The 57545-nt window shown below is 70.7% G+C and carries 50 protein-coding genes and 2 pseudogenes (1 of these 52 running past the window's edge); 23 read left to right on the top strand and 29 right to left on the bottom strand.

Going from position 1 to position 57545, the window contains the following annotated elements:
* From ACFWVP_RS06415 to ACFWVP_RS06405, 3 genes are all read left to right on the top strand, one after another.
* Positions 1-99: the 3' end of a LuxR C-terminal-related transcriptional regulator gene (locus ACFWVP_RS06415; RefSeq protein ID WP_384494364.1), read on the top strand. Its footprint begins 561 nt before the window's first position; 99 of the gene's 660 nt are visible here — the last part of the coding sequence; its start codon lies beyond the left edge, outside the window; the stop codon is at positions 97-99.
* A 247-nt stretch (positions 100-346) separates the two neighbouring features.
* Positions 347-2302 (top strand): 2-oxoacid:acceptor oxidoreductase subunit alpha, encoded by a 1956-nt coding sequence (locus ACFWVP_RS06410; RefSeq protein WP_384494088.1) that lies wholly within the window; start codon positions 347-349, stop codon positions 2300-2302.
* Entirely contained in the window at positions 2295-3353 is a 1059-nt protein-coding gene (locus ACFWVP_RS06405; RefSeq protein ID WP_384494086.1) for a 2-oxoacid:ferredoxin oxidoreductase subunit beta, read from the top strand. The genes ACFWVP_RS06410 and ACFWVP_RS06405 overlap by 8 nt, the downstream gene beginning before the upstream one ends.
* A gap of 67 nt (positions 3354-3420) precedes the next feature.
* Here the strand turns inward: ACFWVP_RS06405 and ACFWVP_RS06400 are convergent, their stop codons facing one another.
* The gene (locus ACFWVP_RS06400; RefSeq protein WP_384494085.1) at positions 3421-3798 is read right to left on the bottom strand and encodes a winged helix-turn-helix transcriptional regulator; all 378 of its coding nucleotides are present in this window, start codon (positions 3796-3798) and stop codon (positions 3421-3423) included.
* A 105-nt stretch (positions 3799-3903) separates the two neighbouring features.
* Between ACFWVP_RS06400 and ACFWVP_RS06395 the strand changes: the two genes are divergently transcribed.
* Complete coding sequence (locus ACFWVP_RS06395; protein WP_384494083.1) at positions 3904-4764, top strand: SDR family oxidoreductase; 861 nt, start codon at positions 3904-3906, stop codon at positions 4762-4764.
* Between the two features lie 127 nt (positions 4765-4891).
* Positions 4892-5890 (top strand): EamA family transporter RarD, encoded by a 999-nt coding sequence (gene rarD, locus ACFWVP_RS06390; protein WP_384494081.1) that lies wholly within the window; start codon positions 4892-4894, stop codon positions 5888-5890.
* A 24-nt stretch (positions 5891-5914) separates the two neighbouring features.
* Here rarD and ACFWVP_RS06385 read toward each other — a convergent pair whose 3' ends face one another.
* Positions 5915-7393 (bottom strand): MFS transporter, encoded by a 1479-nt coding sequence (locus ACFWVP_RS06385; protein WP_384494079.1) that lies wholly within the window; start codon positions 7391-7393, stop codon positions 5915-5917.
* A 142-nt stretch (positions 7394-7535) separates the two neighbouring features.
* On the opposite strand from ACFWVP_RS06385, the gene ACFWVP_RS06380 reads away from it, so the two are divergent.
* From ACFWVP_RS06380 to ACFWVP_RS06360, 5 genes are all read left to right on the top strand, one after another.
* Entirely contained in the window at positions 7536-8000 is a 465-nt protein-coding gene (locus ACFWVP_RS06380) for a winged helix-turn-helix transcriptional regulator (protein WP_384494078.1), read from the top strand.
* A gap of 125 nt (positions 8001-8125) precedes the next feature.
* On the top strand, positions 8126-8575 hold the full coding sequence (locus ACFWVP_RS06375) for a hypothetical protein (protein WP_384494077.1): 450 nt from the start codon (positions 8126-8128) through the stop codon (positions 8573-8575).
* 82 nt (positions 8576-8657) lie between these two features.
* Complete coding sequence (locus ACFWVP_RS06370) at positions 8658-9107, top strand: VOC family protein (RefSeq protein ID WP_384494075.1); 450 nt, start codon at positions 8658-8660, stop codon at positions 9105-9107.
* 65 nt (positions 9108-9172) lie between these two features.
* Positions 9173-9982, top strand: a complete 810-nt coding sequence (locus ACFWVP_RS06365) for an HAD family hydrolase (protein WP_384494074.1) — start codon at positions 9173-9175, stop codon at positions 9980-9982.
* 82 nt (positions 9983-10064) lie between these two features.
* A complete protein-coding gene (locus ACFWVP_RS06360) occupies positions 10065-10613 on the top strand; it encodes a flavodoxin family protein (protein WP_384494072.1) in 549 nt (182 codons plus the stop codon).
* On the opposite strand, the gene ACFWVP_RS06355 is transcribed toward ACFWVP_RS06360, so the two are convergent.
* From ACFWVP_RS06355 to ACFWVP_RS06335, 5 genes are all read right to left on the bottom strand, one after another.
* Entirely contained in the window at positions 10606-11226 is a 621-nt protein-coding gene (locus ACFWVP_RS06355) for a TetR/AcrR family transcriptional regulator (RefSeq protein ID WP_384494070.1), read from the bottom strand. The genes ACFWVP_RS06360 and ACFWVP_RS06355 overlap by 8 nt on opposite strands.
* Before the next feature lie 206 nt (positions 11227-11432).
* Positions 11433-12320, bottom strand: a complete 888-nt coding sequence (locus tag ACFWVP_RS06350) for an ABC transporter permease (RefSeq protein WP_384494068.1) — start codon at positions 12318-12320, stop codon at positions 11433-11435.
* Entirely contained in the window at positions 12307-13296 is a 990-nt protein-coding gene (locus ACFWVP_RS06345; protein ID WP_384494066.1) for an ABC transporter ATP-binding protein, read from the bottom strand. The genes ACFWVP_RS06350 and ACFWVP_RS06345 overlap by 14 nt, the downstream gene beginning before the upstream one ends.
* Before the next feature lie 79 nt (positions 13297-13375).
* Positions 13376-14608: an outer membrane lipoprotein carrier protein LolA gene (locus ACFWVP_RS06340; RefSeq protein WP_384494065.1), complete on the bottom strand. Its 1233-nt coding sequence runs from the start codon at positions 14606-14608 to the stop codon at positions 13376-13378.
* 252 nt (positions 14609-14860) lie between these two features.
* On the bottom strand, positions 14861-15871 hold the full coding sequence (locus ACFWVP_RS06335) for a polyprenyl synthetase family protein (RefSeq protein ID WP_384494063.1): 1011 nt from the start codon (positions 15869-15871) through the stop codon (positions 14861-14863).
* Between the two features lie 156 nt (positions 15872-16027).
* Here ACFWVP_RS06335 and ACFWVP_RS06330 point away from each other — a divergent pair, with 156 nt between their 5' ends.
* The 6 genes and pseudogenes from ACFWVP_RS06330 to ACFWVP_RS06305 all read left to right on the top strand — a co-directional run bounded on the left by ACFWVP_RS06330 (position 16028) and on the right by ACFWVP_RS06305 (position 22483).
* Positions 16028-17527 (top strand): peptide MFS transporter, encoded by a 1500-nt coding sequence (locus ACFWVP_RS06330; protein ID WP_384494061.1) that lies wholly within the window; start codon positions 16028-16030, stop codon positions 17525-17527.
* A 9-nt stretch (positions 17528-17536) separates the two neighbouring features.
* A complete protein-coding gene (locus tag ACFWVP_RS06325) occupies positions 17537-19531 on the top strand; it encodes a CocE/NonD family hydrolase (protein WP_384494059.1) in 1995 nt (664 codons plus the stop codon).
* Positions 19532-19656: 125 nt separating this feature from the next.
* Positions 19657-20886, top strand: coding sequence for a fumarylacetoacetase (gene fahA, locus ACFWVP_RS06320; RefSeq protein WP_384494057.1), 1230 nt, complete (start codon positions 19657-19659; stop codon positions 20884-20886).
* 67 nt (positions 20887-20953) lie between these two features.
* Positions 20954-21319 carry a GPP34 family phosphoprotein gene (locus ACFWVP_RS06315; protein ID WP_384494055.1) on the top strand — a complete coding sequence of 122 codons (366 nt, stop codon included), beginning with the start codon at positions 20954-20956 and terminating at the stop codon, positions 21317-21319.
* Positions 21320-21340: 21 nt separating this feature from the next.
* Positions 21341-21703: pseudogene (locus ACFWVP_RS06310) on the top strand (HEAT repeat domain-containing protein); the annotation flags it as partial.
* A 174-nt stretch (positions 21704-21877) separates the two neighbouring features.
* Complete coding sequence (locus ACFWVP_RS06305; protein WP_384494362.1) at positions 21878-22483, top strand: Uma2 family endonuclease; 606 nt, start codon at positions 21878-21880, stop codon at positions 22481-22483.
* Positions 22484-22506: 23 nt separating this feature from the next.
* Here the strand turns inward: ACFWVP_RS06305 and recQ are convergent, their stop codons facing one another.
* The 15 genes from recQ to ACFWVP_RS06230 all read right to left on the bottom strand — a co-directional run bounded on the left by recQ (position 22507) and on the right by ACFWVP_RS06230 (position 40717).
* Positions 22507-24552 (bottom strand): DNA helicase RecQ, encoded by a 2046-nt coding sequence (gene recQ / locus ACFWVP_RS06300; protein WP_384494053.1) that lies wholly within the window; start codon positions 24550-24552, stop codon positions 22507-22509.
* Positions 24553-24686: 134 nt separating this feature from the next.
* Positions 24687-26351 (bottom strand): NADH-quinone oxidoreductase subunit NuoN, encoded by a 1665-nt coding sequence (nuoN, locus tag ACFWVP_RS06295; protein ID WP_384494052.1) that lies wholly within the window; start codon positions 26349-26351, stop codon positions 24687-24689.
* On the bottom strand, positions 26348-27919 hold the full coding sequence (locus tag ACFWVP_RS06290) for an NADH-quinone oxidoreductase subunit M (RefSeq protein WP_384494050.1): 1572 nt from the start codon (positions 27917-27919) through the stop codon (positions 26348-26350). Before ACFWVP_RS06290 ends, nuoN begins: the two co-directional genes overlap by 4 nt.
* A gap of 4 nt (positions 27920-27923) precedes the next feature.
* Positions 27924-29819, bottom strand: coding sequence for an NADH-quinone oxidoreductase subunit L (nuoL, locus tag ACFWVP_RS06285; RefSeq protein WP_384494048.1), 1896 nt, complete (start codon positions 29817-29819; stop codon positions 27924-27926).
* Positions 29820-29831: 12 nt separating this feature from the next.
* On the bottom strand, positions 29832-30131 hold the full coding sequence (gene nuoK, locus ACFWVP_RS06280) for an NADH-quinone oxidoreductase subunit NuoK (RefSeq protein ID WP_056796805.1): 300 nt from the start codon (positions 30129-30131) through the stop codon (positions 29832-29834).
* On the bottom strand, positions 30128-31045 hold the full coding sequence (locus tag ACFWVP_RS06275; RefSeq protein ID WP_384494047.1) for an NADH-quinone oxidoreductase subunit J: 918 nt from the start codon (positions 31043-31045) through the stop codon (positions 30128-30130). The genes nuoK and ACFWVP_RS06275 overlap by 4 nt, the downstream gene beginning before the upstream one ends.
* On the bottom strand, positions 31042-31647 hold the full coding sequence (gene nuoI / locus ACFWVP_RS06270) for an NADH-quinone oxidoreductase subunit NuoI (protein WP_384494045.1): 606 nt from the start codon (positions 31645-31647) through the stop codon (positions 31042-31044). The genes ACFWVP_RS06275 and nuoI overlap by 4 nt, the downstream gene beginning before the upstream one ends.
* Complete coding sequence (gene nuoH / locus ACFWVP_RS06265) at positions 31640-33040, bottom strand: NADH-quinone oxidoreductase subunit NuoH (protein ID WP_384494044.1); 1401 nt, start codon at positions 33038-33040, stop codon at positions 31640-31642. The genes nuoI and nuoH overlap by 8 nt, the downstream gene beginning before the upstream one ends.
* Positions 33037-35544 carry an NADH-quinone oxidoreductase subunit G gene (locus ACFWVP_RS06260; protein ID WP_384494042.1) on the bottom strand — a complete coding sequence of 836 codons (2508 nt, stop codon included), beginning with the start codon at positions 35542-35544 and terminating at the stop codon, positions 33037-33039. Before ACFWVP_RS06260 ends, nuoH begins: the two co-directional genes overlap by 4 nt.
* Positions 35541-36905, bottom strand: a complete 1365-nt coding sequence (gene nuoF, locus ACFWVP_RS06255) for an NADH-quinone oxidoreductase subunit NuoF (protein WP_384494040.1) — start codon at positions 36903-36905, stop codon at positions 35541-35543. Before nuoF ends, ACFWVP_RS06260 begins: the two co-directional genes overlap by 4 nt.
* Positions 36905-37720 carry an NADH-quinone oxidoreductase subunit NuoE gene (gene nuoE / locus ACFWVP_RS06250; RefSeq protein ID WP_384494038.1) on the bottom strand — a complete coding sequence of 272 codons (816 nt, stop codon included), beginning with the start codon at positions 37718-37720 and terminating at the stop codon, positions 36905-36907. The genes nuoF and nuoE overlap by 1 nt, the downstream gene beginning before the upstream one ends.
* A 29-nt stretch (positions 37721-37749) precedes the next feature.
* On the bottom strand, positions 37750-39072 hold the full coding sequence (locus ACFWVP_RS06245) for an NADH-quinone oxidoreductase subunit D (protein ID WP_384494037.1): 1323 nt from the start codon (positions 39070-39072) through the stop codon (positions 37750-37752).
* Entirely contained in the window at positions 39072-39788 is a 717-nt protein-coding gene (locus ACFWVP_RS06240; RefSeq protein WP_384494035.1) for an NADH-quinone oxidoreductase subunit C, read from the bottom strand. The genes ACFWVP_RS06245 and ACFWVP_RS06240 overlap by 1 nt, the downstream gene beginning before the upstream one ends.
* Positions 39785-40339, bottom strand: coding sequence for an NADH-quinone oxidoreductase subunit B family protein (locus tag ACFWVP_RS06235; RefSeq protein WP_014154689.1), 555 nt, complete (start codon positions 40337-40339; stop codon positions 39785-39787). Before ACFWVP_RS06235 ends, ACFWVP_RS06240 begins: the two co-directional genes overlap by 4 nt.
* A gap of 18 nt (positions 40340-40357) precedes the next feature.
* Positions 40358-40717 (bottom strand): NADH-quinone oxidoreductase subunit A, encoded by a 360-nt coding sequence (locus ACFWVP_RS06230; protein ID WP_003992243.1) that lies wholly within the window; start codon positions 40715-40717, stop codon positions 40358-40360.
* A 996-nt stretch (positions 40718-41713) separates the two neighbouring features.
* Between ACFWVP_RS06230 and ACFWVP_RS06225 the strand changes: the two genes are divergently transcribed.
* On the top strand, positions 41714-42556 hold the full coding sequence (locus ACFWVP_RS06225) for a C40 family peptidase (RefSeq protein WP_384494033.1): 843 nt from the start codon (positions 41714-41716) through the stop codon (positions 42554-42556).
* A gap of 87 nt (positions 42557-42643) precedes the next feature.
* On the opposite strand, the gene mptB is transcribed toward ACFWVP_RS06225, so the two are convergent.
* Together mptB and ACFWVP_RS06215 are read right to left on the bottom strand one after the other, a co-directional pair.
* Entirely contained in the window at positions 42644-44167 is a 1524-nt protein-coding gene (gene mptB / locus ACFWVP_RS06220) for a polyprenol phosphomannose-dependent alpha 1,6 mannosyltransferase MptB (protein ID WP_384494031.1), read from the bottom strand.
* Between the two features lie 57 nt (positions 44168-44224).
* Positions 44225-45508, bottom strand: coding sequence for a geranylgeranyl reductase family protein (locus tag ACFWVP_RS06215; RefSeq protein WP_384494029.1), 1284 nt, complete (start codon positions 45506-45508; stop codon positions 44225-44227).
* A gap of 98 nt (positions 45509-45606) precedes the next feature.
* On the opposite strand from ACFWVP_RS06215, the gene ACFWVP_RS06210 reads away from it, so the two are divergent.
* Complete coding sequence (locus tag ACFWVP_RS06210) at positions 45607-46125, top strand: GNAT family N-acetyltransferase (RefSeq protein WP_384494028.1); 519 nt, start codon at positions 45607-45609, stop codon at positions 46123-46125.
* A gap of 197 nt (positions 46126-46322) precedes the next feature.
* On the opposite strand, the gene ACFWVP_RS06205 is transcribed toward ACFWVP_RS06210, so the two are convergent.
* Positions 46323-47015, bottom strand: coding sequence for a demethylmenaquinone methyltransferase (locus tag ACFWVP_RS06205; protein ID WP_384494027.1), 693 nt, complete (start codon positions 47013-47015; stop codon positions 46323-46325).
* 248 nt (positions 47016-47263) lie between these two features.
* Between ACFWVP_RS06205 and ACFWVP_RS06200 the strand changes: the two genes are divergently transcribed.
* Positions 47264-48196: a DUF3152 domain-containing protein gene (locus ACFWVP_RS06200; protein ID WP_384494026.1), complete on the top strand. Its 933-nt coding sequence runs from the start codon at positions 47264-47266 to the stop codon at positions 48194-48196.
* A 21-nt stretch (positions 48197-48217) separates the two neighbouring features.
* On the opposite strand, the gene ACFWVP_RS06195 is transcribed toward ACFWVP_RS06200, so the two are convergent.
* The 4 genes from ACFWVP_RS06195 to ACFWVP_RS06180 all read right to left on the bottom strand — a co-directional run bounded on the left by ACFWVP_RS06195 (position 48218) and on the right by ACFWVP_RS06180 (position 53184).
* Positions 48218-48859 carry a hypothetical protein gene (locus ACFWVP_RS06195; protein ID WP_384494024.1) on the bottom strand — a complete coding sequence of 214 codons (642 nt, stop codon included), beginning with the start codon at positions 48857-48859 and terminating at the stop codon, positions 48218-48220.
* Between the two features lie 7 nt (positions 48860-48866).
* Entirely contained in the window at positions 48867-50066 is a 1200-nt protein-coding gene (mqnC, locus tag ACFWVP_RS06190) for a cyclic dehypoxanthinyl futalosine synthase (protein WP_384494022.1), read from the bottom strand.
* 72 nt (positions 50067-50138) lie between these two features.
* On the bottom strand, positions 50139-51836 hold the full coding sequence (locus tag ACFWVP_RS06185; protein ID WP_384494020.1) for a serine/threonine-protein kinase: 1698 nt from the start codon (positions 51834-51836) through the stop codon (positions 50139-50141).
* A 469-nt stretch (positions 51837-52305) separates the two neighbouring features.
* The gene (locus tag ACFWVP_RS06180; RefSeq protein WP_384494018.1) at positions 52306-53184 is read right to left on the bottom strand and encodes a menaquinone biosynthetic enzyme MqnA/MqnD family protein; all 879 of its coding nucleotides are present in this window, start codon (positions 53182-53184) and stop codon (positions 52306-52308) included.
* A 285-nt stretch (positions 53185-53469) separates the two neighbouring features.
* On the opposite strand from ACFWVP_RS06180, the gene ACFWVP_RS06175 reads away from it, so the two are divergent.
* From ACFWVP_RS06175 to ACFWVP_RS06160, 4 genes and pseudogenes are all read left to right on the top strand, one after another.
* Positions 53470-53673, top strand: coding sequence for a cold-shock protein (locus ACFWVP_RS06175; RefSeq protein ID WP_003967102.1), 204 nt, complete (start codon positions 53470-53472; stop codon positions 53671-53673).
* Between the two features lie 106 nt (positions 53674-53779).
* A pseudogene (locus ACFWVP_RS06170) lies at positions 53780-53985 on the top strand (MerR family transcriptional regulator); the annotation flags it as partial.
* Between the two features lie 177 nt (positions 53986-54162).
* Positions 54163-57117, top strand: coding sequence for a BTAD domain-containing putative transcriptional regulator (locus tag ACFWVP_RS06165; protein WP_384494016.1), 2955 nt, complete (start codon positions 54163-54165; stop codon positions 57115-57117).
* Positions 57118-57319: 202 nt separating this feature from the next.
* Positions 57320-57499: a hypothetical protein gene (locus tag ACFWVP_RS06160; protein ID WP_384494015.1), complete on the top strand. Its 180-nt coding sequence runs from the start codon at positions 57320-57322 to the stop codon at positions 57497-57499.
* Positions 57500-57545 lie beyond the last annotated feature (46 nt).

The following is a 57545-nucleotide window of genomic DNA, read 5'->3' as shown; positions in this document are numbered from 1 at the left end:
GAAAAACACGTCAGCAACATCTTCCAGAAACTGGGACTTTCCCCCAGTGACGGGGATCACCGGCGTGTTCTGGCTGTTCTCACCTATCTCAACTCGTGAAAGTCGGATGATCTAGCGGCAGTACAGCGAAAACCCAGGCCTACAACGAAAGTATGAGCACCGAGGGGTGTTCGTCCGACGGCTTGGGGGTCCGTGACCATGGCAAAGCGTGACGAACCGATGTCTCGAAAACGCGTCCACCATATGATCGGTCCAAGGAAGGCGACCCTTACAGAAGTAGGGTGGGGCCTGGACCGCCGGCGGGCCGGCCGGTCCCGAGCCGCCGCCCCGAGGGAGGTCCAGTTCAGTGACCAGCCAGGTCAGTAGCCCAGCCGGAAAGACCGACGAGCCCAGCGAGGCTGTCGTCGGGGAGCAACGCGCTGCCCAGTCCGATCGAACGGGTACCACTGAGAAGGAAATCCGCCGTCTGGACCGGGTGATCATCCGTTTCGCGGGTGACTCCGGCGACGGCATGCAGCTGACGGGTGACCGGTTCACGTCGGAGACGGCGTCGTTCGGGAACGACCTGTCGACCCTGCCGAACTTCCCGGCCGAGATCCGGGCACCTGCCGGAACCCTGCCGGGCGTTTCGTCGTTCCAGCTGCATTTCGCGGACCACGACATCCTGACGCCGGGCGACGCGCCGAATGTGCTGGTCGCGATGAATCCCGCCGCGCTGAAGGCCAATATCGAGGATGTTCCGCGCGGGGCCGACATCATCGTGAACACCGACGAGTTCACGAAGCGTCCGATGGCGAAAGTCGGATATGAGACGTCACCCCTGGAGGACGGGTCTCTCGAGGCCTACAATCTGCATCCCGTTCCGTTGACGACGTTGACGATCGAGGCTTTGAAGGAGTTCGGTCTCTCCCGTAAGGAGGCCGAGCGGTCGAAGAATATGTTCGCGCTCGGCCTGTTGTCCTGGATGTACAACCGGCCGACCGAGGGTACGGAGAAGTTTCTTCGGTCCAAGTTCGCCAAGAAGCCGGTCATCGCCGAGGCGAATGTGGCGGCTTTCCGGGCGGGCTGGAATTTCGGGGAGACGACGGAGGACTTCGCGGTCTCCTACGAGGTCGCTCCCGCGACGCAGGCGTTCCCGACGGGTACGTACCGCAACATCTCCGGGAATCTCGCATTGTCGTACGGGCTGATCGCGGCCGGCCAGCAGGCGGATCTCCCCCTTTACCTGGGTTCGTATCCGATCACTCCGGCGTCCGACATCCTGCACGAACTGTCCCGGCACAAGAACTTCGGTGTGCGGACGTTCCAGGCGGAGGACGAGATCGCGGGGATCGGGGCCGCGCTGGGCGCCGCGTTCGGGGGTTCCCTCGCGGTGACGACGACGTCGGGGCCGGGGGTGGCGCTGAAGTCGGAGACGATCGGCCTCGCCGTCTCCCTGGAGCTGCCGCTGCTGATCATCGACATCCAGCGGGGCGGCCCCTCCACGGGTCTGCCCACCAAGACCGAGCAGGCCGATCTGCTTCAGGCCATGTTCGGCCGCAACGGTGAGGCGCCGGTTCCGATCGTCGCGCCGAGGACTCCGGCGGACTGCTTCGACGCGGCCCTGGACGCGGCCCGTATCGCGCTGACGTACCGGACCCCGGTGTTCCTGCTGTCGGACGGGTACCTGGCGAACGGTTCGGAGCCGTGGCGGATCCCGGAGGCGGACAGCCTGCCCGACCTGCGGACGCGGTTCGCGACCGGGCCGAATCATGAACTCGCCGACGGCACCGAGGTGTTCTGGCCGTACAAGCGCGACCCGGAGACCCTGGCCCGCCCCTGGGCCGTACCGGGCACGCCCGGCCTGGAGCACCGGATCGGTGGGATCGAGAAGCAGGACGGCACGGGGAACATCTCCTACGACCCGGCGAACCACGACTTCATGGTCCGCACCCGGCAGGCCAAGATCGACGGCATCACGGTGCCCGACATCGAGGTCGACGACCCGGCCGGCGCGAGGACGCTCGTGCTGGGCTGGGGTTCGACGTACGGGCCGATCACCGCGGCCGTCCGCCGGCTGCGGGCGTCCGGCGAGACGATCGCGCAGGCGCACCTGCGCCATCTCAACCCGTTCCCGAAGAACCTCGGCGAGGTGCTGGGGGGTTACGACAAGGTCGTCGTCCCGGAGATGAACCTCGGGCAGCTCGCCACCCTGCTGAGGGCGAGGTACCTCGTCGACGTGCAGAGCTACAACCAGGTCAACGGAATGCCCTTCAAGGCCGAGCAGCTCGCCACAGTCCTCAAGGAGGCCATTGATGCCTGACACCAACGAACTCCTCCACCTGGTCCCCAGGGCCGAGGGCAAGCAGTCCATGAAGGACTTCAAGTCCGACCAGGAGGTGCGCTGGTGCCCGGGTTGCGGTGACTACGCGGTCCTCGCGGCGGTGCAGGGCTTCATGCCCGAGCTGGGGCTGGCCAAGGAGAACATCGCGTTCGTCTCCGGCATCGGCTGCTCGTCCCGTTTCCCGTACTACATGAACACCTACGGGATGCACTCGATCCACGGGCGCGCCCCCTCCATCGCGACCGGTCTCGCCACCTCGCGGCGCGACCTGAGCGTGTGGGTCGTCACCGGGGACGGTGACGCGCTCTCCATCGGCGGGAACCACCTGATCCACGCCCTGCGCCGCAACGTGAACCTCAAGATCCTCCTCTTCAACAACAGGATCTACGGTCTGACGAAGGGCCAGTACAGCCCCACGTCGGAGCTCGGGAAGATCACCAAGTCGACCCCGATGGGTTCACTCGACGCCCCCTTCAACCCGGTCTCCCTGGCGCTCGGCGCGGAGGCGTCCTTCGTGGCCCGCACGGTGGACTCCGACCGCAAGCACCTCACCGGGGTGCTGCGGGCCGCCGCGGACCATCCGGGTACGGCGCTGGTCGAGATCTACCAGAACTGCAACATCTTCAACGACGGTGCCTTCGAGGCCCTCAAGGACAAGGACAGGGCGGAGGAGGCGGTCATCCGCCTGGAACACGGCCAGCCCATCCGCTTCGGGGCCGAGGGGTCCAAGGGTGTCGTCCGCGACCCGGTCACGGGCGATCTGAACGTCGTCGCGGTGACCGAGGAGAACCAGTCCCGGATCCTCGTCCACGACGCGCACAACCCGAGCCCGACCACGGCCTTCGCCCTGTCCCGCCTGGCCGACCCCGACACACTGCACCACACCCCCATCGGGGTTCTGCGCAGTGTGGAGCGTCCGGTCTACGACACCCTGATGTCCGACCAGCTCGACTCCGCCATCGAGCAGCACGGCAAGGGTGATCTGAGCACCCTCCTCGCCGGCAACGACACCTGGACCGTCGTCGGCTGACCCGCACACACCCGGGCACGCGAGAGTCCGGGGCACGTCGACAGAGGCCCGGAGCCGACCCGAACGGTCAGCTCCGGGCCTCGTCGTACGCCTCGCGGGCCGCCTGCACGGCGTCCACGCGCCGCTCGGTCCAGCGGGCCAGCCCCCAGACCTGGTCGGCGGCCTCCTTGCCGAGCGGGGTGAGCGAGTAGTCCACCCGGGGCGGGATGACGGGCTTCGCGTCGCGGTGCACGAAGCCGTCGCGCTCCAGGGTCTGCAGGGTCTGGGCCAGCATCTTCTCGCTGACCCCGCCGACCTCGCGGCGCAGCTCGCTGAAGCGGTACGAGCGCTCCAGCAGCGCGGCCAGCACGAGGACGCCCCATCGGCTGGTGACGTGTTCCAGCACCAGCCGGGAGGGGCACATCGGCTGGTTCACACTCGCGGTCCGCTCCACACTTACGCTCATACCAGTACCTTACTTCAAAGTGGGTACTTTCGTTTGGTTAGTGCCCTCTTTACAGTGAGTGGAGAGAGTCCGTACGAGGATCAGCGCACCCAGAAGGAGAACCCCATGAGCATCGTTGTCACCGGAGCCACCGGCGAGCTCGGCAGTCTCGTCGTCGAGCGGCTGCTCGCCACGGTCCCGGCGGACCGGATCGCCGCGGTCGTCCGGAACGAGGAGAAGGCCGCCGGCCTCGCCGCCCGGGGTGTCGGGATCCGCGTCGCCGACTACGACAGCCCCCGGACCCTCTCCGAGGCCTTCCGGGCAGGCGACCGCGTCCTGCTGGTGTCGGGCAGCGAGGTCGGCAGGCGGGTGCCGCAGCACACCGCCGTGATCGAGGCGGCCAGGACCGCCGGAGTCGCGCAGCTCGCCTACACGGGCGTACTGGGCGGCCCGGACGCGGACTTCCAGCTGGCCGCCGAGCACAAGGTGACCGAGCAGCTGATCCTGGACTCCGGGCTCCCCCACACCTTCCTGCGCAACGGCTGGTACACCGAGAACTACACGGCGAACCTGGCCCCCGTCCTGGAGCACGGGACCGTCGTCGCGAACGCGGGCGAGGGGCGTGTCGCCTCCGCCACCCGGGCCGACTACGCGGCGGCCGCCGCCGCCGTACTGACCGGCGAGGGCCACCTCGGCGCGGCGTACGAGCTGAGCGGTGACGTCGCCTGGTCCCTGACCGAGTACGCCGCCACGGTCTCCGCCGCGACCGGCAAGGAGATCACGTACAGCGACGTCCCGGCCGCCGCGCACCGGGAGATCCTCGTAGGAGCGGGCCTGCCCGAGGGCTTCGCCTCGATCCTGGTCGACGTCGACGAGGCGATCAGGCGCGGGCTGCTCGCGGGCACGAGCGGCGACCTGGCCCGGCTGATCGGCCGGCCGACGACGCCGCTGGCCGAGACGGTGGCCGCCGCGGTGGCCACGGCGTGACGCGGGACCACCCCTGCCACGATCGCTTGTCACGACCGTTTCCGTGAGACGGCTATGACACGGGCCCTTTCCGGCGCTACCGTCGTGCGGTCGGCCGATCGCCGACGCGGGAGTGCCGGGAGGGCCCGTGAAGGGAAAGAACGAGCAGCGGGCTGGCCTGCTGTACGGGATGGGCGCGTACGGGATGTGGGGTCTGGTGCCCCTCTTCTGGCCGCTGCTGAAGCCGTCCGGAGCGGTGGAGATCCTCGCGCACCGGATGGTCTGGTCACTGGGCGTCGTCGGGATCGCCCTGCTGCTCCTGCGCCGCTGGGCCTGGGTGCGCGAGCTGGCGGGGCAGCCGCGGAAGCTCGGCCTGATCGCGATCGCCGCGACCGTCATATCGGTCAACTGGTGTCTCTACATCTGGGCCGTCAACAACGGCCACGTGGTCGAGGCCTCACTCGGCTACTTCATCAATCCGCTGGTCACCATCGCCATGGGCGTCCTGCTGCTCGGCGAGCGCCTGCGGCCCGTGCAGTGGGCCGCGGTGGCGACCGGTTTCGCCGCGGTGCTCGTGCTGGCGATCGGCTACGGGCAGCCGCCGTGGGTCTCGCTGGTGCTGGCGTTCTCGTTCGCGACGTACGGCCTGGTGAAGAAGAAGGTCAACATGGGCGGCCTGGAGTCCCTGGCCGCCGAGACCGCCGTCCTGTTCCTGCCCGCGCTCGGCTTCCTGCTGTGGCTAGGGGCGAGCGGCCACGCGACGTTCCTGGCCGGGGGTGCGGGGCACGGGGTCCTGCTCGCCTCGACGGGCCTCGTCACCGCCGTCCCGCTCGTCTGCTTCGGCGCGGCGGCGATCCGGGTCCCGTTGTCCGTCCTGGGCCTGCTGCAGTACCTCGCGCCGGTCTTCCAGTTCGGGCTCGGCATCCTGTACTTCCACGAGGCCATGCCGCCCGAGCGCTGGGCCGGCTTCGCCCTGGTCTGGGTGGCGCTGATGATGCTGACCTGGGACGCGCTGCGGACGGCCCGGCGTACACGGGCCGAGGCACTGCGCCTCGCGGCGCCGGCGGCGGAGGCCGGGGCACCGGTGTGCACGGGTTCCGCTTCGGAGACCGGCCCGGCGACCACGGAGCGGACCCCGGCTCCCTGACCGGGATCCGCTACGCCTGGCACGTCAGCTCCGGGCCCCCGCGGCGGCCCGGAGCTCCCCGGCGGTATCCGGAGCAGCGGCACCACCGGAGCCCCCGGCCTTCTGCCGGTCCGTCCGCAGCCCCGACGCGGTGATCAGCGCACCGAGCACCACCATCACCACGGGCACCACCAGCGCCGTCCGGAAGGCCGCCTGCGTGGCCTCGGCCGAACCGTCCGTCCCTGCCGCGACGGCCCCGTACACCGCTGTCACGGCCGAGATCCCGACCGCCGAGCCGAACTGCGTCGAGGTGTGCAGCAGCCCGCCCGCGAGCCCCTGTTCGGCGTCGGGCACCCCGTCGGTCGCGGCGATCGACAGCGGGCCGTACGCCAGCGCGAAGGCCGCGCCGGTGAGGAACAGGGCCGGGAACATGACGAGGTAGGGCTGGTCGAGGCCGATCGGCAGGAACAGTCCGTACGAGGCGATGGCGAGGACGAAACCGCCGAGGATCACGCGTGCGTTGCCGTAGCGGTTGACCAGCCGCGGGGTGAGCGTGGGGGCCAGGACCGCGTCGACACCCATCACCACCAGGGCGAGCGCGGTCTGCAGCGAGGACCAGCCGCGCAGTTCCTGGAGGTACAGGGTCAGCACGAACTGGAAGCCGAAGAACGATCCCACGAAGAGCAGTGCCCCGAGGTCGGCGCGGATCATGGACGCCCTGCGCAGCAGCGCGAGCCGTACGAGGGGGGAGGACGTCCGCCGTTCGATCACGACGAATAGCGTGACCAGGAGCAGTCCGGCGGCGAACGCCCCCGCCGACCACCCCCAGCCGTCCGCCCCGTGCTCCAGGCGCACGATCGCGTAGGCGAGGAGCAGCATCGCGCCGGCCGCCGCGCCGGCACCCGGCAGGTCGAAGCCGCCGGTGCGCTCCGGCCTGCGCTCGACGGGGACGGTACGGACGGCCGCGAGCAGGAGGCCCGCGGCGAGCAGTACCGGCGCGAAGAACACCCAGCGCCAGCCGAGCTGGGTGAGCAGCCCGCCGATGACGAGTCCGAGCGAGAAGCCTCCCGCCGCGGTGCCCGCGAAGATCAGGAGTGCCTTGTTGCGCTGAGGGCCCTCCTCGTACGAGGTGGTGATCAGCGACATCGCGGCGGGGGTCATGAACGCGGCGGCCACACCGGTGACGAAGCGGGCCACGATCAGCATCCAGCCCTCGGTGGCGAATCCGCCGAGGCCGGAGAAGAGCAGGAACACGGTGAGCCAGGTGAGGAACATCCGGCGTCGGCCGAGGAGGTCGGCGGCCCGGCCGCCGAGCAGTGTGAAACCGGCGTAGCCGAGTACGTAGGCGCTCATCACCCAGGACGCGGCGCCCGTGGAGAGGCCCAGGTCGACCCTGATGGACGGGACGGCCACGGCGAGCATGGCGACGTCGATGCCCTCCAGGAAGATCGTGCCGCACAGGACGAGCAGCAGGGCCCAGGCCCGGGCGGGGAGTGCGGGAGCGGTGGGTACGGCGGCAGACACAGGTGTCCCCTTGTCGTGGTCGGAACCGTCGGAACGGGCGAGTGGCGGAGCGGGCCGGATCGGCCCGGAGCCGTAACGGTTACGAACAGGAGGGTCGGTTCCCTCTTGTAACCACTGGCATCGTGCGCCACCATCACGTGTCATGGAAGAAGGCACTTCGAAGTCACCGAGTCACCTCGAAGGCACCGTGATCGCCGGGACCCCGCCCTGCGAGGCGCCGGCCGGGGATCCGGACCCCTTCCAGTGGGACACCCGCGAGGGCTGCGAGGTCCGGCAGATCCTCGACCGGGTCGCCGACAAGTGGTCTTTGCTGGTGATCGCGCTGCTCGACCGCCGCAAGCTCCGCTTCACCCAGCTGAAGCGGGAGATCGACGGCGTCAGCCAGCGGATGCTGACCGTCACCCTGCGCCAGCTGGAGCGCGACGGGCTGGTCGAGCGGACGGTCCACGCGGTCGTGCCGCCACGGGTGGAGTACGAGCTCACACCGCTCGGCGGGACGCTGCACACCACCATCCGCTCCCTGGTCACCTGGACCGAGGAGCACCAGGGCGAGATCGCGGCAGCCCGCGCCGGCTACGACGCGCGCGCCTCCCAGGAGAACCACTGAGGGCTCCACGGTCCACGTCGTCCCAGGCGGGCCAGGGACGACGTGGACCGAGCCTGGACCGGCCTGACCGGGTGGGTGTGGCATGCATGGTGGACGGCACACGCAAAGGCTGATTGAGTGCCCGGATGGGGACGGTTCTGGGGGACATGAGGCACGTTCAGTGGCATGAGCTGCGCCATGCCCATGGTTCCGCGTCCCAGGTCCCCGGCATGCTGTCGCGGATCGCCTGGGGCGACAGCGAGTCCGCCGAGGACGCGCTGAGCGACCTGGAGCGGTGGATAGGCGCCATGGCGGTGTTCGACTCGACGGTCGCCACGGTGCCGTTCCTGTGGGAGCTCGCAGCCGTGGAGACGGTGAAGGACCGCATCGGCGTGCTCGGCCTGCTGCGCACGATCCTCGCCCACGGGCACGCGCACGAGCCCGAGTGGACACGGGGCGCCCATCAGGCTGTCGTGGCGGGCCGGGGGACGGCCCTGCGGCTGGCCGGGGACGGCGACCCGGCGGTGCGCCGGACGGCCAAGGAGCTGCTGGCGGCCCTCGACACCCACACCTGCGGGACCTGTCCGCCCGGATAGGGCACGCCCGGCCACGGGAGTCGGCCCCGTTTCCGGCGCGCCCGTTGCCACCGGAGCCGTAGGACCGCTATGAACGGTCCCCATGACCCTGCACTGGAAGCTCGTCATCGACGCCGCCGACCCGCACGCCCAGGCCGACTTCTGGGCCGAGGCCCTCGGCTACCTGGTCGAGGACAACAGCCCCCTGATCGAGGAACTGCTCGGCGTCGGCGCCGCACCCGAGTCCGCCACGGTCGAGCCCCACGGCCGCCGCGCCTGGCGCGACCTCGCGGCCGTGCGGCATCCGGACGATCCCTACGACGAGAAGAGCGGGGCGGGCCTCGGACGGCGGCTGCTCTTCCAGCGCGTGCCGGAGCCGAAGACGGTGAAGAACCGCCTCCACGTGGACGTGCACGCGGCCCCCGGACAGCGCGACACGGAGGTGGCCCGGCTGGTGGGGCTGGGCGCGGGCGTGGTGCGCTCCGTCGACGGACCCGGCGGGTCGTGGCACGTCCTGCTGGACCCGGAGGGCAACGAATTCTGCGTCCAGTGACGGGGCTGACCGTCCGCGCAGGTCAGCGGCGTACGGCCGGAAGCCGTTCTCCCTAGGCTTGCCCCATGCCGACGCCACCCGCATATTCCCTCGTCGCCACGGACCTCGACGGGACCCTGCTGCGTCCCGACGACACCGTGAGCCCCCGCTCCCGTGCCGCCCTCGCCCGCGCCGAGTCCGCCGGCGCGCGGCATCTCATCGTCACGGGGCGGGCGGTGCCCGGCATACGGGCGCTGCTCACGGACCTCGGCTACACGGGCCCCGTGGTCTGCGGCCAGGGCGCCCAGGTGTACGACGCCGGGTCGGCCCGCATGCTGAGCTCGGTGACGCTCGACCGCGAGCTGGCCGACACCGCGCTCGGCAAGATCGAGGCGGAGGTCGGCCAGGTGTTCGCGGCGGTCGACCAGGACGGGGCCGAGGGCCGGACGCTGATCGAGCCGGGCTACCGGATGCCGCACCCCTCGCTCCCCGCACAGCGGACCGGCCGCCGTGACGAGCTGTGGGCGGCGCCGATCATCAAGGTCCTGGTGCGCCACCCGCGGCTGACGGACGACGAGCTGGCCGCCGCCGCGCGCGGGGCCGTGGGCGAGCTGGCGTCCGTCACCATGGCGGGCCCCGGCACGGTCGAGCTGGCGCCGCACGGCGTGGACAAGGGCACCGGACTCGCCCTGGCCGCCGAGCTGCTCGGCTTCGCCCCGGCGGACACGCTGGCGTTCGGCGACATGCCCAACGATCTGCCGATGTTCCGGCGTTCGGGCCACCGGGTGGCGATGGCCAACGCCCATGCCGAGCTGCGGGCGGCGGCGGACGAGATCACACTGTCGAACCAGGACGACGGCGTCGCGGTGGTACTGGAGCGACTGTTCGACCAGTAATCCCCTACCGCCGATTACCTGCGTGTGCACATAATGCAGACGCAGGTAATTGACGTACGCAGCAAACTGAGGAGATCACATCATGGCCACGCGCAGTTTCCTCTTCGTGCTCGGCAGCAGCCGCGCCGACGGCAACACCGAGACGCTCGCCCGGCTCGCCGCCGAACAGCTGCCGGCCGGGTACGAACAGCGATGGCTGGATCTGCGGGACATACCACTGCCCGACTTCGAGGACCTGCGGCACGGGGACGGTGGCCACTCGACCCCCACCGGGCATGCCGCGACCCTGCTGGAGGCGACGCTCGGCGCGACCGACGTCGTCATCGCCTCGCCGCTGTACTGGTACGCGGTGTCCACCTCCACCAAGCGCTACCTGGACCACTGGTCGGGCTGGCTGGAGGTGCCCGGCATCGGCTTCGAGGGGCGGATGGCCGGGAAGACGCTGTGGGGCGTCACGGCTCTCGCGGACCGCGATCCGGAGGTGGCCGAACCCCTCGCCGGGACCCTGCGCAACTCCGCGCGGTATCTGGGGATGCGGTGGGGCGGGGTACTGCTGGGCAACGGCACCAAGCCCGGAGACGTCCTGTCCGACACCGGAGCGGTGTCCCGGGCCAAGACCTTCTTCAGCTGATCCCGTCGCGGGGGGCCGGCGGCCCCGCGGCCCCGGCTCCCAGCGACCGCAGGACGTGGTCCACGAGGGAGGCGACCGTCTCCTCGTCCTGGGCCGGCTTGCGCAGCACATGGCGGTAGTAGACGGGCCCGTAGAGCATCTCCACCGCCAGCGGGAGATCGGCGGCGGCCGGAATCTGCCCCTGCTCCTGGGCGGCGCGCAGCCGCGCCACCGCGCGCTCGACGCGCGGGCGGACGAGCTGGTCCCTGACGGCCGCCGCGAGGTCGTCGTCGTGGTGCATCTCGGAGAGGATCCCGGCATAGGCGGGGCCGTAGGGTGCCGTGGACATCAGCCGCACCGCCCCGTTGATGTGGGTGCGCAGGTCGGCCGCGATGTCGCCGGTGTCCCCGAACGGAGTGGCTCCGACGAGCGCCTCCGTGAAGGCCTCCAGGAGCACCGCCCCTTTCGACGGCCACCAGCGGTAGATCGTCTTCTTGCTCACACCGGCGCGCGCCGCGATGGCCTCGACGGTGACCCGGCCGTACCCCTTCTCCGTACACAGCTCCAGGGCGGCGTCCAGCGTGGCCCGTCGTGATCGCTCGCTGCGGCGCAGAGTACTCGGCGATGTGATCATTCGGTGAGCATAGGGGGATTCCGGCCACGGCTTGTTGACAGCCCGTCGCCATAAGTCGAACAATGACCAGGCAGAAACGGAACGTACCGTGTCGTGACGTTCCGTGCTGTACACCGTTCGTGCCGTTCGTGCCGCGACGAGCCGATCGGGGGACGGCTCGACCGGCCGACGGCACGGACGGTCCCTGACGAGCCGGCCCGCACGGATCAGACCGTGATGTCCTTCGCCGTGAACCGCGCCCAGGCCGCCGAGCCGAACACCGCCGCGTACACCGCCTGCAGACCGAGGTTCTTGACCATCTCGTCCCGGTAGACGGGCTCGCGCAGCAGGTCCGTGAAGGACAGCCAGTAGTGCGGGAAGAGATACGGGTGGATCGCTTCCAGCTGCGGCATCGTGTCCAGGATCTGCACGGTGATCAGCACGCCCACGGTGGCTGCCATCGCCGCGATCCCGCTGTCGGTGAGTGTGGAGACGAACAGCCCCAGCGCCGCGAACCCGGTCAGGGAAGCCGCCACCACCACCGCGATCAGTCCGGCCCGCAGGAGTCCCTCCCCGAAGCCGATCCGGGTCCCCGAGATGGTGGTGACCTCGCCGACCGGGAAGAGCAGCGCCCCCACCGCGAGCGCCGAGACCGCCACGACGAGAGTCGCGACCAGGCAGAACACCAGCACGGACGCGTACTTCACGAGCAGCAGCCTGGTGCGGCCCGCCGGAGCGACCAGGAGGTAGCGCAGGGTGCCGCCACTCGCCTCACCGGCCACGGAGTCGCCCGCGACGACACCGACCGCCATCGGGAGGAAGACGGGAAGTGTCGCGGAGAGCGCGGCGAAGACCAGGAAGAGGCCGTTGTCGGTGATCTGGGCGAGGAAGGCGGGGCCGCCTCCGCCGCCGGGTCCGGCCGTCGAGCCGTCGCCCGTCTCGATCCGCACGGCGATCCCGACGAGCACGGGCACGGCGGCCAGCACCCCGAGCAGGGCCAGGGTGCGCCCCCGGCGGAGCGTGGTGGTCAGTTCGGAGCGGAGGATCCCGAGCGTCCACCGCGCACGGCGCGGTACGCGGGGTGCCGCCGCGACGACGGATTCAGCCTGCGACATCGAATCCCTCTCCGGTGAGTGCGACGAAGGCGTCCTCCAGCGAGGCCCGTTCGACGCCGAAGGCGCGTACGCGGACACCGCCGCGCACCAGGGCCGCGTTGAGGTCGGCCGGCTCCACCCCGCCCGGCGGCGCGTCGGCGCTCACCCGGTCCCCGTCTGTCAGGAGGCCGGTCGCGCCGTGCTCACCGAGGATGCGGGCGGCGGTGCCCGGGTCGGGTGTGGTGACGGCGAGCCGGCCGCGGGTGCCCGCCGCGAGGTCCGCGACCGGGCCCTGGGTGAGGAGCCGGCCGCGCGCCATCACCGCGGCGTGGGTGCAGACCTGTTCGATCTCGTCGAGCAGGTGGGAGGAGAGGAAGACGGTCGTCCCCTCGGCCGCGAGCTCCCGGATCAGGGAACGGATCTCGCGCATGCCCTGCGGGTCGAGGCCGTTGGTCGGCTCGTCCAGGACGAGCAGTCTGCGCGGCTGGAGGAGCGCGGCGGCGAGCCCGAGGCGCTGTTTCATCCCCAGCGAGTACGCCTTGGCCTTCTTGCCCGCCGCGGCGGCGAGGCCCACCCGCTCCAGGGCGCTGTCGACGCGTGCGCGGCGGGTGCGCGGGTCGGCCGCCGCGTCGGCCGAGTCGTAGCGCACGAGGTTGTCCCGGCCGGTCAGGAACCCGTAGGGGGCGGGGCCTTCGATCAGCGCGCCGACGTGCGGGAGGACCGTGCGGACGGCGGAGGGCATGGGGCCGCCGAGGACGCGTGCGGTGCCGGCCGTCGGGTCGATCAGGCCCAGGAGCATCCGGATGGTGGTGGTCTTGCCCGAACCGTTGGGGCCGAGGAAGCCGAAGACACTGCCTCCGGGGACGCTCAGGTCGAGCCCGTCGACGGCCAACTGGCCGCCGCGGTAGCGCTTGGTGAGGCCGCGGGTCTCGATCACGGCCGCGCCCGGTGCCCCGTCGGGCCCCGCCTTCCGGCTCCCGGCCACTGTGTCGGTCATGGGCACTCGTCCTCTCCCGGCCGTGTACGCGACGCCCCGCCGTACGGAGGGTACGGCGGGGCGTCGTGCACGGCGTGTACTACTTGGCGGTGTCGGCCGCCTTCACCAGCGCGTCCTTGGTGACCGCGCCGATGTAGACCTTGCCGTCGTCCGTCATCAGCGCGTTGACCAGGCGGGTCTTGAAGACCGTGCCCGAGCCGAAGTCGCCGGTGACCTTGTCGCCGAGGGCGTCCAGGAACTGCTGTGCCTCGGCGGGCACATCGCCGGAGCCCTCCGCGGGGAGCCCGGCGCCGCCCGGCACGTCGATCTCGGCGATCGTCGTCCAGCCCTCACCGATGACGTCGAGGCCCTGGAAGTCCTCAAGCGCGGAGAGGTCCTTCTGCGCCTTGTCCGCCGCGCCGTCCTTCTTCGCCTCGGCCTCCAGCTCGTCGGCCTCGGTCACCTTCGCGCCCTTGGGCGGGGTGAAGGAGAAGAACGACGTGTCGGGCCTGGAGAAGTCGACCTTGGTGAAGCCCGCGTCGACGACGGCCTTGCCGCCGCCGCTCGGCGCCAGGGTGAACCTCAGCGGCACACCGTTCTCGGCGTCCACCGCGACCCGGATCGAACCGACCGTGGAACCGGACTGCCTGGGCTTGATCAGCAGCTGGTACGCGTCACGTCCCGCCACCTGCGCCGTGCCGTCGACCGTGACGGACGTGGTGTCGCCCGCCAGGGCAAGCGCCTGCTCGGCCAGTTCCCTCGGCGTGGTCGGTACGCCCTCGGGCGCTGTGCGCTCCTTGGCCTTGCCGCCCTTCGGCGCTGCCTCGTCGGACTGCGCGTGGTACACCTCGTTGCTCGCGCTGTCGTACGCCCAGACCTCGTCGCCGTTGTGGATCAGGCTGTACTCGGAGCCCTCGCCGAGGATCGACAGGCGCTGCTTGTCGGGGCCGTCGGCCGCCACGCGGAGCGTGTGCGTCCCGGAGGTGAGCTCCATCAGCTTGGCGTCGGGTGCGGCGCTCGACGTGCTGTCGCTCGCCCCGGCGCCGGGCACGAGGGAGTCCGTGAGTCCGCCGAAGGACGGGATGCCGAGGTCGGTGCTGATCTTCACCGTGCCGGAGAGCTGCTGCTCGTCCGATGCGGCGATCTTCTCGATGAGTTCCTGTGCCGTGATCTTCGGCAGCTGGGGGTCGCCGGAGTCGGCGAGCGCCGGGACGAGTCCGATCGTCGCCGCCGCCACCCCCGCCACCGCGAGGGGGACGATGTAGCGCGCCGCCCTGCGACGGACCACGGCCGTGGCCTCGCCGGTGGTCTCTGCGCTGTCGTTCGGTGCCATGTGTGCCCTACCTCCGTGGTCGGCGGCTGCCATCCCGTTGCACTCGTCCACTCCCTGCCGCCATTCTCACCCGATGTGGTCAGGAGTGGTTGTTATCCATCTGACCAAATCGAACGGCTTCAGGCGTCAGCCCGCGGGAGCAACTGTGCCTACCCCTCCGGTATGACACGGAGGGTCGGGGAGACGGCCATCCAGTAGGGGGCGGCCGTTTCGCGGGTGCCGGCCGCCCACCACGGGCCGGCCGGACGGACGTCAGCCCGCGCGGTGCACCACGGCGTCGCACAGCTCTTCGAGCGCGGCCTTCGCGTAGCACTCGGGCAGCGGAGCCAGGGTCGCCCGCGCCGCCTGCGCGTAGCGGACGGTGTCCTGCCGAGCCTGCTCCAGCGCCGGGTGGACGCGCAGCCTGCGCAGCGCCTCCGCGAGCCGGTCGTCGTCGCCGAGGTCGCCGTCCAGGAGCTCGACGAGCTCCAGGTCGTCCGGCGCGCCCCCGGCTTCCGCGAGCGCGCGGAGGCGGAGGACCGGCAGGGTGGGGATGCCCTCGCGCAGGTCGGTGCCGGGGGTCTTGCCGGACTCGTGGGAGTCGGAGGCGATGTCGAGCACGTCGTCGGCGAGCTGGAAGGCGATGCCGAGCCGCTCCCCGTACTGGGTGAGGATGTCGACGACGGACTCGTCGGCGCCGGCCATCAGGGCGCCGAAGCGGCCGGACACGGCGACCAGCGAGCCGGTCTTGCCGCCGAGCACGTCCATGTAGTGGTCGACCGGGTCGCGGCCGTCGCGCGGGCCCGCCGTCTCCAGGATCTGGCCGGTGACCAGGCGTTCGAAGGCCTCGGCCTGGATGCGTACGGCCTCGGGGCCGAGGTCGGCCAGGATGTGCGAGGCGCGGGCGAAGAGGAAGTCACCCGTCAGGACGGCGACGGAGTTGCCCCAGCGGGTGTTCGCGCTGTCCACGCCGCGGCGTACGTCCGCCTCGTCCATCACGTCGTCGTGGTACAGCGTGGCCAGGTGCGTCAGCTCGACGACCACGGCCGAGGGGACGACTCCCGGAGCGTCGGGGTCACCGAACTGGGCCGCCAGCATCACCAGCAGCGGACGGAACCGCTTGCCCCCCGCGCTGACGAGGTGCTGGGCGGCCTCCGTGATGAACGGGACCTCGCTTTTCGTGGCATCCAGCAGCCCCGCCTCGACAGCGGCCAAGCCGGCCTGGACATCGGCCTCAAGCGCCTGGTCCCGCACGCGCAGTCCGAACGGCCCGACGACGGTCACGAGGGGATCTCCTGTCTGCTGACGATCACACGGAATGTCGATGTGTCGTTGTCCTCACCCGAGTCAGCGTATCCGGTCCGGTTTGGATCACCGTGGGCGCCTTCCCGCCACCGCCGGTATGTTCGGGATCAGCTCATACGATCAGGAGTTGCCGCTTTGTCCCACACCACGTCCGGTACCGAGCAGGCCGGCCCGCCTCCCGGCGACGACCATGCCTTCTTCGGCCAGCCACGGGGCCTGATGACCCTGTCCGGCCTGGAGGTCTGGGAGCGGTTCTCGTTCCTCGGGATGCAGGCGATCCTGGTCCTCTTCTTCGCCGACACGGTCGCGAACGGCGGCATGGGCATGGACCCGGGCACCGCCGCCTCCGTGTCCGCCGCCTACGGCACGCTCGTCTACCTGGTCTCCGTCGCGGGCGGCTGGCTGGCCGACCGGATCCTGGGCTCCTACCGGGCCGTCCTGTACGGCGGCGTCCTCATCGCGTGCGGCCACTACGCGATGGCCGTGCCGACGGCCACGATGACCTGGGTGGGCCTCGGCCTGATCAGCGCCGGCACGGGCCTGCTCAAACCCAATGTGGCCTCCATGGTCGGCAAGCTCTACGGCACCGAGGACGAGCGCCGCGACGCAGGGTTCGCGCTCTACTACATGGGCATCAACATCGGTGCCTTCGCCGGCCCGCTGGTCACCGGCTGGCTCGGCGAGCACGCGAGCTGGCACTGGGGCTTCTCGGCCGCCGCGTTCGGCATGACCCTCGGTCTGATCCAGTACGTGCTGGGCCGGCGTCACCTGGCCGGGCGAAGGCACGGGGCGGAGTACGCCCTGGCGCCCGGCCCGATGCGCCGGGCGGTGCTGCGGATCACGGCCGGTGTCGTCGTGGCCGCCCTCGTGGCGACGGCCCTGGCGCTGGCCGGATGGCTCACCATGGACCGCTTCGTCGACGTGCTCACCCTCGTGTCGGTGATCGCGCCCGTCGTGTACTTCGTGGTGATGTTCCGCAGCCCCCGGGTCACCTCGGAGGAACGCGGCAGGCTGCGCCCGTACGTCGTGCTGTTCCTGGCGTCCGTCGTCTTCAACTTCATCCTCTTCCAGGCGTACTCGACGATGATGCTGCTCGCCTCGACCAACGCCCGTACGGAGATCTTCGGCTTCCACTTCCCGGCGAGCTGGTACGCCTCCGCGCTGGGCGCCTTCGAGGTGGCGCTGGCACCGGTCGTCGCCGCCGTGTGGGTCCGGATGGGCCCGCGCCAGCCGCACGTCTCGAACAAGATCGCGATCGGGGTGATCCTCGGCGGTCTGTCCTTCCTCCTGATGGTCATCCCGACCTCCGGGCACGCCGACGGCACCTACCGGATGGCCGCCTGGTGGATCGTCGGCTCCTACCTGCTCCTCGGGCTCGGAGACATCCTCCTGGAGACCTCCGGCATGTCCGCCACCACGAAGCTCGCGCCCAAGGCGTTCGCCAGCCAGACGATGGCCCTGTGGTTCCTGTCCCTGGCCCTCGCCAACGGCATCCAGGCACAGATCGTGAAGCTGTACGGCGAGGTCTCCAACCCCGCCTACTTCGGTGTCAATGGCGCCATCGCGGTGGCGGCCGGTGTGGCCGTCATCGCCGCCGCTCCCTGGCTCAAGCGCACCATGCACCCCGTCCACTGAGGTATCGCCATGCAGATCCGCACCGATTTTCCGTACGAGACGACCCACGAGGACCTCTACATCCCCCTCGCGGACGGCACCCAGCTGTACGCCCGGATCTGGCGGCCGGTCACCGACGAACCGGTGCCCGCGCTGCTGGAGTACCTGCCGTACCGGCTGAGCGACTGGACGGCGCCGCGCGACCGGCAGCGCCACCCCTGGTACGCCGGCCACGGCTACGCCTCCGTGCGGGTCGACGTGCGCGGGCACGGCAACAGCGAGGGCATGCCGGGTGACGAGTACGACGCGACGGAGCTCGCGGACGGGGTCGCCGTGGTGCACTGGCTCGCCCGGCAGGAGTGGTGCTCGGGCCGGGTCGGCATGTTCGGCATCTCGTGGGGCGGCTTCAACTCGCTCCAGATCGCCGCCCTGGCACCGGAGCCGCTGAAGGCGATCGTCACCGTCTGCTCGGCCGACGACCGCTACGACAACGACGTCCACTACATGGGCGGCTCCGTCCTCGCGGTCGACATGCACGCCTGGGCCTCCACCATGCTGGCCTTCGTCTCCCGCCCGCCGGACCCGGCGGACGTCGGCGACGACTGGAAGGACATGTGGCTGAAGCGGCTCGAAGCCGTCGATCCGTTCATCCACACGTGGCTGTCGCACCAGACCCGTGACGACTACTGGAAGCACGGCAGCGTCTGCGAGGACTACGGGGCCGTCAAGGCGAAGGTCCTGGCGGTGGGCGGCTGGCACGACCCGTACCGCGACACCGTCCTGCGGCTCGTCGAACACCTGGACCCGGGGCAGGTGCGCGGGCTGATCGGGCCCTGGTCGCACCAGTACCCGGACCGGGGGCTGCCCCCGGGTCCCGCGATCGGCTTCCTCCAGGAGACGCTGCGCTGGTGGGACCAGCACCTCAAGGACGAGGACACCGGGGTGATGAACGAACCCCTGCTGCGGTCCTGGATCAGCGGCTCGCACCGTCCCGCCACGGTCTACGAGACGCTGCCCGGCCGCTGGGTCGGAGACGCGCGGTGGCCGTCGGAGAACGTCGCGCCGGTGGCGTACGCCCTCCAGGGCGGTCCGCAGATCGTCCGCTCGCCGCAGCAGACCGGGCTGGACGCGGGCCGCTTCTTCCCGTTCGGCAACGACGCCGACCTGCCCCCGGACCAGCGTGACGAGGACGCCAAGTCGGTGTGCTTCGAGTTCCCCGTCGCCGACGCCCCGATCGAGATCCTCGGCAGGCCCCGGGTGAAGCTCCGCGTCCGGATGGACGTGCCGCGCGGCCAGGTGGTCGTCCGGCTGTGCGACGTGGCCCCGGACGGCGCCTCGACCCTGGTGACCCGGGGCGTCCTGAACCTGTCGGCACGGCACGGCCGGGACCGGTCCGAGGACTGGCCGGCCGGGGAGACCGAGGACGTGGCCTTCGAGCTGAACGGCATCGGGCACACCTTCCCGCGCGGCCACCGGATCAGGCTCGCCGTCTCGTCCTCGTACTGGCCCTGGATCTGGCCGCAGGCCGGTTCGGACGGCTTCACGCTCGACGCGGACGGCAGCCTCGTCGAACTCCCGGTGCGCCGGCACACGGAGGACCCGGCGATCACCTTCGGCGAACCGGAGCAGTCGGAGCCGCTCGGGGTGGTCTTCCCGGTCACGCTCGACGAGCAGCGCCCGGAGCGTCTGGTGGTCCGCGACGTCGCCAAGGGCGAATGGCGCCTGGAGGTCGACCCGCGCTACGGCGGTACGCGGGTCTACCCGGACGGGCTCGAATTCACCGAGGACGCCGTGGAGACCTACACGATCCAGGAGGACGACCCGCTGTCGGCGCGGGCCCGCTCCGACTGGACGATCCGGCTGCACCGGCCGGAGATGTCCTGGGACGTGCGGGTGCAGACGCGTTCGGAGCTCTCCGCGGACGCCGACGACTTCATCACGTCCAACGAGGTCGTGTGCACGGACGGCGACGAGATCGTCTTCCACCGGACCTGGGAGAAGAGGATCCCCCGCACGGCCGGGTGACGGGCCCGGGCAAGGGGAATACGACGTGACTTTCCGGGCATCACGCGTGCTTGAGGCACTGCCGCGGGGTGGCGCCGCCGACGTAACGTGTCCCTCAAGCGACCCGGAAAGCGAGGCAGCAACAGATGCCCGAGCAGAGCAGCCCGCTCGATCTGGCCGAGGGCGACCCCTTCGGTCCGCACCACCTGCCGTACGGCGTGTTCTCCACCCCCGAGCACCCGGACGACCACAGGGTCGGTGTCCGCGTCGGCAGCCATGTGCTGGACGCCGGAGCCGCGGCGCACGCGCTCGGTTCGCCTTACGCCCAACTGCTGGCGCAGCCCGACCTGACGGCCCTCCTGGCGGCCGGCCGGACCGCCTGGCGGGACGTGCGGCGCGCGCTCACCGCGTGGGTGACCGTCCCGGCGCACCGCGCGGACATAGAGCCCCTGCTGCACCCGGTCGACGCGGTGACGCTGCACCTGCCGTACGCGGTCGCGGACTACGTCGACTTCTACGCCAGTGAGCACCACGCCACCAACGTCGGGCGGATCTTCCGGCCGGACGGTGCCGCTCTCACCCCCAACTGGAAGCACCTGCCGATCGGTTACCACGGGCGGGCGGGCACGGTCGTCGTCTCCGGCACGGACGTGGTGCGCCCGTCCGGGCAGCGTAAGGCCCCCACCGACCCGGCCCCCGTCTTCGGGCCCTCGGTGAAGCTGGACATCGAGGCCGAGGTCGGCTTCGTCGTCGGCGTCCCGTCGCGGCAGGGCTCCCCCGTCGCGCTCGCCGACTTCCGTGAGCACGTCTTCGGCCTGTGCCTGCTGAACGACTGGTCGGCCCGGGACATCCAGGCCTGGGAGTACGTGCCGCTCGGCCCGTTCCTCGGCAAGTCCTTCGCCACCTCCGTATCGGCGTGGGTGACCCCGCTGGAGGCCCTGGACGCGGCCCGTACGGCGCCGCCCGCCCGGGACGTCGAGCCGCTCCCCTATCTGGACGACGCGGACGACGAGGAGCCCGGCGGTTTCGACATCCGGATCTCGGTCGCGATCAACGGACAGGTGGTCTCCGAGCCGCCGTTCTCCTCCATGTACTGGACGGCGGCCCAGCAGTTGGCGCAGATGACGGTGAACGGCGCCTCGCTGCGCACGGGTGACCTGTACGGATCCGGCACGGTCAGCGGCGCGGAGCCCGGCGAGCGCGGCTCCCTGCTCGAACTCACCTGGAACGGCCGCGATCCGCTGGACCTGCCCGAGGGCAGGCGGACGTTCCTGGAGGACGGCGACACGGTGACGCTGTCCGCCTGGGCGCCCGGACCGCACGGGACGCGGGTCGGGCTCGGTGAGGTCACGGGACGGATCGTGCCCGGGCCGTGACCGGCAGGCCGACGCTTCCCGAGTAGCTGCTTCTGCTCACCCTGGACCCGGTGCGGGGCAAGCCCCTGTGCCGGGCCCGTATCTGGAGTACGGCACGGCCGGGGCAGTCCTGGCCGAGCTGGAGCTCCAGGGGTGGATCACCGAGGAGCGCGGCCGGGTGCACGTGGTGAATCCGCTGGACCCGCCGGGCCCGCTCCTCGCGGTGTTCCTGCGCGGCCTGCCGCCTCCGGGCAGGCGCCGGTCCGGTTCGGGCATGTCCGCCGGGCGCTGGGTCCGGCAGTCCGGACGGTATGCCGAGGGCCTCTACACGGACGCCCTGTTGGGGCGCGGCACCCTGCTCGGGGAGACCCGCCGCTTCCTCGGTCCGCGGTCCTCTACCGGCAGCTGCGGCGCCGTGGGATGCGGGAGCGGATCCGGATCGAGAACCGGGTGATGCCGGTCCGGATCCTCACCGGTGACGACGGCCGGGCGATCGGGGCGGCGGGTCTCAACACCCGTACGGGAGCGTTCGTCACGGTCCGCGCCGGCACCGCTCACCCCGCTGCTGGAGGACAGGGACGCGCTGGTCCGCGCCGCCGCCCTGGCCGCCCTGGCCGCGCTCGCCGCGACGGGGTGCCCTGCGCCGTACGCCGCGAGGGCGACCGAGGCCCTGGTGGATCCTGCGTGGCAGGTCCGCGCGGGGGCGGCGACGGCGCTCTCCGCGGCGGATCCGGATGCCGTGATCGCCCCGCCGGCCGGGGCCCTGGGCGACCCGAACGCCGACGTACGCAAGGCGGCGGTGCTGGCGCTGCTCCACCACACGGCCCATGACGCGGCCCGGGAGGCCTTGGCCGGGGTGCTCGCCGACCCGGACGCGGACGTGCGCGCTTACGCGGCGCGGGGGGGCGGCGGTCAACGACGCGTGAGTCGTGCACACGTGCGGGTGGGCTTGATCCGGTTGTCGGCGGATACGCTGGACGGAACCGTGAGACTCCTTCGCATGGGAGCACCGATGAGCATCGAACCCGAGGCCCCCGAGCCGAGGTGGGCGGTTCCGCCCGTGGGCGGCTGGACCGCCGATGACCTGGACACACTCCCGAATCTGCCCCCGCACACGGAGCTGATCGACGGGAGCCTTGTTTTCGTGAGTCCGCAGACCCTGTTCCACTCACGGGCGGTTGACTTCTTCAACTGGCAGCTGCAGTCGATCGCACCGCCCGAGATGGAGGTGGTGCGCGAGTTCACCATCGACATCGACCGCTACAACCGGCCCGAGCCCGACGTCATCGTCGTCGACGGCGAGATCATCCAGAACCCGGACCAGACCCGCTTCCCCGCCGAGTCCGTCCAGCTGGCCGTCGAGGTCGTCTCGCCGGAGTCACGCTCACGGGACCGGGAGACCAAGCCGGTGAAGTACGCCCGGGTGAAGATTCCGCACCTCTGGCGGGTGGAGAACCACGACGGCCGTGCCGTGGTCTACGTCTACGAGTTGGATCCTGCCACCGGGGCCTACACCTCCACCGGGATCTTCCACGACCGCATGAAGGTCTCCGTCCCCTTCGAGATCGATCTCGACCTCACCGCCATCACCCCGCGCCGCCGGGCGGCGCCGGAGTAGACCCGTCGCCGCCCGTCGCGCGCTCAGTCGAACTCGGGCGGCTCCTCGTCCCAGCCGAAGTGCGCGTCCGTGTCCTGCTCCGCCCGTGCGTCCCGCGCCGGCTGTACCGGTCGCGCCGGCTCGGCTGTCCGCGCGGCTTCCGGCCTCGGCGGGACCACGGTGGGCCGGGACGCCGGTTCCGGCGGAGCGGGGGCGGGTTCCGCGTCGGAGGTGACCGGCGCCGCGTCCCCCAGCCCGGCCAGAACCTCCAGGACGCCCTCGCCGTACGTAGCCAGCTTCTTCTCGCCCAGACCGCTGATCCCTCCCAGCTCCGCGAGCGAACCGGGGCGCAGGGCGGCGATCTCCCGCAGCGTCGCGTCGTGGAAGATCACGTACGCCGGGAGGCCCAGCTCCTTCGCCTGGACACCGCGCCAGGTGCGCAGCGCCTCGAAGACCGGCACGGCCTCCGTGGGGAGGTCCGCCACGGCGGCCGCCGACTTGCCCTTGCGCTCGCCCCTCACCGTCTTGGCCGTCGGCCTCTTCGGCTCCTTGCGCAGCAGCACCTCGCGCTCGCGGCCGAGCACGGAACCGCTCTCCTCGGTCAGCACGAGCGTGCCGTACTCGCCCTCGACCGCGAGCAGTCCCTGGGCCAGCAGCTGGCGCACCACGCCGCGCCATTCCGCCTCGGCCAGCTCCTCGCCGATGCCGAACACCGAGAGCTGGTCGTGGTCGAACTGGATGATCTTCGCGGTCTTGCGCCCCAGCAGGATGTCGATGATCTGGCCGGCCCCGAACTTCTGCCCGCGCTCCCGCTTCAGCCGGACCACGGTGGACAGCAGCTTCTGCGCGACCTCCGTGCCGTCCCAGGTCTCGGGCGGGGTGAGGCAGGTGTCGCAGTTGCCGCAGGTCTCCGCGCCGGGCTCCTGGCCGAAGTAGGTCAGGAGCTGGGCGCGGCGGCACTGCACCGTCTCGCAGAGCGCCAGCATCGAGTCGAGGTGAGAGGCGGCCCGGCGCCGGAACGCCTCGTCGCCCTCGCCGCCCTGGATCAGCTTGCGCTGCTGGACGACGTCCTGGAGTCCGTACGCCATCCAGGCCGTGGACGGCGCCCCGTCACGGCCCGCGCGGCCGGTCTCCTGGTAGTAGCCCTCGACGGACTTCGGCAGGTCGAGGTGGGCGACGAAGCGCACGTCGGGCTTGTCGATGCCCATGCCGAAGGCGATGGTCGCGACGACGACCAGGCCCTCCTCGCGCAGGAAACGCGACTGGTGCCGGGCGCGCGTCGCCGCGTCCAGGCCCGCGTGGTACGGCACGGCCTCGATGCCGTTGCGGCTGAGGTACTCGGCGGTCTTCTCCGTCGAATTGCGGGAGAGGCAGTAGACGATACCGGCGTCCCCCGCGTGCTCCTCCTTGAGGAAGGTGAGGAGCTGCTTCTTCGGGTCGGACTTCCCCACGACGCGGTACTGGATGTTGGGCCGGTCGAAGCTGGCCACGAAGTGCCGGGCCTCGGGCATGCCCAGGCGCTGGGTGATCTCCTGGTGCGTGGCGTCGGTCGCCGTGGCCGTGAGCGCGATCCGGGGTACGTCGGGCCAGCGCTCGCCCAGGACGGACAGGGCCAGGTAGTCGGGACGGAAGTCGTGGCCCCACTGCGCGACGCAGTGCGCCTCGTCGATCGCGAAGACGGAGATCTCGCCGCGGGCGAGCAGCGCGAGGGTGGAGTCCAGGCGCAGGCGCTCCGGCGCCAGGTACAGCAGGTCGAGCTCGCCCGCCACGAACTGGGCCTCCATCGAGCGGCGCTCGTCGAAGTCCTGCGTGGAGTTCATGAAGCCGGCCCGGACCCCGAGCGCGCGCAGGGCGTCCACCTGGTCCTGCATGAGCGCGATCAGCGGGGAGATCACGATGCCGGTGCCCGGCCTGACCAGGGCGGGGATCTGGTAGCAGAGGGACTTGCCGCCGCCGGTGGGCATGAGCACGACGGCATCGCCGCCGGCGACCACGTGCTCGATCACCGCGCCCTGCTCGCCGCGGAACGTCTCGTACCCGAACACCCGGTGCAGCGTCTGCCGCGCGGCGCTCTCGGTCGTCACACTCATCGTTCCCGTCCGCCCGTCCGTACCGTCCGTGTCGCTGTCCAACCGTCCACAGCAACCATAGGCGCCGCGTACGACAACGCCGGACGGGCTTGACTTCCAGTGCCCGTCCGGCGTCCCCGTGGTGTTGCGGCGCGTTACCGCACGAACACTCCCGCCTGGTTCGCCAGGTCCAGGAAGTACTGCGGGGCCAGGCCCAGCACCAGGGTGACCGCGACACCGACCGCGATCGTGGTCATCGTCAGCGGGGACGGGACGGCGACCGTGGGGCCGTCCGCCTTCGGCTCGCTGAAGAACATCAGGACGATGACGCGGATGTAGAAGAACGCGGCGATGGCCGACGAGATCACACCGACCACGACCAGGGCGCCCGCACCACCGTCCGCCGCCGCCTTGAAGACGGCGAACTTGCCGCTGAAGCCCGAGGTGAGCGGGATGCCGGCGAAGGACAGCAGGAACACGGCGAAGACGGCCGCCGTGAGCGGGGAGCGCCGGCCGAGCCCGGCCCACTTCGACAGGTGCGTCGCCTCGCCGCCCGCGTCGCGCACCAGGGTGACGACGGCGAAGGCGCCGACGGTCACGAAGGAGTACACGCCCAGGTAGAAGAGGACGGACGAGACGCCCTCCGGGCTCGCCGCGATGACACCCGCGAGGATGAAGCCCGCGTGCGCGATCGAGGAGTAGGCCAGCAGCCGCTTGATGTCGGTCTGGGTGATCGCGACGATCGCCCCGCCCAGCATCGTGACGATCGCGACGCCCCACATGACCGGGCGCAGGTCCCAGGTGAGGCCGGGCAGGACCACGTACAGCAGGCGCAGCAGCGCGCCGAACGCGGCGACCTTCGTGGCCGCGGCCATGAAGCCGGTGACCGGGGTGGGTGCGCCCTGGTAGACGTCCGGGGTCCACATGTGGAAGGGGACCGCGCCGACCTTGAAGAGCAGGCCCACGAGGATCATCGCGCCGCCGATCAGCAGCAGCGCGTCGTTGCCCATGGTGCCGGCGAGGGCCGGGTCGATCTCCTGGACGGTGCCGTCGACGACGTTCGCGATCCCGGCGTACGAGACGGTGCCCGCGTAGCCGTAGAGCAGGGCGATGCCGAAGAGCAGGAACGCCGAGGAGAAGGCGCCGAGCAGGAAGTACTTCACCGCGGCCTCCTGCGACATCAGCCGCTTGCGGCGGGCGACGGCGCACAGGAGGTAGAGCGGGAGGGAGAAGACCTCGAGCGCGATGAAGAGCGTCAGCAGGTCGTTGGCCGCCGGGAAGACGAGCATGCCCGCCACGGAGAAGAGGACCAGCGGGAAGACCTCGGTCGTGGTGAAACCGGCCTTGACGGCCGCCTTCTCGCCGTCGCTGCCGGGGACGGAACCGGCCTGGGCGGCGAAGGAGTCCACCCGGTTGCCGTGCGTGGCCGGGTCCAGGCGCCGTTCGGCGAACGTGAACACGGAGACGACCGAGACGAGCAGGATGGTGCCCTGCAGGAACAGGGCGGGTCCGTCGACGGCGACGGCGCCCATCGCGGCGATCTGCGCGTTCTTCCCGGCGTACCCGCCGGCCGCGAGCGCCACGACCGCGGCGAACGCGGCGGCGAGGGCGACGACCGTCAGGAACACCTGCGTGGTGTACCGGGCCCGGCGCGGGACGAACGCCTCCACCAGGATGCCGAGGACGGCGGCGCCGATCACGATCAGGACGGGCGCCAGTTGGGCGTACTCGATGGTCGGAGCGGTGAACTTGTCGCCCGGTGCGGCCGTCGTCACCTCGCCCGCCCTCGTCCACAGGCTGTGGACAGCTGTTGCGCTCACTTGGCGGCCTCCACCTCGGGCTGGGGGTCCTTCTTCTGTACGTCGTGCATGGTGTGCTGCACCGCCGGGTTGACGACATCCGTGAGCGGCTTCGGGAAGACCCCCAGGAAGATCAGCAGGGCGATCAGCGGAAGGGCCACCGCCAGCTCACGGACCTTGAGGTCGGGCATGCCCCCGATCCCCTCCCTGACCGGTCCGGTCATCGTCCGCTGGTAGAGGACGAGGACGTAGAGCGCGGCGAGCACGATACCGAGGGTGGCGATGACGCCGGCCACCGGATACGCGCTGAACACGCCGACCAGGACCAGGAACTCACTGACGAACGGGGCGAGGCCGGGCAGCGAGAGTGTGGCCAGACCGCCGATCAGGAACGTCCCCGCCAGCACCGGCGCCACCTTCTGCACCCCGCCGTAGTCGGCGATGAGGCGCGAACCGCGCCGGGTGATCAGGAATCCGGCGACGAGCATCAGCGCGGCCGTCGAGAGCCCGTGGTTGACCATGTAGAGCGTGGCGCCCGACTGGCCCTGACTGGTCATCGCGAAGATGCCGAGCACGATGAAGCCGAAGTGCGAGATCGACGCGTAGGCGATGAGCCGCTTGATGTCGCGCTGGCCGACGGCGAGCAGTGCCCCGTAGATGATGGAGATCAGCGCCAGGACGAGGATGACCGGCGTGGCCCACTTGCTGGCCTCCGGGAACAGCTGGAGGCAGAAGCGGAGCATCGCGAAGGTGCCGACCTTGTCGACGACCGCGGTGATCAGGACGGCGACCGGAGTGGTCGCCTCCCCCATGGCGTTGGGCAGCCAGGTGTGCAGCGGCCACAGCGGGGCCTTCACCGCGAAGGCGAAGAAGAACCCGAGGAACAGCCACCGTTCGGTGCTGCTCGCCATCTCCAGCGAGCCGTTGGCCCGGGCCTCGGCGATCTCGGCGAGCGAGAAGCTCCCCGCGACCACGTAGAGCCCGATGACGGCGGCCAGCATGATGAGGCCGCCGGCCAGGTTGTAGAGGAGGAACTTCACGGCCGCGTAGCTGCGCTGTGCCGCCGCGTTCTCGTCGGTGCCCGCGTGCGCCCGGTCCCCGAAGCCGCCGATGAGGAAGTACATCGGGATGAGCATGGCTTCGAAGAGGATGTAGAAGAGGAAGACGTCGGTGGCCTCGAAGGAGAGGATCACCATCGCTTCGACCATCAGGATCAGCGCGAAGAAGCCCTGGGTGGGGCGCCACCGGGAGGAGTTCGTCTCCAGGGGGTCGGCGTCGTGCCAGCCGGCCAGGATGACGAAGGGGATCAGCAGCGCGGTGAGCGCCAGGAGCGCCACCCCGATGCCGTCGACCCCCAGCTCGTACCGCACGCCGAAGTCCTTGATCCAGGCGTGCGATTCGGTCAGCTGGTAGCGGTCGCCGCCGGGTTCGAAGCGGGCGAAGACGATGCCGGCCAGGACGAGGGTGCCCAGCGAGAAGAACAGCGCGAGCCATTTGGCCGCGGTGCGCCGCGCGGCGGGGACGGCGGCGGTGACGATCGCGCCGATCGCCGGGAGCGCCGCCGTCGCTGTCAGGAGGGGAAAGGACATGGGATCAGACCGCCCTCATCAGCAGGGTTGCGGCGATGAGGACCGCCGCACCGCCGAACATCGAGACCGCGTAGGAGCGGGCATAGCCGTTCTGCAGCTTGCGCAGCCGGCCGGAGAGCCCGCCCATCGTGGCGGCCGTGCCGTTGACGACGCCGTCGACCAGGGTGTGGTCGACGTAGACCAGGGAGCGGGTGAGGTGTTCGCCGCCGCGGACCAGGACCACGTGGTTGAAGTCGTCCTGGAGGAGGTCGCGGCGGGCGGCCCTGGTGAGCAGCGAGCCGCGCGGGGCGACGACGGGGACGGGCTTGCGCCCGTACATGGACCAGGCGGTGGCGACACCGATGACGAGCACCACCATGGTGGCGGCGGTGACGGTGGTCGCGCTGACCGGGGCGTGTCCGTGGTCGTGTCCGGTGACGGGCTCCAGCCAGTGCATGAACCGGTCGCCGATGGAGAAGAAGCCTCCGGCGAAGACCGACCCGAAGGCCAGCACGATCATCGGGATCGTCATCGACTTCGGTGACTCGTGCGGGTGCGGCTCGTGGCCTTCGGCGTCCGGCTGCCAGCGCTTCTCGCCGAAGAACGTCAGCAGCATCACGCGCGTCATGTAGAACGCGGTGATCGCGGCGCCCAGCAGGGTGACGGAGCCGAGGATCCAGCCCTCGGTGCCGCCCTTGGCGAAGGCCGCCTCGATGATCATGTCCTTGGAGAAGAAGCCGGACAGACCGGGGAAGCCGATGATCGCGAGGTAGCCGAGACCGAAGGTGACGAAGGTGACCGGCATGAACTTCCGCAGGCCGCCGTACTTCCGCATGTCGACCTCGTCGTTCATGCCGTGCATGACCGAACCGGCGCCGAGGAAGAGACCGGCCTTGAAGAAGCCGTGCGTCACCAGGTGCATGATCGCGAAGACGTAGCCGATGGGGCCGAGGCCCGCGGCCAGGATCATGTAGCCGATCTGCGACATCGTCGACCCTGCGAGGGCCTTCTTGATGTCGTCCTTCGCGCAACCGACGATCGCACCGAAGAGGAGCGTGACCGCACCGACGACCACGACGACCAGCTGCGCGTCGGGCGCGCCGTTGAAGATCACGCCGGAGCGGACGATGAGGTAGACGCCCGCGGTCACCATGGTGGCGGCGTGGATGAGGGCCGAGACCGGGGTCGGGCCCTCCATCGCGTCACCGAGCCAGGACTGCAGTGGCACCTGGGCGGACTTGCCGCAGGCCGCGAGGAGCAGCATCAGGCCGATCGCCGTGAGCTTGCCCTCGCTCGTGTCCCCGGTCGCCTCGAACACCGGGCCGAAGGCGAAGGTGCCGAAGGTGGTGAACATCAGCATGATCGCGATGGACAGGCCCATGTCGCCGACCCGGTTGACCAGGAAGGCCTTCTTCGCGGCGGTGGCCGCGCTGGGCTTGTGCTGCCAGAAGCCGATGAGCAGGTACGACGCCAGACCGACGCCCTCCCACCCGACGTACAGCAGCAGGTAGTTGTCCGCGATGACCAGGACGAGCATCGCCGCGAGGAACAGGTTCAGATAGCCGAAGAAGCGGCGTCGGCGCTCGTCGTGCTCCATGTAGCCGATCGAGTAGATGTGGATCAGCGTGCCCACACCCGTGATCAGGAGGACGAACGTCATCGACAGCTGGTCGAGCTGGAAGGCCACGTCGGCCTGGAATCCCTCGACGGGAATCCAGCTGTACAGCTTCTGGTGCAGCGCGCGGTCGTCCGCGCTCCTGCCCAGCATGTCGGCGAACAGCATGACACCGACGACGAAGGACGCGGCGGCGAACAGGGTGCCGATCCAGTGGCCGGCCCGGTCGAGCCGGCGGCCACCGCACAGCAGGACCACCGCTCCGAGCAGGGGCGCCGCGACCAGCAGCGCAATCAGGTTTTCCACGATTCCGACCCCTTACAGCTTCATCAGGCTGGCGTCGTCGACCGAGGCCGAGTGGCGGGAGCGGAACAGCGACACGATGATCGCGAGCCCGACGACGACCTCCGCGGCGGCGACGACCATCGTGAAGAAGGCGATGATCTGGCCGTCGAGGTTGCCGTGCATCCGGGAGAACGCGACGAGCGTGAGGTTGCAGGCGTTGAGCATCAGCTCGATGCACATGAACACCACGATCGCGTTCCGCCTGATCAGCACACCGGAGGCGCCGATCGTGAACAAAAGGGCCGCGAGGTAGAGGTAGTTGACCGGATTCACTTGGCGACCTCCTCCCCTTCTTCTGCGAGGTCCGTCTTCGCGCTGCCGTTCTTCGCAGGGCTGTTCTTCGCGCTGCCGTTGTTCTGCTTCGGGAGGGCGTTGTCCGGACGGTCACGGCCCAGCCGCTCCCCGGAGCGCTGTTCCAGCGCCTTGAGGTCGGCGAGCGACTCGTCGGACACGTCCCGGATCTGGCCGCGCCGGCGCAGCGTCTGCATGACGGTGAGCTCGGACGCGGTGCCGTCCGGGAGCAGTCCGGCGATGTCCACGGCGTTGTGCCGTGCGTAGACACCCGGGGCGGGCAGCGGAGGCAGGTGGCTGCTGCGCACCCGCTCCTGTGACATCTCCCGCTGCGTCTTGGCGCGTTCGGTGCGCTCGCGGTGCGTGAGCAGCATCGCGCCGACGGTCGCCGTGATGAGCAGGGCGCCCGTGATCTCGAACGCGAAGACGTACTTGGTGAAGATCAGGTTGGCGAGGCCCTCGACGTTGCCGCCGTGCACGGCGTTCGCCGCGCCCAGGCCGTTGAAGGTGCTCAGCGAGGCCTGGCCGATGCCGGCGATCAGGAGGATGCCGAAGCCGAGGCCGCAGGCGGCGGCCAGCCAGCGCTGGCCCTTGAGGGTCTCCTTGAGGGAGTCCGCCGCGGTGACACCGACGAGCATGACCACGAAGAGGAACAGCATCATGATCGCGCCGGTGTAGACGACGATCTGGACGATGCCCAGGAAGTAGGCGCCGTTGGCGAGGTAGAAGACCGCCAGCACGATCATGGTGCCGGCGAGCGACAGTGCGCTGTGCACCGCCTTCTTCATCAGGACGGTGGCGAGCGCGCCGATGACGGCTACGGTGCCGAGCAGCCAGAACTGGACGGCTTCGCCGGTCGAGGTGAGCGTGGCCGCTGCGGCCAGACCGGAGGTCATACGTCCGCCTCCTTGTCCGACTCGCCCTTGGACACGGCCGTCTGGCGCTCCGTACCGGGTGCGGCCTCGGTGACCAGGCCCCGGTAGTAGTCCTGTTCGTCCGTGCCGGGGAAGATCGCGTGCGGGCTGTCGACCATGCCTTCCTCCAGCCCCGCGAGCAGCTCGTCCTTGGTGTAGATCAGGCTCTCGCGCGTGGTGTTGGCGAGCTCGAAGTCGTTCGTCATGGTCAGTGCCCGGGTGGGGCACGCCTCGATGCAGAGACCGCACAGGATGCAGCGCGCGTAGTTGATCTGGTAGACGCGGCCGTAGCGCTCCCCCGGGGAGTAGCGCTCCTCGTCGGTGTTGTCCGCACCCTCCACGTAGATGGCGTCCGCCGGACACGCCCAGGCGCACAGCTCGCAGCCGACGCACTTCTCCAGGCCGTCCGGATGACGGTTGAGCTGGTGCCGGCCGTGGAAGCGCGGCGCCGTCACCTTCTGCGTCTCCGGGTACTGCTCGGTCAGCCGCTTCTTGAACATGGCCTTGAAGGTCACGCCGAAGCCGGCCACGGGATTGAGGAACTTCTCCCCTGAGGGCTCAGTGGGCTCCGAGGGCTCAGACACCGTCAGCCTCCTTTCCGTCACTCGACTCGTCACTCTGAGTATCCGGCCCGCCACTGACAACGAGCTCCCGCTCACGTCGTGGTCTGCGGCGCGGCACCGGCGGCAGGGTCTGGCCCGGCAGCGGCGGCACCGGGAATCCGCCCGCCATCGGATCGAACGCCGGCTCCGGTCCGGCCTCCGCCTCGGCGGCCTTGGCCTTCCGGTCCCGGAAGATGTCGGCCACGAAGGAGATCAGCAGGATCGCGATGACGGCACCGGCGACGTACAGCACGATCTTCGAGAAGTCGTACCCCTCGTTGCGCAGCGCCCTGACCGTGGCGACCAGCATCAGCCAGACCACGGAGACCGGGATCAGGACCTTCCAGCCGAGCTTCATCAGCTGGTCGTAGCGGACCCTGGGCAGGGTGCCGCGCAGCCAGATGAAGAAGAACAGCAGCAGCTGGACCTTGATGACGAACCAGAGCATCGGCCACCAGCCGTGGTTCGCGCCCTCCCAGAAGGTGCTGATCGGGTACGGAGCCCGCCAGCCGCCCAGGAACAGGGTCACGGAGACCGCGGAGACGGTGACCATGTTGACGTACTCGGCGAGCATGAACATCGCGAACTTGATCGAGGAGTACTCGGTGTTGAAGCCGCCGACCAGGTCGCCCTCGGACTCCGGCATGTCGAACGGGGCGCGGTTGGTCTCCCCGACCATGGTGACGACGTAGATGATGAAGGAGACCGGCAGCAGGATGATGAACCAGCGGTCCTCCTGCGCCTCCACGATCTTCGAGGTCGACATCGACCCGGAGTAGAGGAACACCGAGGCGAACGCGGCACCCATGGCGATCTCGTAGCTGATCATCTGGGCACATGAGCGCAGACCGCCGAGGAGCGGGTACGTCGATCCGGACGACCAGCCGGCCAGCACGATGCCGTAGATGCCGACGGAGGCGATCGCGAGGATGTAGAGCATCGCGATCGGCAGGTCCGTCAGCTGCATCGTCGTGCGCTGGCCGAAGATCGAGACCTCGTTGCCGGACGGGCCGAAGGGGATCACCGCGATCGCCATGAAGGCGGGGGCCGCGGCGATGATCGGCGCCAGGACGTAGACGACCTTGTCGGCCCGCTTGACGACGACGTCTTCCTTCAGCATCAGCTTGATGCCGTCGGCGAGCGACTGGAGCATGCCCCAGGGGCCGTGCCGGTTCGGGCCGATGCGCAGTTGCATCCAGGCGACGACCTTGCGCTCCCACACGATGGAGAAGAGCACGGTCACCATCAGGAACGCGAAGCAGAACACCGCCTTGACGGCGACGAGCCACCAGGGGTCGGTGCCGAACATCGAGAGATCCTCGGCGGCGAGGACGGCACTGTGCGGTGCCGTCGCGAGTGGGACGAGGCCAGTCACGCCCGTACCTCCGATGCGGCGTCGTGGGATCCGGGGGCCGCGGGGCCGATCCGGACCAGCGCGCCGGGGACCGCTCCCGTGTCGGCCGGGACGCCCCGGCCCACCGAGTTGAGCGGCACCCACACGACGCGGTCCGGCATGTCGGTGACCGCCAGCGGGAGTTCGGTGGTGCCGGCGGGGCCGGTGACGGCCAGCAGGTCGCCGTCCTTCACCCCGGCCTCGGCCGCCGTGGTGGCGGACAGCCGGGCGACGGCCGCGTGCCGGGTGCCGGCCAGTGCCTCGTCGCCCTCCTGCAGCCGGCCGCGGTCGAGCAGCATCCGGTGGCCCGCGAGGACCGCCTCGCCGTCGCCGGCCCGGGGCACCGGCCGGGACGTCGCCCGCGGGTCCTCCGCGTGGGCGCCCTGCCAGCCGCCGAGCCGGTCCAGCTCGCGGCGGGCCGCCCGCAGGTCGGGCAGGGCGAGGTGCACGTCCAGCGCGTCGGCCAGCATGTGCAGCACCCGTGCGTCGGTCGGGCAGAGCGTGCGCGGCAGCTGCTCGGGCTTGAGCGCGGCCTCGAACATCCGCGCCCTGCCCTCCCAGTTGAGGAAGGTGCCGGGCTTCTCCGCGACGGCGGCGACGGGCAGGACCACGTCGGCGCGCTCGGTGACGGCGCCGGGGCGCAGCTCCAGTGAGACCAGGAAGCCGACCTCGTCGAGCGCCTGGACGGCGCGGGCCGGGTCGGGCAGGTCCTCGGGGTCGACGCCCGCGACGAGCAGCGCGGCCAGCTCGCCGGTGGCCGCGGCCTCCACGATCTGGCCGGTGTCGCGGCCGAAGCGGGACGGGAGTTCGGCGACGCCCCAGACGGACGCCACCTCGTCCCTGGCCCGCGGGTCGGTCGCCGGACGGCCGCCGGGCAGCAGCGACGGGAGCGCGCCCGCCTCCAGGGCGCCGCGCTCACCGGCCCGCCGCGGGATCCACACGAGGGTGGCTCCGGTCGCGACGGCGGTCCGTACGGCGGCGGTGAGCGCGCCGGGCACTCCGGCGAGCCGTTCGCCGACGACGATCAGGGCGCCCTCGCCGCGCAGTGCCTCGGCCGCCACGGCTCCCTCGCCCTCCAGGCCGACTCCGCCCGCGAGTGCGTCCAGCCATTCGGTCTCGGTGCCGGGTGCGGCGGGGAGCAGTGCGCCGCCCGCCTTCTCCAGGCCCCGGCTGGTGTGCGAGGCGAGCGCGAACGTCCGCTGTCCGTGCTTGCGGTGGGCCTTGCGCAGCCGCAGGAAGACGCCGGGCGCCTCCTCCTCGGACTCGAAGCCGGCCAGCAGGACCGCCGGGGCCTTCTCCAGCGAGGTGTACGTGACCCCGCCGCCGTCCAGGTCGCGTCCGCGTCCGGCCACCCGGGCGGCCAGGAAGTCGGCCTCCTCGCCGCTGTGGATCCGCGCGCGGAAGTCGATGTCGTTGGTGCCGAGGGCGATCCGCGCGAACTTGCTGTACGCGTAGGCGTCCTCGACGGTCAGCCGGCCGCCGGTGAGGACGGCGGCCCGGCCGTGCGCGGCGGAGAGACCGGCAGCCGCGACGGCGAGTGCCTCGGGCCAGCTGGCCGCTTCGAGGACTCCGTCCGCGTTGCGTACGAGCGGGGTGGTGAGCCGGTCACGCTGCTGGGCGTAGCGGAAGCCGAAGCGGCCCTTGTCGCAGAGCCATTCCTCGTTGACCTCGGGGTCGTTGGAGGCGAGCCGCCGCATGACCTTGCCGCGCCGGTGGTCGGTCCGGGTCGCGCAGCCGCCCGCGCAGTGCTCGCACACCGACGGCGTGGACACCAGGTCGAAGGGCCGGGAGCGGAAGCGGTACGCCGCGGAGGTGAGCGCGCCGACCGGGCAGATCTGGATGGTGTTGCCGGAGAAGTACGACTCGAAGGGGTCGCCCTGACCGGTACCGACCTGCTGGAGGGCACCGCGCTCGATGAGTTCGATCATCGGGTCGCCGGCCACCTGGTTGGAGAACCGGGTGCAGCGTGCGCAGAGCACGCACCGCTCGCGGTCCAGCAGCACCTGGGTGGAGATGGGTACCGGCTTCTCGAAGGTGCGCTTCTTCCCGTCGAAGCGGGAGTCGGCGCCGCCGTGCGACATCGCCTGGTTCTGCAGGGGGCACTCGCCGCCCTTGTCGCAGACCGGGCAGTCCAGCGGGTGGTTGATGAGCAGGAGCTCCATCACCCCCTTCTGGGCCTTCTCCGCGACGGGCGAGGTGATCTGCGACTTCACGACCATGCCGTCGGTGCACGTGATGGTGCAGGACGCCATCGGCTTGCGCTGGCCCTCGACCTCGACGATGCACTGCCGGCAGGCGCCGGCCGGGTCGAGGAGCGGGTGGTCGCAGAAGCGCGGGATCTCGATGCCGAGGAGCTCGGCGGCGCGGATGACCAGGGTGCCCTTGGGGACGCTGATCTCGATGCCGTCGATCGTCAGCGTGACGAGGTCCTCGGGCGGGATGGCCGCCTCGCCGCCCCCGGAGGGCGCACTCGTGGTGACTGTCATGCGTTCACCCCCCGGTGAGCGTTCTTGTCGTCGGCCCAGACGGTCGACTTGGCGGGATCGAAGGGGCAGCCCTTGCCGGTGATGTGCTGCTCGTACTCCTCGCGGAAGTACTTCAGCGAGGAGAAGATCGGCGAGGCGGCGCCGTCGCCGAGGGCGCAGAAGGACTTGCCGTTGATGTTGTCGGCGATGTCGTTGAGCTTGTCGAGGTCGGCCATCTCGCCCTTGCCGGCCTCGATGTCGCGGAGCAGCTGGACGAGCCAGTAGGTGCCCTCACGGCATGGCGTGCACTTGCCGCAGGACTCATGGGCGTAGAACTCGGTCCAGCGGGTGACGGCGCGTACGACGCAGGTGGTCTCGTCGAAGCACTGCAGCGCCTTGGTGCCGAGCATGGATCCGGCGGCGCCGACGCCCTCGTAGTCCAGCGGGACGTCGAGGTGTTCCTCGGTGAACATCGGGGTGGAGGAGCCGCCGGGGGTCCAGAACTTGAGGCGGTGGCCCGCGCGGATGCCGCCGCTCATGTCGAGCAGCTGGCGCAGGGTGATGCCGAGCGGGGCCTCGTACTGGCCGGGGCCCGTGACGTGCCCGCTGAGCGAGTACAGCGTGAAGCCCGGGGACTTCTCGCTGCCCATCGACTTGAACCAGTCCTTGCCGCGGTTCAGGATCGCGGGAACCGAGGCGATGGACTCGACGTTGTTCACCACGGTGGGGCAGGCGTACAGACCGGCGACCGCTGGGAAGGGGGGACGCAGCCGGGGCTGGCCGCGCCGTCCTTCCAGCGAGTCGAGCAGCGCGGTCTCCTCACCGCAGATGTACGCGCCGGCACCGGCGTGCACGGTGAGTTCCAGGTCGAGCCCGGGGCCGAGTGCGTCCTTCCCCAGGTAGCCCGCCGCGTACGCCTCGCGCACGGCCTCGTGCAGCCGCCGCAGTACGGGGACGACTTCGCCGCGCAGGTAGATGAAGGCGTGGGACGAGCGGATCGCGTAGCAGGCGATCACGATGCCCTCGATGAGGCTGTGCGGGTTGGCGAAGAGGAGCGGGATGTCCTTGCAGGTCCCCGGCTCCGACTCGTCGGCGTTGACCACCAGGTAGTGCGGCTTGCCGTCGCCCTGCGGGATGAACTGCCATTTCATCCCGGTGGGGAAGCCGGCGCCTCCGCGTCCGCGCAGACCGGAGTCCTTGACGTACGCGATGAGGTCGTCCGGCGACATGGCCAGCGCCTTGCGCAGTCCCTCGTAGCCCTCGTGGCGACGGTAGGTGTCCAGGGTCCAGGACTCCGGCTCGTCCCAGAAGGCGGAGAGGACGGGGGCCAGGAGCTTCTCCGGGCTGGTCCCGTTGTTGTCGATCTCGGCTGCCAAGGTCATCACTCCCCCTCCTCGGCTGCGGGCCCGGCCGGGTGATCCGGGTCGGAGGCCGAGGTCTGCTGCGGTGCGTCGTGCGAGCTGAGGTGCTCGGCACCCTTCTGCGGACGGTCGCGCGGGGCCTCGCCCCGGGGTGCGACCACGCGGGCCTGTGGAGCGGCCTCGCCCTTGGCGAGCTTCAGCCCGATCAGGGAGGCGGCTCCCGCCCCGCCGGTGGCCTCGACCGCGCCGGGGCGCTCGTCGGGGAAGCCGGCCAGGATGCGGGCCGTGTCCTTGTACGTGCACAGGGGCGCGCCGCGGGTGGGTTCGACGGTCCGGCCGGCGATCAGGTCGTCGACGAGCCGCGTCGCGCTCTCCGGCGTCTGGTTGTCGAAGAACTCCCAGTTGACCATCACGACGGGCGCGAAGTCGCAGGCCGCGTTGCACTCGATGTGTTCGAGGGTGACCTTGCCGTCCTCGGTCGTCTCGTCGTTGCCGACGCCCAGGTGCTCCTTGAGCCGGTCGAAGATGGCGTCGCCGCCCATGACCGCGCACAGGGTGTTGGTGCAGACCCCGACCTGGTAGTCGCCGCTCGGCCTGCGCCGGTACATCGTGTAGAAGGTGGCGACCGCGGTGACCTCGGCGGTGGTGAGGCCGAGGAGTTCGGCGCAGAACGCCATGCCCGTGCGGGAGACGTACCCCTCCTCCGACTGCACCAGGTGCAGCAGCGGCAGCAGCGCGGAGCGGCTGCCGGGGTAGCGGGCGATCACCTCCTTCGCGTCCGCTTCGAGCCGGGCGCGTACGTCGGCCGGGTAGGCGGGGGCGGGGAGCTGCGGCATCCCCAGACTGACTTCTCGACTGGATGCGGTCACCGGTCGACGCCTCCCATCACGGGGTCGATGGACGCGACGGCGACGATGACGTCGGCGACCTGGCCGCCCTCGCACATCGCCGCCACGGCCTGCAGGTTGGTGAAGGACGGGTCGCGGAAGTGGACCCGGTAGGGGCGGGTGCCGCCGTCCGAGACGAGGTGCACACCGAGCTCGCCCCTGGGGGCCTCCACGGCGGTGTACGTCTGTCCGACCGGGACCCGGAAGCCCTCGGTCACCAGCTTGAAGTGGTGGATCAGGGCCTCCATGGAGGTGCCCATGATCTTCTTGATGTGGTCGAGCGAGTTGCCGAGGCCGTCGGGTCCGAGCGCGAGCTGCGCGGGCCAGGCGATCTTCTTGTCGGCGACCATGACCGGACCCGGCTCCAGCCGGTCCAGGCACTGCTCGATGATCCTGAGCGACTGGCGCATCTCCTCCAGCCGGATGAGGAAGCGGCCGTAGGAGTCGCAGGTGTCCGCGGTGGGCACGTCGAACTCGTAGTTCTCGTAGCCGCAGTACGGGTCGGTCTTGCGCAGGTCGTGCGGGAGTCCGGCGGAGCGCAGGACCGGGCCGGTGACGCCGAGCGCCATGCAGCCGGCCAGGTCGAGGTATCCGACGTCCTGCATGCGGGCCTTGAAGATCGGGTTGCCGGTGGCGAGCTTGTCGTACTCCGGCAGGTTCTTCTTCATGGTCTTCAGGAACTCGCGGATCCGGTCGACCGCGCCCGGGGGCAGGTCCTGGGCGAGTCCGCCGGGCCGGATGAACGCGTGGTTCATCCGGAGGCCGGTGATCAGCTCGAAGAGATCGAGAATCATTTCACGATCACGGAGGCCGTAGATCATGATCGTCGTCGCGCCGAGCTCCATGCCGCCGGTGGCGACGCACACCAGGTGCGAGGAGATCCGGTTGAGCTCCATCAGCAGGACGCGCAGGACGGTGGCCCGGTCGGGGATCTGGTCCTCGATGCCCAGGAGCTTCTCGACCCCGAGGCAGTACGCCGCCTCGTTGGAGAGGGGGGTCAGGTAGTCCATGCGCGTGACGAAGGTGGTGCCCTGCGTCCAGTTCCGGAACTCGATGTTCTTCTCGATGCCGGTGTGGAGGTAGCCGATGCCGCAGCGGGCCTCCGTGACGGTCTCGCCGTCGATCTCCAGGATCAGCCTCAGCACGCCGTGCGTGGACGGGTGCTGGGGGCCCATGTTGACGATGATGCGTTCGTCGTCCGCCTTCGCGGCGGACTCGACGACCTCGTCCCAGTCGCCGCCGGTGACTGTATATACAGTCCCCTCGGTCGTGGAGCGCGGTGTTGCACGGGGAGTGGTCATCAGCTGTACGACCTCCGCTGGTCCGGAGCCGGGATCTGGGCGCCCTTGTACTCGACGGCGATGCCGCCGAGCGGGTAGTCCTTGCGCTGCGGGAAGCCCTGCCAGTCGTCCGGCATCATGATCCGCGTCAGGGCGGGGTGCCCGTCGAAGATCAGCCCGAAGAAGTCGTAGGTCTCGCGCTCGTGCCAGTCGTTGGCCGGATAGACCTCGACGAGGGACGGGATGTGCGGGTCGCTGTCGGGGGCGGACACCTCCAGGCGGATCAGCCGCCCGTGGGTGAGCGACCGCAGGTGGTAGACCGCGTGCAGTTCGCGCCCCTTGTCCCCGAGGAAGTGCACGCCGCTGACGCCCGTACACAGCTCGAAGCGCAGGGCCGGGTCGTCGCGCAGGGTGCGGGCGACCTGGAGCAGGTGCTCGCGGGCGATGTGGAAGGTGAGCTCGTCACGGTCGACGACCGTCTTCTCGATGGCGTCGGCGGGGAGCAGGTCCTGTTCCTCCAGGGCCCCTTCCAGCTCGTCGGCCACTTCGTCGAACCAGCCGCCGTAGGGCCGGTTCGTGGCGCCCGGCAGGGTCACGGTGCGGACGAGTCCGCCGTAGCCCGAGGTGTCGCCGCCGTTGTCGGCGCCGAACATCCCCTTGCGTACGCCGATGACCTCACCGGAGTCGTCGCGCGGGACGGGCACCTGGCCACTGTTGCTGTTGGGTTCGTCGCTCATCGCAGCAGCCCCTTCATCTCGATCAGGGGCAGTGCCTTCAGGGCCGCTTCCTCCGCCTCGCGGGCGGCTTCCTCGGCGTTGACCCCGAGCTTGGAGCCCTGGATCTTCTGGTGGAGCTTGAGGATCGCGTCGATCAGCATCTCGGGACGCGGCGGGCATCCCGGCAAATAGATGTCGACCGGGACAATATGGTCAACACCCTGCACAATTGCGTAGTTGTTGAACATACCGCCCGATGACGCGCAAACCCCCATGGAGATGACCCACTTGGGGCTCGGCATCTGGTCGTAGACCTGCCTCAGGACGGGCGCCATCTTCTGGCTGACCCGTCCCGCGACGATCATCAGATCCGCCTGCCGCGGCGAGCCGCGGAAGACCTCCATCCCGAAACGGGCCAGGTCGTAGCGCCCGGCTCCGGTCGTCATCATCTCGATGGCGCAGCAGGCGAGGCCGAAGGTGGCGGGGAAGACGGACGACTTCCGCACCCATCCGGCGGCCTGCTCGACAGTGGTCAGCACAAAGCCGCTCGGCAGCTTCTCTTCGAGTCCCATGGTGTGTCCCTCAGCCCCTCAGTCCCATTCCAAGCCGCCCCGGCGCCACACATACGCGTAGGCGACGAAGACGGTGAGCACGAAGAGCAGCATCTCCACGAGCCCGAAGATCCCCAGGGCGTCGAAGGTGACCGCCCAGGGATAGAGGAAGACGATCTCGATGTCGAAGACGATGAACAGCATCGCCGTCAGGTAGTACTTGATGGGGAAGCGGCCGCCTCCGGCTGGAGTGGGGGTGGGTTCGATACCGCACTCGTACGCTTCGAGCTTTGCTCGGTTGTACCGCTTGGGGCCGATAAGCGTGGCCATGACCACGGAGAAGATCGCAAACCCTGCCCCGAGGGCGCCGAGCACGAGGATGGGCGCGTAGGCATTCACGCTCCTCGCTCCTTCCAGTCGTCCTTGACCGTTGGACCGCATCGGGCGACCGGCTCGCCACCTCACCAAGATCGTGCACATGTGAGGCAGTTCACAAGCCCGACTGCCCCGCATCCTATGCCTGCCATCCTGTGATCTGCGACACGGGGTACACCAACACCTTTGTGATCTACGCCACCTGACGAACGATCATGAAGTCGGATGAGCGGTGATCTTCGTACGCGAAGCGGCCGAGTGGTTACGAGACGTGACATCTGGCGGCGTCACCGCTGGTCAAGGGGGTGCGGCACTATCAATCGACAGCCAGTACAAGCAAATTGGCGATGGGCACCGCAGGGGTGATATGGGAATCGGCCACAAGCGACCCCCACCCGGACGAGGGGTTCCGGGGTACCGATGTGGACAATGTGCGCGCATTCACGAACTTCCGGACGGCCACCGCGGGTCCGGGGCGGGAGCGGGTCCGGGGCGGACGACAGTGCGGTGGGGTCGCCGGCGAGACGGATCAAATCGCCGACGGAGCGAACCGCCGGCCGGCGACGACCGCCACCCGATCCCTCGGCGGCACACACCGACACTCCCCGGCCACCCATCGACCGGCCACCCATCGACCGCCCCGTCGACCACCCGCCGAACAAACGGACATGACTCACCAATAGGTCATGGGGTCGCACCGAGCCGACCTCCCCGCACCCTCATCCGGGACGCGGGTGCGCGATTGCCCCTCACGGGAGACTCATGCTGTGACCTGTGTCACTCCGCATACGCTTCAAGTAAAGCGGGCTTGGCCATCCGTGTGAACGGATGGTAGGCGACGGGCAATTCGGGCGAATTGCTAAAACGCCGTGATCAAGGGGTTGATGGCGAATGCCCGTTTTGTCCGTTACGGCGTCAATAAAGGCCCCGGATAAGCGGATTCGCAGATTCCGAACGTAACTGTGTCGCAACACACGTTTCTTGACGGGTACCCCCACAGCCCTGATAGCGCTAGTACCCATGTCCCACACCGCTCACATACCCAGCCACCGGAAGCCCCGCCAGAGTGCCTCGAAGACGGCACTGCGGGCCGGAGTTGCCGGTGGCGTCCTCAGCACCATCGCGGTCGCAGGTGCCGCCGGTCCGGCCCAGGCCGAGCCGGTGACACAGACCATCGAGATGCCCACCATCACGGCCGGGTTCGCCACGGCTGTCGCCGCGTCCGCCCAGGCGACGCAGCAGGTCGCTCTCGACCTGGAGACGCAGGCGCACGAGGACGCCGCGGCCGCCGTCGCCGCGAAGACGGCCAAGAAGGCCAAGGCCGAGGCGGTCCGCAAGGCCGAGGCCGAGAAGAAGGCCGAGGCTGCCGCGAAGGCGAAGGCGGAGGCCGCCGCCGAGCGTGCCTCCCGCACCGCCGAGCGCACCACGCTCAGCGCCTCCTCGGGCTCCTCGGGCTCCTCGGCCTCCTCGGCCTCCTCCTCGTCGCCGTCGTACTCCTCGAACGCCACGGGCTCCGCGGCCTCCGTGGTCGCGTTCGCGCAGTCGCAGGTCGGCGACGCCTACGTGTCCGGTGGCACCGGCCCCAACTCGTGGGACTGCTCCGGCCTGGTCCAGGCCGCGTTCCGCACGGTGGGCGTCGACCTGCCGCGCGTCTCGCAGAGCCAGTCGACGGCGGGCACCCAGGTCTCGCTGAACAACCTCCAGCCGGGCGACATCCTGTACTGGGGCGGTGCGGGCAGCGCGTACCACGTCGGGATCTACGTGGGCGGCGGCCAGTTCGTGGGTGCGCAGAACTCCGGCACCGGTGTGGTGCAGCAGTCCCTGGACTACGACCCGCCGTCGGGCGCGGTCCGCGTTCTCTGATTCACAAGCACGCCGGACACTTCGGCACGGCCGAGGGCCGTCACTCCCCCGCTCGGGAGTGACGGCCCTTTCGTGTCCCGCTCCGGGTCAGTGAGCCCCGGTGCGCACATCGGCCTCCGTGCCCGCGCCCGTACTCCCGTCCGCCCCCGCCCCCGCCCCGGTGCCCCCGTCCTCCGGCCGGCGCGGCCCCGGCACCCGGACCGCTTCCTGCACCGCCGCGTCCCGGCGCAGGAGCAGGAAGCCCACCGCGCACGTGAGTCCGGCCAGCACGAAGCCGTACGGGGGTGTGGAGCCCGAGGGTTGTGTCTCGTAGACGAGCGCCGCCGACAGCACCGTCACCACGTTCCGGACACGGCCGTCGCACGCCGTGGCCGCGATCACCGCGGTCCCCCACAGCAGGTACCACGGCTGCACCATCGGGGAGAGGGCCACCAGCGCCAGCAGCGCCAGGCCCAGGGCGTGGACCGGTTCCGTACGACCGGTCCAGGAACGCCGGGCGAGGACGGCGATCACTACGAGGGCGACCAGCAGCCCGAGGTTCTGCACGGCGGACTTGACCGGATCCGGATCCGCTCCGAAGAGCAGGCGCAGCAGGTGTCCGAGGCCCAGCCCGAGGTCGCTGCTGACCGACAGCGCGGTGTGGATACGCCCCGCGACGCTCTGGGTCCCCAGCCAGCCGAAGCCGGTGCCGCCGAGGAGCGTCGCGAGGACGGCGACGGCCCCGGCGACCAGTCCGGGCAGCAGGCCCTTCGCCATCCGTCGTACGAGCGGGCCGGTCGCTGCGCGGCCCACGACGACGCCCACGAACAGCAGGGCCAGCGCCGCCGGGGACTTGACCATCGCCGCGAGTCCGATGAGCACCGCGCCGGTGACCCACCGGCCGCGCAGGGCGAGCACCACGCCCGCCAGCATCAGGCCGGCCATCAGTCCGTCGTTGTGGATGCCGCCCACCACGTGCATGAGCAGCAGCGGGTTGAGCGCCCCCAGCCAGAGCGCGGCGCTCGCGCTGCGGCCGTGCTCGCGGGCGAGGCGCAGCAGCGCCCACGCGATCAGCGCCAGCGCGCCCAGGGCGATGATCCGCAGACCCAGCACGGCGGGGACGATCGTGCCGCCCGTCGCCCAGGCCACACCCTTGGCGAGGACCAGGAAGAACGGCCCGTACGGCGCAGGGGTCTCGGTCCAGTGGCCGCCGACGCTCGCGGCGGCGTCCCCGCCGGGCCCCGCGGGGTCCAGGACCGACGGTCCCACGCTGTAGACGTCGTGGCCTTCGAGGACCATCGCGCCCTGGGCGATGTAGCTGTAGACGTCGGCGCTGTAGAGCGGCGGCGCCAGGACGAACGGGGCCGCCCACCAGCCGAGGGTGACGAGGCTGTGGCGGACGGAGGCGCCCGCCCTGCCGTACAGCCACCAGGAGACGACGAGCAGCGTCAGGCCGCCGTACGCCAGCGCGTAGCCCGCGGCGGTCGCGGCGGGCCCGTGCGGGACCCACAGGCCCCACGGGTCACGGGCCGGCAGGGTGCCTACGGCCCAGCCTCCCGCCACCGCCGCCGCCGCGCCTGCCGTGCCCAGCCGGCGGTACGCGCCGACGCCCCATGTCCCCGTTGCCCGCATGGTCCGCAACCTATCGCAGCGGACGCGGACCGGCGCAGGGTCCCCGGGGCGCCTCCGTCAGGCCTTCGGGGCCACCTTGGAGAGCCCGTTGATGATGCGGTCCATCGCGTCGCCGCCCGTCGGGTCGGTGAGGTTGGCGAGCATCTTCAGCGTGAACTTCATCAGGAGGGGGTGGGTCAGACCGCGCTGCGTCGCGATCTTCATGACCTTCGGGTTGCCGATCAGCTTCACGAAGGCGCGGCCCAGCGTGTAGTAGCCGCCGTAGGTGTCCTTGAGGATCTTCGGGTAGTGGTGCAGGGCCAGTTCGCGCTGGGCCGGGGTCGCGCGGGCGTGGGCCTGGACGATGACGTCCGCGGCGATCTGGCCCGACTCCATGGCGTACGCGATGCCTTCGCCGTTGAACGGGTTGACGAGGCCGCCCGCGTCACCGACGAGCAGCAGGCCCTTGGTGTAGTGCGGCTGGCGGTTGAAGGCCATCGGGAGGGCGGCGCCACGGATCGGCGCCGTCATGTTCTCCGGGGTGTAGCCCCAGTCCTCCGGCATGGAGGCGCACCACGCCTTGAGGACCTCGCGCCAGTCGAGCTCCTTGAAGGCGGAGGAGGAGTTCAGGATGCCGAGGCCGACGTTGGACGTGCCGTCGCCCATGCCGAAGATCCAGCCGTAGCCGGGCAGCAGCCGGTCCTCGGCGCCGCGGCGGTCCCACAGCTCCAGCCAGGACTCCAGGTAGTCGTCGTCGTGGCGGGGCGACGTGAAGTACGTGCGGACCGCGACACCCATGGGGCGGTCCTCCCTGCGGTGCAGGCCCATGTGGAGGGAGAGCCGGGTGGAGTTGCCGTCGGCGGCGACGACGAGCGGGGCGTGGAAGGTGACCGGGGTCTTCTCCTCACCGAGCTTGGCGTGGACGCCGGTGATGCGGCCGGTGCGCTCGTCCTTGATCGGCTCGCCGACGTTGCAGCGCTCGTACAGCCGGGCGCCCGCCTTCTGCGCCTGGCGGGCCAGCTGCTCGTCGAAGTCGTCGCGCTTGCGGACCAGTCCGTAGTCCGGGTACGAGGCGAGATCCGGCCAGTCGAGCTGGAGGCGGACACCGCCGCCGATGATGCGCAGGCCCTTGTTGCGCAGCCAGCCGGCCTCTTCGGAGATGTCGATGCCCATGGAGACGAGCTGCTTGGTGGCACGGGGGGTGAGACCGTCGCCGCAGACCTTCTCCCGCGGGAAGGCCGTCTTCTCCAGGAGGAGGACGTCGAGTCCGGCCTTGGCGAGGTGGTACGCGGTCGTGGAGCCGGCTGGCCCCGCCCCGACGACGATCACGTCCGCGCTGTGTTCGGAGAGGGGCTCGGTCACGGTCGGATCTCCCGAAGACTCGAATTCGCGTGCCGCGCGGCACATGTCGCGTGCAGTCTATGGGTGCCTGCTGATCATCCTCCCTGAAGGGCTCCCCGATGCCGACCGTGCCTTCCCCGACCCCGTCCGTACATCTGCGCGTCCCGACCGACGAGGACGCCCTGGCCTGGCACCGGGTGTTCGACGACCCGGAGGTGATGGAATTCCACGGCGGACGCTCGGCGGAGTTCTCCGTGTACGAGGAGTTGACCGCCCGGCAGCGCAGGCACGACGCGGAGCTCGGCCACTGTCTGTGGACGGTGCTGGACGACGCCGGTGAGGTCCTCGGCTTCACGGGTGCCCAGCCGTGGCCGCACGGGTCGTTCGGCCCGGTGGGCGAGATCGAGATCGGCTGGCGGCTGGGCCGGGCCGCGTGGGGGCACGGCTACGCGACCGCCGCCGCCCGCACCACGCTGGAACGGCTGCGGGACGCGGGGGTGCGGGAGGTCGTGGCGATGATCAACGAGCGGAACGAGCGCTCACTGGCGGTGGCCCGGCGCCTCGGCATGCGACAGGCCGAGACGTACACGACACCGGTCTCCCGGCTGACGGCGTACTGCTTCCGCCTGGAGCTGTGAGCCGGCGGCGCCCCGCCCGCGCACGGTGAGCCGGCGGGCCCTCGCCCCCGCACGGTGAGCCGGCGGGCCCTCGCCCCCGCACGGTGAGCCGGCGGGCCGTCGCCCGCGGGCCGTGATCGGGCGGGCCCTCGCCCGCGGGCCGTGAGCCCTGCGCCCGCGGGCCCTGAGCGGGCGGCCCCTCCGTCGCGGGCCGCCCCTCAGTCGCGCACGCCCCGGTGCAGGGCGACCACACCGCCCGTGAGGTTGCGCCAGGCGACCTTCGACCAGCCGGCCTGCCGCAGGCGGGCGGCGAGGCCGGCCTGGTCGGGCCAGGCACGGATCGACTCGGCGAGGTAGACGTACGCGTCCGGGTTGCTGCACACCGTCCGGGCGACCGGCGGCAGTGCCCGCATCAGGTACTCGGTGTAGACCCGGCGGAAGGGCTCCCAGGTCGGCTGCGAGAACTCGCAGATCACGACCTTGCCGCCGGGCTTCGTCACCCGGTACAGCTCGCGCAGCGCCTCGTCGGTGTCCTGGATGTTGCGCAGCCCGAAGGAGATCGTGACCGCGTCGAAGGTCTCGTCCTTGAACGGGAGTTTCGTGCCGTCGCCCGCGGTGAACGGCATCCACGGGTGGCGCTCCTTGCCGACCCGGAGCATCCCGATCGAGAAGTCGCAGGGGACCACGTAGGCGCCGGCCCGCGCGAAGGGCTGCGAGGAGGTGGCGGTTCCGGCGGCCAGGTCGAGGATCTTCTGGGCCGGCCGGGCGTCCACGGCCTTCGCGACCTCCCTGCGCCAGAGCCGGGCCTGCCCGAGGGAGATCACATCGTTGGTGAGGTCGTAGTTCGCCGCCACGTCGTCGAACATCGAGGCGACTTCGTGCGGCTGCTTGTCCAGGGATGCTCGGGTCACCCTCCCATTCAAGCAGCCCCGCCACCGGTGCCTCCCGGCGGCTTGACGCGGACTGTGACCTTTCCGGCCCGACGGCCCTCTGTAACAGGTGAGGCACCCGGAGACCGGCGAGGCGGGCCGATGCCCGACCTTCAGTGATTGGGCGTCAACTCCGCGCGGGCGTAAGGGAGAAAGGGCGGAAAAAAGCGGGCCGCCCTCCGGGACGGCTGAGCCCCGCTCACCACAAGATCACAGATACTGACGGGAATATGCACACCGACCATGCGCATCGAATACGGACCGCTGCCGCCACCCGCCGCCCGGCGGGCAGGGCAGCTCCCGCCCCACCCCGCCCCTCCGGGCGCGGGCAGGACCGGCAGCGGGACCGGCAGCGGGCCCGGGTCCGCCGCAGACGCCGGCTGAGACGCTCGACGCTCCTCCTGGTGACACTCGCGGGCGCGGTCGCCGCGGTGCTCCTCTCCGTCGATCCGCCGTGGCAGCGGGACACCCGCCCGGCCTCCGCCGCCGGCCGGGGCGCCTCCCCTTCACCGGCCCCGCCCTCCCGCACGACAGCACCCGAGGCCCCGGCCCCTGCCGAGGACGCCGCCTCGCCGAGCGTGAAGCAGTCCGCGGCGCCGTCGGTGCCCGCGTCCGGGCCCGGCACCTTCACCGTGGCCCGCGAGGGCGTGACCCCCACGGGCAAGGGCCACGCCTACCGCGTCGAGGTCGAGGACGGCAGTGGGGTCGATCCCGACCGGGCCGCCCAGGACGTCGCCGACGTCCTCGCCGACCCGCGCGGCTGGAGCAGGGGAAAGGCCCGTTCCTTCCGCCAGGTGGCCGACGGTTCCGCCGGGCTGGTGATCCGTATAGGTACCCCGGCGACCACCGACCGGCTCTGCGGCGGCTACGGCCTGGACACCCGCGGTGAGCTGAACTGCCGCGGCTCCGAGAACGTCATGGTCAACCTGCGGCGCTGGCAGCTCGGTTCACCGCAGTTCGACGGCTCACTCGCCGACTACCGGGCGCTGATCGTCAATCACGAGGTCGGCCACTGGCTGGGCCACGGCCATGAGACCTGCCCTGGCCCCGGCCGTCCGGCTCCGGCGATGATGCAGCAGATCAAGGGCCTGAAGGGCTGTGTGTCCAACGCCTGGCCCTACACGACCGGCGGAGAGTACCTGGGCGGCCCCTCGGTCCCCTGACCTCCGCGCCCCGCGCCCCGCTCAGCTCGCGCGGAAGACCAGCCGCCCGCCCAGAACGGTCGCGACACACACGGCCGCCCCTGTCTCCGCCAGCTCTCCGGCATCCCGTACGCCGAACACCGCCAGGTCGGCCCGGTCCCCGGCGGCCGGTGGGCGACCGGTGTAAGCCCGCAGCTCCGCCGGGTCGCGTACGCCCGCGAGCGGGTCGAGGCGGGGAGGCCGGTCCGCGCCCGTCACGGCGGGCGGGTGGACCCGCAGCCCGGACCGGGACACCGCCAGGCGTACCGAGGGCCGGGTGAACTCCCCCGCGACGGCGGTCGTTCCGTGCCGCAGCATCCGCTGGAGCCCACGCCGGGCGCTCGCGCCCCACCGGGCGTCGTCCGGCGCGAGTGCGGCGACCGCGTCACCGGTCAGCGGCTCCGTGCCCAGCTCGTCCGCCTCGCGCGGGTCCGGGTGGTAGGCCGTCTCCAGCAGGGCCCTCGCCCCGGGGTTCAGCAGACCCGGGGTGATCAGCCCGGACCAGCGCCGCACCCGGGCCCGCGCGAACGCCGCGGTCACGTCCGCGTACGGGCCCACCGCGACGACGAAGCCGCCGTCCACGGCCACGGAGTCCGCCCCTTCCGGGGCGCCGAGGACCGCTTCGGCGGCATGGATCGTCAGCACGACGAGGCTAGTTGGCGTCGAGGAGCTTGAGCTCCGGGTGCGCCGTGCCGCCCGCGATCGCCGTGGAGGAGATGTGCGAGACGACGCGCTCGTCGACCGGGTCGTTCGCCGGGTCGTCGTGGACGACGAGGTGTTCGTACGTCGTGGCGCGCTGTGCGGGCACCCGGCCCGCCTTGCGGATCAGGTCGATGATCTCCATGCGGTTCGAGCGGTGCCTGGCACCGGCCGAGGAGACGACGTTCTCCTCCAGCATGATCGAACCGAGGTCGTCCGCCCCGTAGTGCAGGGAGAGCTGGCCGACCTCCTTGCCCGTGGTCAGCCAGGAGCCCTGGATGTGGGCGACGTTGTCCAGGAACAGCCGGGAGATGGCGATCATCCGCAGGTACTCGAAGAGCGTGGCCTGCGTCTGGCCCTTAAGCTTGTTGTTCTCCGGCTGGTAGGTGTACGGGATGAAGGCGCGGAAGCCGCCCGTACGGTCCTGCACGTCGCGGATCATCCGCAGGTGCTCGATGCGCTCGGCGTTGGTCTCGCCGGTGCCCATCAGCATGGTGGAGGTGGACTCGACGCCGAGGCCGTGGGCGATCTCCATGATCTCCAGCCAGCGCTCGCCGGACTCCTTGAGCGGGGCGATCGCGGTGCGCGGCCGGGCGGGCAGCAGCTCGGCGCCGGCGCCCGCGAAGGAGTCGAGACCGGCGGCGTGGATCCGCTGGATGGCCTCCTCGGCCGACACCTCGGAGATGCGGGCCATGTGCTCGATCTCGGAGGCGCCCAGCGAGTGGATGACCAGCTGCGGGAACGCCTTCTTGATCGCGGAGAAGTGCTCCTCGTAGTACTCGACGCCGTAGTCCGGGTGGTGACCGCCCTGGAACATGATCTGCGTGCCGCCGAGTTCGACCGTCTCCGCGCAGCGGCGCAGGATGTCGTCGAGGTCGCGGGACCAGCCCTTGGCCGTGTCCTTGGGTGCCGCGTAGAACGCGCAGAACTTGCAGGCCGTGACGCACACGTTCGTGTAGTTGATGTTGCGCTCGATGATGTACGTCGCGATGTGCTCCGTACCGGCGTAGCGGCGACGGCGCACGGCGTCCGCGGCTGTCCCCAGTGCGTGCAGCGGTGCCGACCGGTACAGGTCGAGCGCCTCCTCGGGGGAGATCCGCCCGCCTTCGGCGGCGCGGTCGAGGACGGGCTGGAGGTCGGCCTTCTCGGTCACCGGGCTGTCACCTTTCGGCGGTTTTTCTACGGATCCGCGGACCGATCCAGCGTACGCCAGCCCTTGCCGGTGTCAGCCGCCGGACCGGGTGAGTACCCCCTTCGGCGTGCCCGCCGCGTCCTCGTGGGACCGGTAGAGAAGAGTGCTGCCGGAGGTGAGGGTGAAGTCCAGGTCGGACTCGCCGCCCGTGCACAGGGTGGCGTCGGTGCTGTCCGGGTCGGTGCGTTCGCGGACCTCGATCGCCGTGGCCTCGCCGGAGACGAGCCTGCCGATGCTCTTGCACACGACCTTCGTCCCGAGCACCTCCAGCGCGTACGTCAGCCGCACCACGTCCTGGCCCTTCTTCCCTTCGGTGAACACGGCGGTGACGTTGCCGTGCGGGAGTCCGCTGCGCTCGGTGACGGGGCCCTTCCAGGTGCCGGTGAACGCCTTGGGCAGCGTGCTCACCGCGCCGCCGCCGGCCGGGGGCGACTCCTCACGGGGCGTCCCCGACGGGCTCGGGCCGCCGGTGGCCGCCGGGGGCTGCGCGGCACCGTCGTTGCTGTGCCCGTCGTCGTCGCTCCGGAAGAGGTCCCCGATCGTCCCGGCGCCCAGGGTCACCGCGGCGAGGGCTCCGGCGACGGCCAGCGCGACGGTGCAGCTCACCCGCCTGCCCCTGCGTTCCCCGGGCCCGGAGTCGGCGTTCATGGTGACGGCGATACGCGCACCCGGTCCGCTCCCCTCGGCGGGGGGCCCGGTGGGCGGCCCGGCGGCCGGGCCCGTGGACGGCGGTACGGAGGGCGGGGGCGGCAGCGGCGGACCGAACGCACCGAGCCCCGCGCCGCCCCGTGACGCGTTGCTGAACGGCACCGGACCCGACTGCGCCGGAGCCTCCTGCGGCTCCAGGTCGAGCAGGGCCACCGCCGACCGGCTGACCTCGCGCACCAGGGAACCGGGCAGCCATCCCGCCGCCACCAGCGCGGCGGCCCCGCCCGGTGCGAGACGGCGCGCCAGCTCCGCCGGGGCCGGCCGGTCACGGGGGTCCTTGGCGAGGCATCCGGCGACCAGTTCGCGCAGTTCGCCCTCCAGCTCGCCCAGTTCGGGTGCCTCGTGCACCACCTTGTAGAGGAGTACGGCGGAGGAGTCGCCCACGAAGGGGGCGCTGCCGGTCGCGGCGTACGCGAGGACCGCCCCCAGGGAGAAGACGTCGGCGGCGCCGGAGATGTCCAGGCCCCTGATCTGCTCCGGGGCCATGTATCCGGGCGAGCCGACCGAGACGCCGGTGGAGGTGAGGGAGACGGTGGCGCCGAGGGCCCGGGCGATCCCGAAGTCGATCAGCCGCGGGCCGTCCAGGGCGAGCAGGACGTTGGACGGCTTCACGTCCCGGTGGATGAGGCCGTGCGCGTGCACCGCGTCGAGCGCCTCGCCGAGGCCGGCGCCCAGGGTCCGCACCGCGTGCTCCGGCAGGGGGCCGTGCCGGGTGACGGCGTCGGAGAGCGGTGGCCCGGCCACGTAGCCGGTCGCCACCCAGGGGATGGGCGCGTCCGGGTCGGCGTCCAGGACGGGGGCGGTCCACTGCGCGCCGAGCCGTCGTGCGGCGTCCACCTCGCGCCGGAACCGGGCACGGAACTGCTCGTCGAGGGCGAAGTGGGGGTGCACGACCTTGACCGCGACGGTACGTCCGCCCGCGCTGCGGCCCAGATAGACGCGGCCCATGCCGCCGGCGCCGAGCCTGCCGAGCAGCCGGTAGGCACCGATCGCGTGCGGTTCGCCCGCTTCCAGCGGCTGCATATGGCGTCTCCCCGGTGTGAACCCGCGTACCTCCGACCGCAGCCTAGGCCGCCGGGGTCACAGGGTCACGGGAAGCCTTCTGCCGATTTCGCCCCTAAGGGCACGAAGCACGGTTTTCGCCACTGCGAAAGGCGCAAACACATCGTTCACCGGCGTTCTTCCGTGTTCACCGATGCGATACCGGAACGCAAACCGGATGCGTTCCCGGCGCCCTCCGCTATTCGACGCCGGGATGCCCGTGACGGGCGCCCGGCCATTCATCCGCTTTCACGGGAACCGCGCCGGGAAGGGTTGGGGATCGCATCGGGAAGGCGCCGCGGACGGACCCGCGGCGGAATGCCCGGGCCGCCGCTCTCCGGGGGATAAAGGACTGCCCCGGGGAAGGTGGCGTAAGGCGCGGAATGGTTCAGGATTCATCTACTCCTGCGTCATTCCCGATGCGACGGGCACGGTCCCGCGCCGGCCGTCGTCAGCCGCCGAGCAGCTCGACCGTCACGTCCGCCGGGAAGCCGGTCGTCGGGCCGGTCCGGCGGGCGAACTCACGCACCCCGGCCAGTTGGTCCGGGCCGAAGCGGAAGTCGAGGGTGGTGAAGTAGCGCTCCAGGACCTCGGCGTCGAAGGCCTCCCAGCGCGCCGCCTGCTCCGCCACCTTGGTGACCTCCTCCAGCGAGACGTCCCGCGAGGCCAGGAACGCCTCGTGGACCTTCTTCACGTAGAGGGGGTGCGAGGCCAGGTAGTCCTTGCGGGCGGCCCAGACCGCGAAGACGAACGGCAGGCCCGTCCACTCCTTCCACATCTGGCCCAGGTCATGGACCTGCAGTCCCAGCTTCGGGGCGTCGTGCAGATTGGCGCGCAGCGCGGCGTCGCCGATCAGCACCGCCGCGTCGGCCTCCTGCATCATCAGCCCGAGATCGGGCGGGCAGGTGAAGTAGTCGGGTGTGACGCCGTAGCGCTCGGCCAGCAGCAGCTGTGCCAGCCGTACGGAGGTGCGGGAGGTGGAGCCCAGTGCCACCCGCGCGCCGTCGAGCTGGTCGAGCGGCAGCTGGGACACGATCACGCACGACATGACGGGTCCGTCGCAGCCGACCGCGATGTCGGGGAGCGCGACCAGGTCGTCGGCGTTGCGCAGGAACTCGACGAGGGTGACGGGGCCGATGTCGAGATCGCCCCTGATCAGCTGCTCACTGAGTCTCTCCGGGGTGTCCTTCGAGAGCTCCAGGTCGAGCAGGGTTCCGGTCCGTGCCAGGCCCCAGTAGAGGGGGAGGCAGTTGAGGAACTGGATGTGGCCGACGCGCGGCCTGCTGCGACGGTCGTCGCCTTCTACGGGAGAGACAGTTGAATTGTCCACATCGCGAGGCTAGACCCGTGCCCTCCGGCGGGCGTCATCGGGGCGTCAGGACGGCTCCCCGGGGCCTTGTCCGTCAGCTCTCCGGCGGCCCGGGCAAACATCCGGGTGAAGTGATCTTTCCCTCTACCGCTCCCCCGAGACTGCGTGCTAGGCTCGCCCGCAAGTTGCAGTTTGGTTTCCCTTGCAGTACAGAGCCTGCGGAGCATGTAACCCGCAGGCTTTTGTAGTTTTCAGACTTGTTTGCAGGTTCTGGAGCAGGGCAACCCTTTGGCCCAAGGAGGGCTTATGGCTACCGGAACCGTCAAGTGGTTCAACGCTGAAAAGGGCTTCGGCTTCATCGCCCAGGACGGCGGCGGCCCGGATGTCTTCGTCCACTACTCCGCGATCAACGCGTCCGGGTTCCGCTCCCTCGAGGAGAACCAGGTCGTGAACTTCGACGTCACTCAGGGACCCAAGGGTCCGCAGGCTGAGAACGTCACCCCGGCCTAGTTGCCCGGGTCGGCCGATCGCGGCCGGCTATGCAGTACCCAAGGAGCCCCGTTCCCCCGCCCCGGCGGAGGAACGGGGCTCCTGCCTTTCTCCGGAACGCCGGACCACCGTGGTGGAACTGCCCGCGTTCGAGGCGGCGACGATCGTCCACCGGGGCCCGACGGAGGGCGTCCTGGCTACCGAGCAGATCCTGGCCCACCGGATCGAGGTCCATGGACACCGGCTGCGGGGTACTCCCGCGAGGTCACCCCGGAGTGCCCGCCGGACCAGCAGGGCTGGGTGACGGAACCGCAGCAACCGGTCACGGCCTGACATAGCGTCATCATCTGTGCGGGCCCTCGCCCCCGAATCGTTGTCGAGGGGCCTGTGCGGAGGAACACCCAGTGCTGACGAGTCCGCCTCTAACAAGGCAGACTGTTGAGCGCGGTACGAGGCAGGCGCAGAGCGGGATCAGCGGCACCGGCGGGGCAAGCAGGACAGGGGGCATCAATGGACCGTGACAACGGACCTGTGCGCGTGCCGGACCAGCGCGCACCACGGGAACGGACGGCCGGGAGCGAACTCCGCTTCGAGGTGCTCGGCCCGGTGCGCGCCCGGCGCGGCGGACAGGTGCTCCCTTCCGGATCGCCGCAGCAACGGGCCCTGCTGGCCGCCCTGCTCCTGCGTGACGGCCGCACGGCCACCGCGGCCGAGCTCATCGACGCGCTGTGGGGCGACGACCCTCCGTCCCAGGCGCTGGCGACGGTCCGTACGTACGCCTCGCGGCTCCGCAAGACCCTCGGCCAGGACACGCTGGTCAGCGAGTCCGGGGGCTACGCGGTGCGCATCCACCGCGATGCCCTCGACCTCACCCATGCCCAGGACCTCGCCGCCGAGGCGGAGAAGGCCCGTAGCGGCGGGGACCGCTGGCAGGCCCGCACCCTGATCAACAAGCTCCTCGGGCTGTGGGACGGCCAGGCGCTCGCCTCCGTCCCCGGGCCGTACGCGGACAACCAGCGCACCAGCCTGGAGGAGTGGCGCCTCCAGCTCACGGAGACCCGGCTCGACCTCGACCTGGAGGTCGGCTGCCACGCGGAGGCGGTCTCCGAACTGACCGCGCTCACCGCCGCGCACCCGCTGCGCGAACGCCTGCGCGAGCTGCTGATGGTCGCCCTGTACCGCAGCGGCCGGCAGGCGGAGGCGCTCGCGGTGTACGCGGACACCCGCCGGCTGCTGGCCGAGGAGCTGGGCGTCGACCCGTGCCCCGAACTGGCCCAGCTCCAGCGGCGGATCCTCCAGGCCGACGAGGACCTGGCCCGCCCCGCCGACGAACCGGCCCCGGCCTCCGCCCCGGTACGGCCCGCCCAGCTCCCCGCCACCGTGCCGGACTTCACCGGCCGCGCCTCCTTCGTACGCGAGCTGGGTGACCGGCTGGCGACCTCCGAGGGCTCCGTCATGGCGGTCTCCGCGCTGGCCGGCATCGGCGGCGTCGGCAAGACGACCCTGGCCGTGCACGTCGCCCACCAGGCCCGCCCGCACTTCCCGGACGGCCAGCTGTACGTGAACCTCCAGGGCGCGGGTGCCAGGGCCGCCGAACCGGAGACCGTCCTCGGCTCGTTCCTGCGTGCCCTGGGCACCGCGGACTCCGCGATCCCGGACTCCCTCGACGAGCGGGCCGCGCTCTACCGCTCCACCCTGGACGGCCGCCGCATCCTGATCCTCCTGGACAACGCCCACGACGCGGCCCAGATCCGCCCGCTGCTGCCCGGCACGGCGGGCTGCGCGGCCCTGGTGACCAGCCGCGTCCGCATGGTCGACCTGGCGGGCGCGCACCTGGTGGACCTGGACGTCATGTCTCCCGAGGAGGCCCTCCAGCTCTTCACCCGGATCGTCGGCGCGGAGCGCGTCGACTCCGAGCGTGAGGCGGCCCTGGACGTGGTGGCGGCCTGCGGCTTCCTGCCGCTGGCCATCCGTATCGCCGCCTCCCGCCTGGCCTCCCGCCGTACCTGGACGGTCTCGGTCCTGGCCGCGAAGCTCGCGGACGAGCGCCGCCGGCTGGACGAGCTCCAGGCGGGCGACCTCGCGGTCAAGGCCACCTTCGAGCTCGGCTACGGCCAGTTGGAGCCTGCCCAGGCCCGCGCCTTCCGCCTCCTGGGCCTCGCGGACGGCCCGGACATCTCCCTCGCGGCGGCCGCCGCCCTCCTGGACCTGGAGACGCACACGGCGGAGGACCTGCTGGAGGCCCTGGTCGACACGTCCCTCGTGGAATCGGCCGCGCCCGGCCGCTACCGCTACCACGACCTGGTGCGCCTCTACGCGCGTGCGTGCGCGGAACGTGACGAACAGGTGCCGGCGGAGCGGGAGATGGCGCTGTCGCGGCTGCTGGACTTCTACCTGGCGACGGCGGCGGGGGTGTACGCGCTGGAGCGGCCGGGTGACCGACTCGCGGACCACCGGGAGCCCACTCAGTACGCAGGTCTCACCTTCGCCGACCGGCACGACGCGCAGGACTGGCTCTACACCGAAGCCAACTCCCTTCTCGCCTGCGTGCGTCAGTCCTCCGGCAGAGCCACGCTCCGTCGCGCGGTCGATCTGCTGTGGGCGGCCAAGGATTTGGCGGAGTCGGGGGCGAACTCCAAGCAGTACGAGACTGCGGCGACCGCCGTGCGTGATCTGGCACGCGCAATGGGCGACAACCGGGCGGAAGGGCGCGCCCTCACCACCCTGACCAACGTGCGGCTCGTGGCAGGACGGTTCGACCAGGCCAAGCAGGACGCCCAGCGTGCCATGGTGCTCGCGCGAGCGGCTGACGATCCGCTTCCGAACTGCTGGGCGCCCAACGACCTGGGGATCATCGCGCTCTACCAGAACCGCCACGCCGAGGGGGAGTCGTACCTCCAGCAGGCCATAACGAACTTCCGTGCCGACGGGAACAGGCCCGGCGAGGCCAGCGCCCTGTGCAATCTCTCGCGTATCCATCTCGCGATGGGCCGTACGTCGAGTGCGGTGACACTGGCCCAGCAGGGCATCGACATCTACGACGGCCTGGGCCACGCACTGCGTGGCGCCAACGGACGGTACGCGCTGGGGCTGGCTCTCACCGAGCTCGGACATCTCCCCGACGCCGCGGAGCGGCTCGCGGAAGCTCTGGCCATCTTCCGTGACAGCAGGCAACGCCTCTGGGAAGGCATGACGCTCTTCCGTCTGGCCGAGGTGGATCTCGCGGCACACGTACCGGCGCGGGCGGCGGTCAAGGCCGAGCAGGCCCTCGCCGTCCTGCGTGGCATCGGCGGGGAGTGGCGGAGAGGCAACGTCCTCACGGTGCTCGGAAAGGCTCTGCGTGACATCGGCCAAGCAGGCCGTGCCCAGGTCTGCTGGCACGAGGCTCTGGTCATATACGAGGGTCTGGGTTCGTCCGAGGCCGTAGAGGTGCGCACGCTGCTGGCCCCGGCGGCCGCTGCCTGACTGCGCCGCACATGGCGTTCATCGTTCGTTTATCGCGACCCGGCACTCTCGTCCTTGTCGATCCGTCGCGTCGGGGGGCAGACGGGCCGGCACAGGCCGCAGGGATATGTTGAGCGGCCATGAAGGCCCGCCCGGGGACCCACGGGGGAGTTGCCGGGCGGGCCCGCCGAACGCAGATCAGCAATTCAGGGAGCTGAAGACGATGACTGACGCCAAGAAGACCGTCGGCACCAAGCCGCTCGACAACCACGCCACCGGCGAAGAGGTAACGACGCTGGACAACCACGCGACCGGTGCCGAGGCCAAGCTGCTCGACAACCACGCGACCGGTGGCGAGGCCAAGCTGCTCGACAACCACGCGACGAGCGAGCCGGCCAACTAGACCTCACCTGCACGGGGAACGGCCGCGGCGGCGCGGAGGGGGCGCC

This window comes from Streptomyces sp. NPDC058637 (assembly GCF_042717325.1).
Classification (GTDB): domain Bacteria; phylum Actinomycetota; class Actinomycetes; order Streptomycetales; family Streptomycetaceae; genus Streptomyces.
This window is presented reverse-complemented; position numbering and strand designations above follow the sequence as displayed.

Bases quoted from the DNA above. Each gene is read 5' to 3' on its own strand.
- ACFWVP_RS06405 (WP_384494086.1), top strand. From the start codon at position 2,295: ATGCCTGACACCAACGAACTCCTCCACCTGGTCCCCAGGGCCGAGGGC.
- ACFWVP_RS06400 (WP_384494085.1), bottom strand. From the start codon at position 3,798: ATGAGCGTAAGTGTGGAGCGGACCGCGAGTGTGAACCAGCCGATGTGC.
- ACFWVP_RS06395 (WP_384494083.1), top strand. From the start codon at position 3,904: ATGAGCATCGTTGTCACCGGAGCCACCGGCGAGCTCGGCAGTCTCGTC.
- ACFWVP_RS06380 (WP_384494078.1), top strand. From the start codon at position 7,536: ATGGAAGAAGGCACTTCGAAGTCACCGAGTCACCTCGAAGGCACCGTG.
- ACFWVP_RS06375 (WP_384494077.1), top strand. From the start codon at position 8,126: ATGGGGACGGTTCTGGGGGACATGAGGCACGTTCAGTGGCATGAGCTG.
- ACFWVP_RS06370 (WP_384494075.1), top strand. From the start codon at position 8,658: ATGACCCTGCACTGGAAGCTCGTCATCGACGCCGCCGACCCGCACGCC.
- ACFWVP_RS06365 (WP_384494074.1), top strand. From the start codon at position 9,173: ATGCCGACGCCACCCGCATATTCCCTCGTCGCCACGGACCTCGACGGG.
- ACFWVP_RS06360 (WP_384494072.1), top strand. From the start codon at position 10,065: ATGGCCACGCGCAGTTTCCTCTTCGTGCTCGGCAGCAGCCGCGCCGAC.
- ACFWVP_RS06355 (WP_384494070.1), bottom strand. From the start codon at position 11,226: ATGATCACATCGCCGAGTACTCTGCGCCGCAGCGAGCGATCACGACGG.
- ACFWVP_RS06350 (WP_384494068.1), bottom strand. From the start codon at position 12,320: ATGTCGCAGGCTGAATCCGTCGTCGCGGCGGCACCCCGCGTACCGCGC.
- ACFWVP_RS06345 (WP_384494066.1), bottom strand. From the start codon at position 13,296: ATGACCGACACAGTGGCCGGGAGCCGGAAGGCGGGGCCCGACGGGGCA.
- ACFWVP_RS06340 (WP_384494065.1), bottom strand. From the start codon at position 14,608: ATGGCACCGAACGACAGCGCAGAGACCACCGGCGAGGCCACGGCCGTG.
- ACFWVP_RS06325 (WP_384494059.1), top strand. From the start codon at position 17,537: ATGCAGATCCGCACCGATTTTCCGTACGAGACGACCCACGAGGACCTC.
- fahA (WP_384494057.1), top strand. From the start codon at position 19,657: ATGCCCGAGCAGAGCAGCCCGCTCGATCTGGCCGAGGGCGACCCCTTC.
- ACFWVP_RS06305 (WP_384494362.1), top strand. From the start codon at position 21,878: ATGAGCATCGAACCCGAGGCCCCCGAGCCGAGGTGGGCGGTTCCGCCC.
- recQ (WP_384494053.1), bottom strand. From the start codon at position 24,552: ATGAGTGTGACGACCGAGAGCGCCGCGCGGCAGACGCTGCACCGGGTG.
- ACFWVP_RS06290 (WP_384494050.1), bottom strand. From the start codon at position 27,919: ATGTCCTTTCCCCTCCTGACAGCGACGGCGGCGCTCCCGGCGATCGGC.
- ACFWVP_RS06275 (WP_384494047.1), bottom strand. From the start codon at position 31,045: ATGACCTCCGGTCTGGCCGCAGCGGCCACGCTCACCTCGACCGGCGAA.
- ACFWVP_RS06260 (WP_384494042.1), bottom strand. From the start codon at position 35,544: ATGACAGTCACCACGAGTGCGCCCTCCGGGGGCGGCGAGGCGGCCATC.
- nuoF (WP_384494040.1), bottom strand. From the start codon at position 36,905: ATGACCTTGGCAGCCGAGATCGACAACAACGGGACCAGCCCGGAGAAG.
- nuoE (WP_384494038.1), bottom strand. From the start codon at position 37,720: ATGCCGCAGCTCCCCGCCCCCGCCTACCCGGCCGACGTACGCGCCCGG.
- ACFWVP_RS06245 (WP_384494037.1), bottom strand. From the start codon at position 39,072: ATGACCACTCCCCGTGCAACACCGCGCTCCACGACCGAGGGGACTGTA.
- ACFWVP_RS06240 (WP_384494035.1), bottom strand. From the start codon at position 39,788: ATGAGCGACGAACCCAACAGCAACAGTGGCCAGGTGCCCGTCCCGCGC.
- ACFWVP_RS06235 (WP_014154689.1), bottom strand. From the start codon at position 40,339: ATGGGACTCGAAGAGAAGCTGCCGAGCGGCTTTGTGCTGACCACTGTC.
- ACFWVP_RS06225 (WP_384494033.1), top strand. From the start codon at position 41,714: ATGTCCCACACCGCTCACATACCCAGCCACCGGAAGCCCCGCCAGAGT.
- mptB (WP_384494031.1), bottom strand. From the start codon at position 44,167: ATGCGGGCAACGGGGACATGGGGCGTCGGCGCGTACCGCCGGCTGGGC.
- ACFWVP_RS06210 (WP_384494028.1), top strand. From the start codon at position 45,607: ATGCCGACCGTGCCTTCCCCGACCCCGTCCGTACATCTGCGCGTCCCG.
- ACFWVP_RS06200 (WP_384494026.1), top strand. From the start codon at position 47,264: ATGCACACCGACCATGCGCATCGAATACGGACCGCTGCCGCCACCCGC.
- ACFWVP_RS06185 (WP_384494020.1), bottom strand. From the start codon at position 51,836: ATGCAGCCGCTGGAAGCGGGCGAACCGCACGCGATCGGTGCCTACCGG.
- ACFWVP_RS06175 (WP_003967102.1), top strand. From the start codon at position 53,470: ATGGCTACCGGAACCGTCAAGTGGTTCAACGCTGAAAAGGGCTTCGGC.
- ACFWVP_RS06165 (WP_384494016.1), top strand. From the start codon at position 54,163: ATGGACCGTGACAACGGACCTGTGCGCGTGCCGGACCAGCGCGCACCA.
- ACFWVP_RS06160 (WP_384494015.1), top strand. From the start codon at position 57,320: ATGACTGACGCCAAGAAGACCGTCGGCACCAAGCCGCTCGACAACCAC.